The organism is Dorea acetigenes, from assembly GCF_025567385.1.
GTDB lineage: Bacteria > Bacillota > Clostridia > Lachnospirales > Lachnospiraceae > Claveliimonas > Claveliimonas acetigenes.
Genome location: NZ_JAOQJU010000028.1, coordinates 1 through 44,093 on the forward strand (window position 1 = coordinate 1; position 44,093 = coordinate 44,093).

Sequence of the window (44,093 nt, forward strand, 5' to 3'; positions counted from 1 at the left end):
TCCGACGATTTTAGCATCGCATGGCCATAAGTCCATGAAGTTTTACCCTCATAGAGCGATGTTTGTGCGTCAACGTGTCGCACCAAAAATATTCTCGATTTCCCTGGAAGCCAATAAATCTTTGATATTCTGTGTTATCTGATTGTTATTATCAGGCGGCTTTTTATCCACCTCTCTGGGGCTTTCGCCCATTTTCATCAGCGTGTCATTTCACACTCAGCATAGCATATCTTTTTACCACGATTATATCGTACCGGCTGGCAATGCGGCCTCTTGGAGCTGTTATATTCTGCTTATGCAGGTTCAAGCTCTATGCGTTGCGTGTGGCTATTCTATTATGAATAGCCTTCCACTCGGATTAGGTCGCTACCCCTTTCCCGTTTTTTTCCGCATTGATACTTCTGACTTACTTGCCGGTTTCAGTCAGAACGGCGATAGTTTGCACTTTAAGCGACTAACAAGTAACAAACCAGTTCACCAGTTGGAATACCTCCCCATTTACGGAACCTCTTCCAAATTTCCACACTGTAAGCTGCTGTCTGCTCTTCTTTTAATAGAAGATGGAATTCATCCACATAGTAACGGGTAGATTTATGAGCGGAACGATTGATAGTCACTCGGTTCCATACCTGGTCCTGCACAATCAACATCCCGATCTTTTTCAGCTGTTTTCCAAGCTCTTTGATATCAAAACAAACGATACGATTGTTGATATCCACGTTTGTCTGATGATTAAATACATTCAAAGAACCTGTAACATAGATTTCCAATGAAGTGGCCAGCCGCTGTGCTTCCGGCTCTTCCTGCTTTCTCAGAAGGTTGTATAAGTCCTCCAAGATTGGCATCTTCTCCGGTACTGGATCGGCAAGATATTCCTGATATACTAACCGTACACAACGGTCAATAATTGTTTTTTCTACCGGCTCCAGTCCGTTCTTTCCACCAACGATCAGTTCACACAAAGACAGAATAAAATCTGCTTTCAATGACAACGGGTTGTCTTCCTCGGAATAATTCAGATTCAGATCCATTGGATTGATATACTGGTCAGATACCGGAGAAACCCGTACCACCTGCCCATGCAGTGCCTGCACCAGTGCTGAATATTCGGCTTCTGGATCACAGACAATGATATCGTCTTCCGTGATCAGGAAGCAGTTTGTAATCTCTCTCTTTGCTGAGAAGGACTTACCGGAACCTGGTGTACCAAGAATCAGTCCATTCGGGTTCTTCAAACGTTTCCGATCAACCATGATCATGTTGTTGGATAATGCATTCAGTCCATAATAAAGAGCCTCCCCTTCCTGAAACAGTTCCTGTGTCGTAAATGGCACGAAGATCGCTGTTGAAGATGTGGTAAGCCCTCTCTGAATTTCAATCCGATTGACTCCCAGCGGAATACAGGACATGAGTGCTGCTTCCTGCTGATAATCCAGCTGTTTTAAGGAACAGTTATATTTCTGTGCGATTCCCTGTACCTGGAAAATATTGTTCTCCAGCTTCTGACGCTTCTTTGCGGTATTCATTACCAGAACCGTTACAAGGAACATCCTCTCATTTCTGGACTGCAGATCTTCCAACAGGTTCTTCGCCTCTTCTCCATAAGTCACAAGGTCCGATGGAAGCACGTCCATATCATAACCGGAACGTACTGCCCGCTTCTGCTCTTCGATCTTCATCTTATCCAAATCTGAAATCTTGCTCTTGATCATTTTGATTGCTGAACTCTGATCAATGGACTGGATATGAATGTTGACATTGATGCTGTCATCCACATCCAGAAAGTCTGCTAGCATCCGGTCTGTCAGCTCCGGTGCAAGAATCTGCAGGTAACTCACACTTCCCATCGTTCTTCCCATCAAAAATGTCTGATTCTTGGAAAAGTTAAAGGAAGTCGGTGCAATAAAATCTTTGGTCTTTAATCCTGTTTCCGGAAGCATCTTATACTGGAACTTAAATGGTTCGATCCGATCCTGGTTGAACACATGATACAGAATCTCCAGCCTTTCCAGACCATTCAGGGAATGTGCCTGTGCACCCAGAATCTTAAAATTATTTAAGATATCTGTTTCAATTCTTTCAAGCCTCGGTCTTGCCACCTTCAGGCTTTCTGCTTCGATTCCAAAAGTGATATACTTTGTCTTCACCAGACCATTATTTCCTTTGGAAAGCTGATTTTTCAGCATAGTACGGTACTCTTCACGAATGGCATTGAAGTCATCGTTCTGATCCGGAATATCAATACTTTTCTCAAATTCTGCCACATCCACCTGCTGATTGATAAAGGACAGCTGCACACTGATGGAAGAATCAAAGTAATTTAAGAAATCACAGTAATTTTCAAATATCGTGGTCTTATCCTCATTTAAAGCAAGCTGATAGTTGATGTCATAAAACTGAATCGTCTTGGAGAAAAAGGTCTTTGTCACCTGGCAGATACCATCCTGCAGCATCCGAATATACGGAATGCTCTGCTGTGCAGTTGTAGGAATGTTTTTCTGTTTCCTGCGATCCCGTTCCTGCTTCTTTCTACGCTTTTCCTGTTCTCTTTCTTTTCTGCTTTTTTTGTTTCTTCTTTCCTGACGGTTTCTTTTTTCCGCCAGGGACAGACGCTCCTGCTGAGCCTCCTGCTTTGTCTTTTTTGCCATCCGGCACACCCTCCTTTTTCACAAGGGTGGAAATCTCCTGATAAAAATTTTCTGTCTTATATGGTCTTACTGCCGGACAGATAAACTTCTGTCGAATGATATTTGCCACCACTTTTTCAAAGGGAAGACCGTCTTTTTCATACATTGCCATGAAGAAAAACGGAAGCATGATCGTTACCATCAGGATGGCTGCGATACTGGAACCGATTGGTTTTCTCATGACCAGATAAAACGGAATTCCCACAACTGCGGCAAGTGAAAAGAAAATCAGCTGCCGCTTTGTCAGATTTAACGCTACTTTTGTTTTGACCTTGGTAAGGTCTTTTGGTACTGGTACATACGCCATGGTATGCGCTCCTTTCCTGCCCGCTAATGGGCATTGAATATTGATTTGCTAAGGCTTCCGGTCTTGAATAATGAAAATGCAAGAATCACGGTATAAGCCGCTACTGAAAACATTGCTGCATGAAGGTCACTGGATATGGTCATTGCATTTACTAAAACTGCATAAATTCCCACACAGACCATCATGAAGAATCCCTGAAATGCCAGTGCGAACAAGCCTTTTAAATAGTTGTTTCCGATATTACCCCATTCCTTATTGGTCATGGTGGCAAACGGAATTGGTGCTATGGAAGTGTAAAGGTAAATCTCTATCATTCTTCCGTACAAAATAACGGTTATAATGATTGACAGAATCCGCATGGTAATACTGATCAACAGCGTTTCCATGGATAACAAGAACAAATCCCCCAGCTCCATGTCTTCCAGTGCATCCACAATCCTTGCGATTGCTTCCGATGCATCCACTGCTGTGTTCCCGGAAATCACTCCGGCGGCATTGTTGACCACATGCTGACCAACATCAAATACCGCCATTGTAATGTTAAACGTATTTGTTACAAGATAAATAGCTACATACGCTTTGAAGATCCAGAGGAAAATGTTATAAGTTTCAAATTCATGGAAATTGTTTTTTTGTGTTACCATCGTGATCAATTCATAGCACAGGACAAAGGTGATGATCAGTCCCGCAATGGGGACAATCACCGTTTGGGATATATTCTGAATCAGATTAAAAATCCCTGCATTCCATCCCTGCGGTGTCTGTCCCACCTGCCCAGCTATGGTTCCCACCTGCTCATTGACAGACGTGAACATGTTATCCAAACTTGACTTAATAAGCCCGATCAGGATATCCTTTATCGCTTCCGTAATTCTCTCAATGATGGTGTTCATCTACCACTCCTCTTAAGAGAACAATGTTGCCAGCTGTGGAATCAGGGTAGTTCCCAGCAGCATGATTCCGGCACCAGCCATCAGCTGTTTGATGCCCTGGCTCTTAGCACCGGGATTGTCATTTCCATATCCTTCCAGAAGGTTTACGACACCCCACACGCCAAGACCTGCGCCGATTGCGACTACAAGAGTTTTTAAAGTTGTAATTGCACTGCTAAAAAATGCCATATACATTCACCAAAACTGACTTTTTTCAGGTGTTTACGGGAATGAAAAAACACCGACTAAAAAGCCGGCGCACCCAATGTCAGTTATTCCTTTCCTCATTATTTTTCGTTCATTCCCAAGGTTACTCCGACAGTTCTACGTGAATCACTTCCACCTCTTCTTCGGGTTTCGGTGTGTACTGCGGATTTAACTCCTTCTCTACTTTGTATCGGTTTTTCTCGTTTTCATCTGCAAGATACCGATAATTTTTGTGTTTCGTGATATCATATTTGTCCGAAAAGAATGGTCTGGCACCACGAATCTGCAGGATACATTTTCCTCCATCCATGACTGCAATCTCATCTTCCGTCATCAGCTGTTTGCCAGTTTTCTGATAATTCAATCCAAAAGACTTCTGATTACTCCTCGTCTCCGAAGTGTTATACAGGTCAATGGTTTCCTTACCCAGAAGCTCGCTCATTTCCTTTAAGGTAGTTTTCTCTTTTCCTCCAAGAAATAGTGTGGTATCACAGTTACCCAGAATAGTATCTGCACTATCCTTATACATTGCCTTTAGCTGACTCTGTGACTGCAAAATAATAGAAGCAGAGATTTCCCTGCTTCGGATGGTTGCGATTAGCTTGTCAAACTGTGGAATCTGCCCGATGTTGGCAAACTCATCAGCGATGACACGCACATGAACTGGCAGTCTTCCACCATACTCATCATCTGCCTTGTCGCAAAGCAGATTGAAAAGCTGTGACTGCAGCATCGCAATCACAAAGTTGAATGTGGTATCCGTATCGGACATAATCAGAAACAAGGCTGTTTTCCTGTCTCCGATCTTATCCAGTTCCATTTCATCGTAAGACATGATCTCACGAAGCTCTGCGATATCAAATGGGGCAAGTCTGGCACCACAGGAAATCAAAATCGACTTCGCCGTTTTGCCGGCGGCCATTTTGTATTTTTTATACTGTCTGACTGCAAAGTGCTGCGGATCTCTTTCTTCCAGTTCCTGGAACATCATATCCACTGGATTCTGGTAAGTTTCATCCTCTTCACGGGTTTCGCTTTCATTCAAAAGATCCAGAAGGGTATTCAGATTCTTTTCCTCTTCATCTCCTTCATACCAGATAAAAGCAATCAATGCCGTGTACAACAGCTTCTCTGCTTTTACCCAAAAATCTTCGGAAGCTTTTTCCCCTTCGCCTTTGGTATTAACAATGATTGTTGTGACCAGCTTCAGGATATCTTTTTCAGACCGTATATAAGCAAATGGATTGTAATGAAGCGATTTGGAAAAGTTGATAGTATTCAGAACCTTAATCACATATGGTTCGTGTACCACTTTTCCTGATTTATCTTTCATAATATTTCCATTCTTATCTTTCTTAGGTGGTCCCTTTGCTAACATCTTCCCGCACTCCTCGATCAGAGTGCCTTTCGGATCTGTAATGACCATGGAACAGTTCATCTGCATGACTGACGGCTTAACGAAAAATCGAGTTTTTCCGGAACCACTGCCGCCAATGACCACTATATTTTTATTTCTTGCATACTTTGGCTGTTTAGGTCTACTTTCCATAGTCAATGCTTCTGTTGCTGTCAATGGAATATTCATCCAGGGATCTTCCGACATATAAGGCTTGATATCCTCTGCGGTTCCCCATCTGGCTGAACCATACTCGATGCCTTTCCGTAATTTCTTTGCGTCTGCCTGTTTCTGCCAGACCAACACTTTCAGAACGACTGCAACAACAATACCTGCTAGCAGATCTTTCCAGTTATTGCTTAACACAAAACCAGCAAAAATCCGGTCTGCGTGTTCCATTGCATATAATAGTTTGTTCCCCATATCTTCTCCCGGACTGTTCCGGTAAAGAAAAAATGCCCGGTCTGCATAGAAAGCAGCCAGAGCATAAGGAATATTTGTAAGAACCAGTTCCTTTTTATTCAGGGCGGACAGCTTACCCCCGATTTTATTCTTCCACTTCTGCATCAGAGTTTTGCCGCTTTTCTTTTTCATCGACTCTGCTCCTGATGCCGGTTCTTTACTTTGTCCTTCGTCTTCTTTGGCATCATTGCCCGGTAAGCTGCAAGACGCTTATGAATGGAAGGTTTATTCGCTTTTTGAATCTGTTTCTGGGAAAACTCACGGAAAGCAGCATTGAGGGCATCCTGATCACGTCCCTTGAAGAATACCAGATAAACCGGAGGCTCTTTGCTCTTGTCTTTTTTCAGAGCATAATTGATCCCGTATTTTCTGGCATACCGTTCAAAGGACTTGATATTCTTATTTGTGATCTCGATATTGACCATCCCGGCATTCTGTTTTGCCAGCTCTTTTACCGTGACCTTTCCCTGTTTCGGCTGATTTTTCTGTGCTTTCTTCTCTACTGATTTCTGCTTCTGATGACGCAGATACGCAACAAGAACCTTTTTCAACAGGTCTGCCGTAATCTTAGTAGCCCGAATACAGAACGTGACCGTTTTCTGAGTTACCTCTTCCTGCATGCCTTTTCCCTCCTTTCAGCGATTCAACTGCTGTCCAGATCTGTAATCATGGCAATCACCCCCTTTAATGAAAAAAGACAGATTAACCGGTAATCAGGTTCTGTACCTGTACAAGTTTTTCTGTCCCTTCTTCTTTTCTCTTATCTTCTCCACCACAATAGATGGGAACACACATTTCAAGTATTCTACTGTAAATACGCTGATGGGCAGTATCCAAATCTGTGGATTTCATTTCATTCAGTCCCAGATTCGTTGTTACGATCAGCGGAAGCATTTTACAATAGCGGCTGTCTATCACATTATAGACCTGCTCCAGGGCAAACTCGGAATTTCGTTCTATTCCCAAGTCATCAATAATCAGCAGCGGATAATCCACAAGATTTTGTATAATCTGGTTCCTATCTGCCTGATAGCTGGTCATTTCATTTAAGATTCTGGAAAAATTTGTCATCATGACACGTTCTCCCTGTTCCAAAAGTGCATTTGCAATACAGCCTGCAAAGAAACTTTTCCCGGTTCCAACTGGTCCCATCAAAAGCAATCCTACATTTTTTCTCTTCATATCTGTCCAGTTTTCTACATACTGCCTGGCAATTAGTATCTTCTGGTTGCTTCCGTTGTCATTTTCAAATTTCCATTCCCAGAATCTTCTTTCCCGAAGTCCGACGGATTTTCTCTGATAAAGCTGCCGCTGTGCTTCTTCCCACTGCATCTTCTCATCTAGTTCCTGCCTGGCTTTTACCTCGCATTCGCACAAACAGGACACTACATGCTCAAATCCCATCAGACTGACTTTCATCTGTTTTCTTTTTCCACAGGTGCCACAATGAAGACATCCCTCTTCGTCCAGATAATCTGCCGTTACTTTATTTTCCATCACAGGCTTTCTCCTTCCTGAAATTCATATTTATCCATTCCTGTCCTGGTTCCATCCCTTTCTGCCCAAAGACAGATTGTTGCAAAATGGTTCTGATACTCTTTTCCACTGGATTTCATATAAACAGAAAGATGATCAATCCGTTTCTGGTAATCCCATGGAAATAGCGTCATCAGCTCCTGCAGTTCAGCTTCCGACAGAACAACATTTTTAAATCTACCATACTGACTGAATTTTTCTTCCAAAGTGGGAGTATTGCCCTTACTCTTATCAGTATGATTCTTTTCAGTCTTATTTATCTTAGTATTACTTCCATCCAGATTCTTGCAGTCCGGACTTCTATTTTTTTGCGTTCCGGACTTCCAGTTTCTTGCAATCCGGATTTCCAATTCCTTGCAGTCCGGATTTCCAGTTTCTGGCGTTCCAGAAGCAAAGTATCTTACGGGCTTTCCTCTAATCCGTTTCACAAAATTTTTCACGTATATGACAGAGGGACGATTATTCCCCTGCCGATACCGTTCAATCAATCCAATCCCATGCACACTGTCAAGCTCATAAAGAAGCTTTGTCACTGTCGTATGCGACATTCGCAATAGTTCCTGCAATTCTGCGATCGTGTAAATGATATAGACATAACCATCACTATCAATCCATCCATTTTTCTTGGATAGGCTGATTCGATCAAGCAGAATTCCGTAAAGGAGCTTTGCGTCTGTGGACAGGCTTGCAAACTCTTTTTCTGTGAACAGAGCTTTTGGTATCCGAAAAAAAGAAAACTGGTCAGATTCTTCTGCTCTGAAATATTCAAAATCTGCCATAATATTTTCCTACTCTTCTACATCGAAATCACAATTTGCTGCACTGCCTGTACCATGGCACATCTCATCAAATACAAAATTGAATGATTGAATCATTTCGTCCAAATAATAATTTCTGGCCTTCTTGTTACAAGCATACATATCACCAATAAAGCCTTCATCATTCCCCATCGCATGAACAAGGGTTTCCAGGACCTTCATAAACTTCTTTTTTGAACAGCTTTCATACTGTCTGTTCACATATTTCTGGATATCTAACACACGAGCAGGATTATTTTCATTTTCCTCCAGAATTCCAAACGCAAGATCCATGCCAAACTCATATCCATCAGCCTGAATTTGATCAATATCCATCTCTCCAAGCTCATCCTGATATCCTCGCTTTTCCATTGCAGTTAAAGACGTTTCATATTGATCAATATATCCCATATCCGCAATAGTTTCAAAAATATCTCTGGATGCTTTCACCATCTTATCCATAATAATTTCTCTTTCAGCCAGCGGCATATTTGCCATGATAGTATCTAATGTCATCATTGATTCTTCCTCCATCTCATTTTCATAAATATCATTGATATAAAAGTGGTTCGCCTTTCCATTGTTTGGAATGATACGCACCAGATTACCAACCTGAACCAGTTCCTGTACTGCCTGATCTACGCCATATCTAGTCGTATTCAGGTCTTTCTTCATTTCACTTTTGGGATAGATAACATACAGATCTCCGTTATGATCTACCCAACCATTCTGCACCGCAAATTTCAAACGATCCAGAAATAAGCTGTATAAAATCTTTGCTGTATTTGACAGATTTTTGTATTTTGCCATCTGAAACAGCACCTTCGGCACCTGCAGACACTCTACCGGCATATACTCCATCTTACTCATTCATTGTTTCCTCCTTCTGTTTGTACAGCACTTCGGCTGAATTAATATTAATTTCCAGCATCCCTACAAATACCTGATAGTACAGCAGGCATATCTGTTCATCCTCTCTTGCCAGATACAATCCTTCCAGTTCATTGGACGGATGTTTCATTCCGTATACTGCCTGACAGATATCATGGATTTTCTCACATTCCACACTTCTAAGATGCAGCTCCAAGGTGTGGTTAAATCTCTGCCAGTCCTCCAGTTTCTGATTTACTGACATCATGCACCGGAACAGTTCCGCTGCTTCACATGCTGCTGACAGCACTACATTTTTGTTATTGATACTTCCATCGGCATTCTTCATATGCCCTACCATATACGCCTGATCTACTGAAACCATCTTTTATCCTCCTCTATCTAAACGGCATTTCTTCTTCCATGCCCTCTGGGATCTCTAAGAACCCTTCCGCATCTTCTGGAAACGGTGGTCTGTCAACCATTTTTGCACCTGCGAATTCAATCCGGTTTGCATACACTTCGGTGGTATAAATCTTTTTCCCGGTATCCTTATCTTCATAATTACCTGTGACAATCTCGCCTTCCACCATGACCTTCGTGCCCTGCATCAGATAATCTCTGACAAATTCTGCTTTCTTTGCAAAAGCCTTTACCGGAATGAAACTGACTTCATCGGAATAATTTCTTCTGACTGCCAGAACAAACTTGGCAATCTTATGAAGTCCTTTTTCATTCTCCACTTCGTTGTATCCGGGATTTCTTACCAATCGCCCGGAAATAACTGTTGTATTCATTGGCTTAACCCTCCTATGCTTTCATTGATTTGTAACAGATGCCGATACATGGTCCACATTTTCCATAGGCACATCCGTAACATTCATCTTTTTCCAACTCTTCTTGCTTCATTTCATCGGCAAACATTCCTAACAGTGTTGTATAAATCTTTTTCATTGCAAGGAACTTTTCTTCTGCTTTTTCCATCTTCTCTTTGTAAAATGGGATCAGTTCACGAAGAACTGGATGGAAACGTTCATTTTCATCATCCCAGGCACAGGTTTTCATCATACAACGTGGCTGTTTCTCATAATTGCCCAGATAATACGGGCAGAACGTACAGCCTCTTTCTTTAACAATTTCCACCGGAATTACTGGCATCTGACTTTTGATTTCCTTTGTTACATGCTTACTTTCAATTCGCTCTCTCATCTTAAAAATCCTCCAAGAATATATATTTGCAAAAGGGACTTCCCCTGAATTGCCTGGTTTTAAGCACAAAAAAAAGAGGCAGACTTACGATTTTTGTTTTCGCAAGCCTGCCTCTTATCAATCTAATATTCTATTTTCCAATGACATACCGTATAAACACGTATATCGCTCTAATCACATACACTGGAATCATGATACTTCCAATCAATGCTCCAATGATGACACTTAATGCAGCCATCCCAAGTGTTGCTGTGGTATCCATTCCTCTCGGAATCAAAATCAACCGCATTTTATGTATTCCAAATGGAAGTCCGGCAATAAATACCCACCAGAACCAATCCGTCTGTCCACTGACCTTCATAATTGTTTTTGTCATCCAAAACCAGAATACCATAAATGCCAGTGGCAGAATCGATTTTTTAATTACATCTTCAATCGTCATCTTTTTTCTCCCTCTGTCTGATTCCTTCCGCCACCTCCCGATTAAGGTTTGCCAGTATTTCTCTAACCACAGGAGAATCCAATCGAAAGGTTTCCAGATCTTTCTCCGTAAGCTCCCTTCCGTTCGCATCATATCTTCGTACAATTTTTAAAGCCATACTTTCACTTCCTTCCTGCTGATAATCCTAATGTTTTCAACAAATGTTTAAACTTCTCTCTTTTTATCCGTTTAACACGTATCTTTTCTATCTTTTTCAGATAGACTTGTATTCTACTTGCCATATCTTCATTGCTCATTCTTTACCCTCTCTTTCTGCCCACGATGCCAGAAGCATAAATATAATTTCTTCCATCTGAGTCTTTGTATATGTATCTGGAAAATATTGTTTCAATTTCTTCGCCGTAATCTGCACCTGAACTTTTTCAGTACTTTCATTCATGCAAATCTGGTCAATTTCTGAATACGTCAACATCCGCTCTTTTGAAATCTGCTTCAATTCCTTTGCCTGCTTCATGGAAGGTACCATATTGTGATTATGCATATACTGAAGTAATATCTGCTGCTCTTCAGTTCTCAAATAAGAAACTTCAACAGCTGTATTAAAGGGAAGCTTCTTCTCGTCTGCCAATTCTAAAAACTCTGCGATCAACTCTGTCAGATGAATATATCGAAGAATTTGTCTGGAACTATCTCCTGTATTCTGACTGACTTCTTCCGCCGCCAACTTCTTGCCAACTTGGCAAGAAGTTAAATCAGACCGTTTCCCCTGACGCTTTAACGCCTCATATTTCATTTTATAAGCGAATGCCTTTTCGCTGATCAGTAGTTCTTCTCGCTGAATGTTGGAATCTACCATGATCACCGTCGCTTCATCATCTGTAAGATCTTTGATGATAACCGGCATTTTCTCTAATCCTGCAAGTTCACATGCTCGTTTTCGCCGATGACCAGCTACAATCTCATAACCACCGGACTCTCTCAACCGCACAATACCGGGAACCAACACGCCATACTGTGTAATGCTATCTGATAATTCTTCCATTTTCTTATCATCTTTTACTTGAAATGGGTGATTCGGAAATGGATGAAGGCTTCCTATTGCTATCTCACTAATTTCATTGGTCGTCTCTTCATTTGTTCCAAACAACGCATCAAGTGGCTGTAAGGAAATGGGAGTTACTCTTTTTTTAGATGGCATCTTTCAGCACCTCCTCCGTCACTCTTCGATAGGCTTCTGTAGCTTTGCCTTTAGGATCATAAGAGAAAATACTCTGTCCTTCTCTGACTGCTTCCTTCATTCTTACAGAAAATGGAATATAATTATCAAAAATATGAATTTGACTTCCATATACATTTCTAAGAAGTTCCATATTATTTCTGGCATCATTTGTATGAGCATCGACCATCGTGAACAGAATCCCACCGACCTGCAGCTTCGGATTAATCTGCTTACGAACCTTACCGATCGTTTTTAACAACTGCTGCAATCCTTTGATTGGCAGGTAGGACGCTTCAACTGGAATGAGGACTTCATCTGATGCAGCCAGCGCATTGATCGTAATCATTCCCAATGATGGCATACAATCAATGATGACTGCATCATATTGATCCTTGATACCATACAAAATCTGTTTCAATACATATTCCCTGCTCATTGCATTTACCAACTGTACTTCCGTACCTGCCAGTCCAATATTAGAACAGATAATGTCTATTCCCTCTGCCTGATGTCTGATATAACAGTCTGAAGGAATATCTTCATCTTTCATTACTGCATCCATAAGAGTTGTAAGTGTTTCATTACTGTCATCACAATCACGATATCCAAATCCTGCGGATACATCAGACTGTGGATCTGCATCTACGATTAACACTTTCATATTCTTTTGTGCCAATCCTACTGCTAAATTAGCTGTACATGCGGATTTTCCCGTTCCCCCTTTTTGGTTTACAATAGAAATAATTCTAGTCATTTTTTCATCACCTTTCAATCAATAAAAATGACCGAATCAGCTAAACAGATTTTCATCCATCACGAGCTAATTCGGTCCTGTTTTTCGCTATTAAATTGTAATATCACCACTTTCGTGATACAGTAAAAGCATCTCAGATAAAAGCGGAAATTTTCTTTCATCTGAATAAGGTTTTTATAAAAGATAGGCCTTTCCTTCATAAATTTGTTGATTCGTTGCAAGTTTTTTCAGGACCAAATCGACTCAACCCCTTGTATTTACTGGGTTTCCGTTGATTTAGTCTTATTTTATCATCATCATCGCCCTCTCGGATACCGCACCAGTAAAGCATTTCAAACGCATAAAAGGAAACAGGCTTGTCCATCATCTCAAAAGAGAATTTCTTGTATTCTTCCTTTGTCCAGAACAGCATTTCCTTGTGTTCCTCACGTCCCATATTTCCCACCTTTGCCGCAGGATTGGAACGCAGTTCATAGTAGCGGACAGCGTGATTGAAAATGGCGGACAACTGATTGTGCAGCGTTTTCAGATACGTCTGTGAATAAGGCTTTTTCTTCTCATCACGATAGGCAAGCATTTCATTCTGCCAAGTAATAATCTCCTTTGTGGAAATCTCGCTGATTTTCAGTTTCCCGAAATACGGAAGTATCTTTGTGCGTATGATATGCTCTTTGGTAAGCCACGTGTTTTCCTTCAAACGGTTCTTCACATCATTGATATAAAGCTCCGTAAAGGCTTCAAAACTCATATCAAGGTCTGAAGAAGTCTGCAATTTGAACATTCTTTCCCATTCCTGTGCTTCTCGTTTGGTAGCAAAGCCACGCTTGCATTTCTGCTTGCGTTCCCCTTTCCAGTTCACATACCTTGCCATCACATACCAAGTACCGTTATCTTCATTCTTAAATACCGGCATTTACATTTCCCCCTTTCCTGCTCCGTAGAGCCTTTCGTAAAAATACTGGCGATTTACACGCCCTGCAATCGTAATAAAGCCCTTTGCTTTCAATTCCTCATTTAATTGTCTGATGAGTTTATATGCATAAGGTTTTGATACGTTTAGTTCCTGAGCCACATCTTCGGCTCGGATAAATCTGTTTTCCATATCCTTTTTCTTCCTTTCTTAAAATAATTTTTTGCTTGCCGCTTTCTCCGTGTTAAAGTTCCAACAGGCACTCCTGCTTGTCGGCAGGCGCTGTGCTGTCCCAATGCACCGCAGTACATCAGGCGCTCGCTCGTATAGGGGTTCCCGAAAAGTCGGAGACTTTTGGGGAAGAGGAGGAGCAGTGCAGCGAATGAGCTTTTGTGCTTGCACACAAGCGAACGATACGGAACTTGCTCCGACGAGGTCTTGGCGGTTTGGCTTTTCGGACGGTCATTCAGTTGTCGCATTAAGCATATTTGTTTAATTCGTAATTTATTTTACTAAACATATTTGCTATTGTCAAGTGGTTGCAAAGAAAATATTAAACATTTTTGTTTCGGTTTTTCTTGACTTCCACTAAACATTTCTGCTATACTTATTTCACTAAATATAAAAGGAGCGTATCATTATGGCTATCAGCGAAAGAATACATTTTTTCAGACTAATGCGTGGTATGACACAAAAGTATCTCGGTACAGCAATCGGTTTTCCAGAAAAGAGTGCTGATGTGCGTTTGGCACAGTACGAAACTGGTACACGCAAACCGAAAGCAGACCTTACAAATGCATTGGCACAGGTGCTTGATGTTTCTCCACAGGCTCTTGATGTTCCTGACATAGACAGCTATATCGGTCTTATGCACACTCTGTTTACCCTTGAAGATATTTACGGTCTTACTGTCAGTGAAGCAGACGGAGAGGTATGCTTAAAGGTCAACAAGGACAAAGGCAGAGAAGCATATGAACTCCTCAAAATGCTGTATGCTTGGAAAGAACAGGCAGACAAGCTATCTTCCGAAGAAATCAACAGAGAAGAATACGATAACTGGCGTTACCATTATCCAGAGTTCGACACCACACAGCGTTGGGCAAAAGTTCCATCACAGGAATTAAGTGACGCTCTCGTGGAAGCATTCAAAGACCACTTGAAAGATAAATAAGCACCTACAGGACCTGCCACTGGCAGCTCCCTACAGATGCTTTGGCAACGACAAAAAAGCCCTTAACTATGGTTATTAACCACAGCTAAGGGCTTAGTTTATAATATGGAATTTGTTCAGAGCCAAGCTCCGAACTTTAGTCTGCAAGCCACCTGTTAATTGTTCCGTTACCCATAAACCACTGGATAACAAGAATAATGGCACTTGCTATGACTGTTATCAATTTGTTATCAAAAGACTAATCGAAATCGCTGAAACCCGCATAAACACTGGCTTTTTTAAGCAACTCGATTTATTCAAACTCTATCGTCCCCGGCGGCTTACTGGTCAAATCATAAAATACCCGATTAACCCCCTTCACCTCATTGATAATCCTGCTCATCACTTTCTGCAGTACTTCATAAGGCACCTCCGCCGCCTCGGCAGTCATAAAGTCAATGGTATTCACCGCACGAAGCGCCACCGCATAGTCATAGGTTCTCTCATCTCCCATAACACCCACGCTCCGCATATTCGTGAGCGCGGCAAAATACTGTCCGACCGTCTTATTCATCCCGGCAGCGTCCATCTCTTCACGGTAAATGGCGTCTGCGTCCTGAACGATCTTAACCTTTTCAGCAGTTACTTCTCCGATAATACGGATGCCGAGCCCCGGTCCCGGGAACGGCTGACGAAATACGAGATATTCCGGAATTCCCAGTTCCAGCCCGGCTTTTCTTACTTCGTCCTTGAACAAATCTCGAAGCGGCTCTATGATTTCTTTGAAATCTACATAATCTGGAAGTCCGCCTACGTTGTGATGAGATTTGATAACTGCAGATTCTCCGCCCAGTCCGCTTTCTACTACATCCGGGTAAATGGTTCCCTGCACGAGGAAGTCTACCGCTCCGATTTTCTTTGCCTCTTCTTCAAAAACCCGGATGAACTCTTCTCCGATAATCTTACGCTTCTTCTCCGGCTCTTCCACTCCCGCAAGTTTTCCATAGAAACGCTCCTGCGCATTGACGCGGATGAAGTTCAGGTTATAATTTCCTTCCGGGCCAAAAACTGCTTCTACTTCGTCTCCTTCGTTTTTGCGTAGAAGTCCGTGGTCTACAAATACACAGGTAAGCTGGTCGCCGACTGCTTTGGATAGCAGGACTGCTGCCACCGAGGAATCCACTCCACCGGACAAGGCGCAGAGCACCTTTCCTTTCCCGACTTTTTCACGAATCTGCCGCACAGATTCTTCGACAAAGGAGTCCATCCGCCAATCTCCGGCACATCCGCACACGCCAAGAACAAAGTTGGATAACATTTTCGTCCCCTCTGCCGTATGCAGAACTTCCGGGTGAAACTGGATGGCATATAATTTTTCTGCTTCATTCTCTGCCGCTGCCACCGGGCAGTCTGCTGTATGAGCTGTCCGTTCAAAGCCCGGCGCCACCTCAAAAATCGTATCAAAATGACTCATCCAGCAAATCGTCTCTTTTGAAACATTTTCAAATATTTTTGAATCTGCCTTATCGACGATTACTTTTGTTTTTCCATATTCTCTGACGTCTGCCCGGGAAACTCTGCCTCCCAATACATGCATCATAAGCTGTGCTCCATAACAAAGCCCCAGAACCGGAATGCCCAGTTTAAACAATTCCTTTGAATATGTCGGCGAATCCGCTTCATAGCAGCTATTCGGACCTCCGGTTAAAATAATTCCTTTCGGATTCATTTCCTTAATCTTCTCGAGACTGGTCTTATAAGAATATATCTCACAATATACATTACATTCACGGACGCGTCTTGCCACAAGCTGATTATACTGCCCGCCGAAATCTAACACTATGACTAATTCTCTTTTCACTTGTGCTCCTCCTTGTGTTTTTCATATCCCCTGCTGGCAGATTTTCCATCTCCAGATTATTTCAATTATAAAATAACACAAAGACATTTACAACCTATTTTATTCGATTCCTAAGAGATTTCTCAGTTCACTCATATTTAATATAACGGCATCAGCTCCGGCATCCTGAAATCGTTTGGTTGTGTCATGGATTTTTTCTTCTTTTTCGTTTGAATTCAGCTTTTCATATTCTATTTTCGTAAGTCCCATCTCGGAACTTCCTTCTACTACGCCTACCGTAAATACTCCTGCATTTTTCCCTTCTTTTATATCAGAAACCGTATCGCCTACTTTCATCACCCGCCCTACATTTCTAATCTTCAGAGCTTCCATATTTTTAAATATCATATAGGGATAGGGTCGGCCGGCATTTCCTACGGAATCGGGGCTAAACCAGGCGTCCGGTTCATATCCGTTTTCTTTTGCTTTTGGTACAACAATCCTCATCATAGCATCTGTATAACCGGTTGTTGATCCAATTTTGATTCCTTCTGTGCGTAAATCTTTTACCACATCCAGAACATATGGCTTCACCTCTGCAAACTGATCCAGAATGCCCATAAGCTTTGTTTCAAATAGATTATATAATTTATCTGTCTCTTCATTTTCCGGAAATACTCCGTACTTCTCTTTCCAAAGATTCCGGATTCTCGGCATTTCCAACATTGCCCTGATATGGTCGCGTTTTAACATCCCCATCGGTTCCCGGACTTCCTCCATTGTAGGTTCAATCCCGAAATGCCGAAATACTTCTACAAATGCCTGTACCGGGGCAAAACATCCATAATCGACGGTAGTCCCCGCCCAGTCAAATATCACCGCTTCCCATTTTTTCACCTTAGTTTCCTCCCATGTCCTTCTGTTCTAAAAACTCTTTTATCAGTTCCGCAACTTTCTGAATATCTTCTTTATAAATTTCTCCGATATTCCCAATGCGGAAAGTATCTGCTTCGGTTACTTTTCCCGGGTAGATGGCATATCCCCGTTCTTTCATGTAATCGTACATTTCCTGAAAGGAGAATCGATGATTCTCCGGGTAGAAAAAGGTTGTTATAATTGGTCCCTGATGCCTGCCGCCAATATACGGTCGAATTCCTAGTTCACCCAGTTTCGAGATTAATAAGCGGTTATTGTCCGCATATCGTCTGCTTCTTGCCGGGATTCCGCCTTCTTCTTCTAATTCCTTCAATGCCTGCGCAAATGCCAGTACGACATGGGTCGGGGATGTAAATCTCCATTTTCCGTCTTTATTCATAGTCTCCCACTGACTGTACAGATCCAGGGACAGACTTCTTGCCTTGCCTTTGCTTTGTATCAGCTTTTCTTTATTTGCAATAATAAATGAAAATCCCGGAACTCCCTGTATACATTTGTTTGCACTGCTAATGATAAAATCAATCCCCCATTCTTTCACCGGAATTTCCATTCCCCCAAAACTGCTCATGGCATCTACAATCATGGTAAGCCCTCGTTCCTGCACTACCTTTCCCACTGTCTCAACATCATTCAAAATTCCGGATGTAGTCTCACTATGTACCATCGCCACATGGGTGATTTCTTTATCCGCATCCAATATCCCGGCTATCTTCTGCGCATCCGGCACTTGATTATACATTTCCCTGTAAATCGTATAAGGTACCTTTGCATGTTCTGCAATTTCTTCCATCCGCTCTCCATATGCCCCATTCGCCACTATCAACAGCTTATTTTCATCCCCGACCACACTGGTAAGTACGGATTCAACCCCAAAGGTTCCGCTTCCCTGCATCAGAACCACCGTATATTCTTTTTCTGATACCTGAGCAAGTTCTAATAGTTTCTTCCGGATATCCAACGTAATCCTTTTGTAATCATCATCCCAGGTACAATGGTCAAACAACATTTCCTTCTTTACAGTATCTGTTGTTGTAAGCGGTCCCGGAGTCAGCAATTTGTACCCAAGACCACATTTTTCATTTTCAATATCCATCATTTTTAATATATCCTCTGCTTTCTTTTTCTTTTTAAACGAGAGCTATTGCGGTTTGCAGCTTTCAGACAATTCCTGGTGCTTTTTCAAAAGGTCTACCGTCAGCTTCTCTGAAAATACTTGTGGATTTCCGGAAACCTTTTCACCATCCACTTTCTCTCCTTCATAGATTGGTATCGGATAATATTTCAGAAGTTCTTCCCGGCCATTTTTAATCATACATTCTGCCATTTCCATCGCTTTTTTGTTCGTCGCATCGCCCTTATCTACTACGGCTAAAGACTCTGTCAGTGTAAAATTCCCTTCTTCCGGATCTACGTAATCAATAGGCAGCCCTTCTTCTTTATCTGCAACTGCCTGCTGCCGCAGCCCAAATCCAATTGCCACTTCACCGGCGCACACCAATTTCAGAGGACCAGAGCCGGATTCTTCAATATGATCGCCTGCATTTTTATAAATATCTGTCAGAATTTCTTTCGTTCCATCTTCTCCATATTCAGAAATCAATGCCTGAATCAGCAGCCATGCTGTAGAGGAAGAAGTAATATCCGTAACCGAAATCATCCCTGCATACTCCGGCTTCGCTAAATCCTTAATTGACGCAGGCATTTCCAGATTATTTTCCTCCATCATCTCAGTATTTACAATAATAGTTCCCTCCTGCATCGTAATCGGTGCACAGTAAGATGGATATTCATCTGTTGTATTTACATCAAAAGTAAGATCCTGAAACATTTCGTTTTCTTCCTGCGCGCTCTCTACATAAAAAGTGCTCATGGTTACCAAATCCGCCTCGATATCGCTTCCTTCTGCCAAAAGTTTCCCGCCCAGTTCCGATGTTCCAAACGTCTGGAAAATGTACTCTCCCTCGAATCCATTATTATCCAGCGCTGCTTTCATTGCTTCCACCGCTTCATCATCGGCATTGGAGTAAATGACTACTTGTTCATCTGTCCCGCCACTGCCTGAACAGCCTGACGTAAATAACATCGTTACCCCTAATACTCCTGCAAGCCCTGCAGATGCCACTCTTTTGATGCTTTTCATTTTTAATCCTTTCATTTTCTTCTTCTCCTTTTGTTCATGATATTTTCTATTTGCTAAAAACTGAAATACTGCTTTCGCAAGCAGATTTGTGAATAAAATCAGCAGCGACAATACAAACACTTCATTAAATTTATTATAGTACTGCAATTCCTTAATCTTTGTCGTGATTACCATTGTCCGGGCTCCCGCAATAAATACAACCGCACTGACTGTCACCATTGCATTTACAAAATAGTAACTAAACACTTCCAGGATTGTCGCCCTTGCATTTGGCGTTACTACACGGATAATCGTCTTCAGCCAGTTATCTCCCATCAACATTGCCGTAGTTTCCCACGAAGCATTCATCTTCGACAATGAATTTTTCATCATCAAATACGGTGTTGAGAAAAAATGAACCACATTGCAGATAATTAAAATTGCAAATGTACTTTGAAGGCTTGTTCCCGAAAAACAGAACAGAAATGCAAGTCCCAAAACCATTCCCGGGATCGTGTTCGTCACCAGAGCAATTCCTTCCACAACTTGTTTCAACTTTTTACTCACCGTACTTCTTGCTGTAACGATTGCACCGCCATAAGCAAGTAATGTACCAAAGACAGCCGTCAGCACAGCCACCAGAACAGAGTTTTTACACACCTCCAACAGCCCGGTATCTGAAAAGACACTACGAATATGCTCCGTTGAAAATTGCAGATTATACGGCCAATCCTTAACAAACGGTATTACAAAAATTACTGCAAATATGGACAGCACACACAGGCAAAATGACATACTCACCAGTCCGCAAAACCAATCTCTCGCCCTGTTCTTCCGGATTTCTATGACAGAAATCTTATGATATCGCACATTATATTTTTCCAATACATGCAGCACCACGATACTGACAACTGAAGGAATCAGCATGACCATCGCCACTACACTTCCTCGATTGAAATCCGGAACGCTGCCCAGCATCTGGCTGTAAAGCACGCTGGCAATTACCTCAAATTTTCCTCCCACAGACGCCGGAATCCCAAAGTCTGTAAAGCAAAGGAAAAAGGACTGTATAAAAGATGCCGCAATCGTCCCTGCCAGGGGGCGCAAAACAGTCATGATAAAGGTAGATAACCCGCTGTCGCCCATGATTTTTGACACTATACCAAACTTCTTGTCAATATACCCCATTGTGTTATAAACCAGCATAAATGAAATCGGCAGTGTATAAATTACATATCCCAACAGAAGCCCGTTAAATCCATAAATTTCAAATAACTGATGTCCAATCAGGCGGGTCAGTAATCCCTGTTTCCCAAAAGAATAGATAATTGCAAAACCATATGTCAGCGTGGGAAGCAGCATAGGAAGAACTGCTACCCCTCTAATCAGTATTTTCACCGGTTTCGGTACATTTGTATAATGGATGGTGTATGCCATTAAAAATGCTATCATCGTAGTAATTAATGCGCTGCTTCCTGCCACCAAAAAGCTATTACCAAGCGCCTTCAAAAAACCTTTTCCACTTAACACAGATACATAAAAATCAATGGTTGCGCCATCCGCGCCCCAGAAGGATTTCACTAACAGGCGAATAACCGGATATACCAAAAACAACAAAAAAATCAACGCAATTATCAGGAAAATTCCTTTAACTTCTCTATTTCCTGTTTTCTTCATCTCTATTTCCTCCTATGACACCAACACCTCTTGCATCATGCCAGGTACACGTTCTGTCCTCGGAACAGAAAATAAAGAATAAATATTATTTTTCTTAATTTCCAATTGACGCAGGATAAATTCCTGTACAAAATCATTTTCCGGTGTTTTTACAATCTCCTCCGGCTTTCCATACTGAGAAATATTCCCCTTATTGATAATCATAACATGATCGGAAAGTGTAAGCGCTTCTTCCGGATCATGCGTAACAATAATGGTAGTCAGATGAAACTCCCTGGCAATGGTACGGATTTTTTCCTTAATGGATTCTTTGATAACTCCATCTAAAGCGCTAAGCGGTTCATCTAACAGCAGAATCTTCGGCTTCATCACCAGCGTTCTTGCCAACGCTACCCTCTGCTTCTGCCCACCGGACAGCTGATCAATCTTTTTATTCAGATGTTCCCGAAGCCCCAAAAGCTCAATCAGATCGTCAACCTCTTCTTTGGAAGAAATATTGGGCTTATTCCGCAGACCATATGTAATATTATTTAATACATTCAGATTCGGAAACAGGGCGTAATCCTGAAATACAATATTGAATCCCCTCTTTTCCATCGCCGTATTCGTAATATCTTTTCCGTCAAACAGGATTTTGCCGCTGTCAGCATCTGTAATTCCCAAAATAAGATTTAACAGGGTTGTCTTTCCACATCCTGAAGGTCCTAATATAGAAACGATTTCTCCTTCTTCAATTTCCAGATTAATGTCATCCAGAATCGTGACTCCATCATATGTTTTCTTTACATGTTCTAATTTCAGCATCGAATCTTTCCTTTCTCATATTCATCTATCATCTGCCACGACTCAAATTGTACCAACCAAATTTTTCAAAAACAATCAAAGCCATTTCAAGATTAGGTTAGAGAAATGTAAAATCAGGCACCAAAAAACAGGATATATCTTTTGTAGTTTTTCTACAAAAGATATATCCTGTCTTCTTTCTTACTTATAAGCCTTATCCCGTATAATATGGCTGTTCTTATCCAGTTCTTTAGTTCGTTTCCAATAATTCTCAGCAATTATCCCCATATAAAGCATATCCACAATTACAATCTGTGTTGCTCTGGAAAAAATAGCATCTCCATAGAAATGCTGCTCCTGAGAGCCACATAAAAGCACATCACTCCATTTCCCAATCAACGATTTCTTAAAATTAGTAATAGCAATCGTCTTCGCTCCCACCTTCTTCGCCGTCTTCATTGCGTCCACGACATCCTTTGACTGCCCCGAATACGAGATTCCCACCGCCACATCCTCAGGCGTCATAGCTGCTGCTGTAATTCTCTGAATATAATAATCTTCATCATAGCGGCAGTCCATTCCCATATAAAGAAGCTTTGTCTGAAGATCCTTTGCCACTGCTGCCGAATTCTCCACACAATACAAATGAATACGCCTCGCTCCGGCAAGCATCTGCACCGCCGTTTTAAATTCCCCGGGCACAATACTTTTCTGCATATCTTCCAGCATCGCAACCGTGGTTGCTACAATTTGGGAAGGCACCTGCTCTATTCCTTCTAACTGTTCCAATTGATATCCATACATAATCTGTACATCCGGCTTTTCTCTTTGATATCTGTCAGCCGCCTCTTCAATCAGCCGATACCGGAACTGCCGGAAGCTCTGATAACCAAGCGCTTTTACAAAACGCACCACCGTAGGCTGGCTCACACCGCTTTGCTTTGCAAGCTTTTCCAGGGAAATCGTCCTGCATAACTCTCCACGTCCAAGAACAAAATCCGCCACCTTCTTCTCAGAATCCCGCAGCAAACTATATTTACTCCGGATTAAAAATCCCATCGTATCTTCAATCTGCATCTCTGCCTCCTGTAGAATTGTTACAGATCCAAGAAAACATCTTTGTAGTTTCCTTCCACATCCATTCGCTTCTATTCTACAAGAAATCGAAAAAAACCGCTGTTAAATCTTTGTAAAATATCTCCGGTCTCTTCTATCTCTTATGTTCCATATGTAAATACTTCTCCCGCGTAGCAAGTCCACCCCGTATGTGGCGCTCTGATTTGTTCACATCCAATACTTTCCGCGCCTGCGCCGCAAGTGCCGGGTTAATTCTCTGCAAGCGTTCAGTTACATCTTTATGTATGGTGCTCTTACTCACCCCAAACTGTTTCGCCGTCTGCCGCACTGTCGCTTTATGTTCAATAATATAATACGCTATTTCAACAGCCCTCTCCTCAATATAATCCTTCATAGAAAACCCCTGCATAGTTCATTTTTTACAATCTATGCAAGGGTTTTTGTATGTATGACAGGTATCGAATGAGCCAGGTATTGAAATGGATTTCCCAATCTCTTTCAAGCATTTTGCATTTAAAGCACCGTCTCTGAACATAGTTAAAGTCGATCATCTGCCCGGCCTAACCATTTTTCAATTAATACTTAACATCTGTATCTCCACCCATATTCTTTTTTCAGTCTCTCATAGATTTCAAACGCAACCGGACAGACCTCGATTACATCCAACACGCTGTAAAGGCTTGCCCATCTATCCGGCTGATCTGTATACGGATATTTCTTGCAGTTTTCAGGATACTCCCATGATACATCTTACAACAATTTCTACACCTGCCACAATCATTTTTATTTCTCTTTATATGGTCAATTTTTATATAATATATACCCATTATCAACGTAAGTATTTCTATTACACCTTAATTTCTATAATCCCGATAATGTCCTCATTACCAAATCTACATCTTTATTTTCAAGCTCCTGTATGATGTGCAAATATGTTTTCTGTGTGGTTGTCATACTCGCATGTCCAAGCCTTCTAGCCACACTTGCAATTGACACCCCTGCAAATAGTAACAGTGAAGCATGTGTATGTCGTAAACCATGAATTGAAATTTCAGAAATCCCACACGCTCTGCAATGCCTAGTAAGCACATCATTTACTGTTGAATTGTATATTTTTGATTCACCAACAAAAATGGGTTTATCTGGTGGAAGATTCCTAGTCAAAACCGAAAATTTCACTACTATCTGCCAGTCAATTTGGATTTTCCTAACCGACGATTTATTTTTTGTCGGTAAAAAACCTCCATTTCCTTTATAATCCCATGTTTTGCTGACGGACAAAGTTTGCCTCGCAAAATCAAAATCTTCCGGTGTAATCGCCAGCGCCTCCGAAAAACGCATCCCGGTTTTGGCAACTAAGAGAATAAACCAGTCCCAATTTGGTGTATCTTTAATATCAAGATCTGCAATCAATCTATGTAATTCAAATTGATTTAGATATTTGATTTTCTTTGTTTTGGGCGTCTTTCCTTTAATAATTGCCTTTCTAGTCGGATCTCGTGGAAGCAATCCTTCATCAACTGCATCAAGAATTGCGCCCTTCAATTGATGATGGAAATCCAATGTTGTCTGTCTTTCATGTTCTTTCGCATACTCATTTAAAAGCTGTTGATATGCGGTTCTCGTTAATTCAGAAACTTTTACTTCCGGGATCAATTTTTCTACCCATTTTTGTGTCATCAAATACTTTGCTAAAGTTGCTTCCCTTATCGCCCCCTTTTTATATACTTCAATCCACTGAGCATAATACTCACAAAATAACTCTGTTCTGTTCATATCGTTAAGCATAAGTTCCCTCTCTCTCCGAAATACTTACGCTGATATAAACCATTAAAAAGTAACTTTCAAATTATACAACCATTAAAAGCGGCTTTATTTCTTCATCCAAAAGTTTTTTTAACTCTGCCATCATTTTTTTATAATATTTAAACTTAGGAAGCGACTTTTCCTGAGATGCTTTATAGTTTGTATAATCTGCCGTCATTTTAATTGCACTTTCATTGGAAATTTCTCCGTTTTGATAGTGTGTTGCCGCATACATCACATCATCTTTAGAAGCATACCAAGTAATACAAAAATCAGAAATCACACGCTCGATACAATCCCTCTTCATATTTTCCACAATATTAAGAATGGACTGTCCCTTGTATTTTGTATCATCCGTTTCAATTTCTGCAATCAAATTCGACATAATATCTGCAACTTTTGGATTTTCTTTTCGCAAATCTCCTACATACTGTTTCACTTCATCAATTTTTTTCTGACGTTCTTCTGGCGTAACTTCTTCCGTTTCGTCAGAAGGTGTAACGATATTCTGAATCAGGTGAATAATATACTCATAATCAATCTTTGTATTGCTGTATGCCATCAGCTCATAGTCTTGATCAATTTCTGTATCATCTCCGCCGTCTTCCCCAGCTAAAATATCAGCTCCTTCTGCCTGTGCATCTTTAATTTCCTGTACTACATTTTTATAGTGTCCCACATAGTCATCATATTCTTCTTCAGAAATTTCATATTCTTCTAACATACTATCATCATATACAGTAAATGATTTTAACTGTGCAAACAAAGAGTCAAATGCCTGAAACATTTTTGCAAATATTTTCTTCTCATTCAAAGACAGAGAGGGAATTACTTCCGGTTTTTCAGCAGAAACACGAAGTGCGGCAAGCGCTTTCCGAAAAGCGGGCTCTACCTCATTCCATTCTGCCATAAGCGCCTCTTTTGTTCCACCGGCAGAATATAGTTTTACTGCATTATCAACTGCCTCCTTGAAAAGAACCGGCGCCTGAAATGTAACGATCTGTCCATATGTTTTATTCTTATCAAAAATTCGATTTGTTCTTGAAAATGCCTGTATCAGATCATGTGGCCCCATCGGCTGTCTGTCCATAAAAATCGTAGACATACAAGGAGCGTCGAAACCGGTCAATAATCGATCTACCACAATCACTAAATCCAGCTGTTCATTTCTACTTTCATATTTGGAACCTTTTCTTGCGAGACGTTTATTCAAGTTTCCATTATATCCCTGTATCTGAGACAATTCATATTTCGTACCAAACATTCCATTATAATCATCCAACGATTTTTGCATCTTCTCCTGATTGACCTGAGAACCTTCTTCATTTTCTGTTACAGAATAGGTGATTGCAAATTTCGGGAAATCCGGCAAAACCTGTTTGATTCGCTCATCAATTATGAGATCCGTTTCTCCATTTTTTACCCTAGATAATAATTCGTAATACTGCTGTGCTCTTTGAATCGAACTTGTAGTAAGCAATCCCTCGTAAGTCTGTCCTTTTCCATTTTGAAAACCCAGTTTATGATAGGACTTATTCAAAATAATATCCAATACCTTTAACATATGTGTTTCGCTGTCATATACGCTGCTGTCCGTTTCATCCTCTATATCTTTCGGTCCATTATGCTCTACCTGAAATCCGAGTACTGCCTTATCATGGATTGCATTTTGAATTGTATACTTGTGAAGACGTTCCCCATATAAATCTTCCGTTGTTCTTGGAAGATCTCCCTTCTGCGGATATGGATTTTCTGCAAATCTTGGCGTACCCGTAAATCCATACCACAAAGACCGGTAGAAAAACCGCTCCAACTCTCTTTTTGTTCCCGGACTAACCGCACGATGACACTCATCCACAACAAATGCAATCCTGAGATTCTTAATTTTTTGACATTCCGGCGTGCCGTCCTTTAATCTCTTTGCGATTAAAATTTGCAGTTTCTGAATGGTAGTAACAATTACTTGTCTATCATCCGATTTTAATTTTTTCTTTAAATCATTTACATTGTCCGTTTCATCCACATCTACCAAATCATTATTTGCATAAGCCTGAAATGCCATAGTTGTCTGTGTATCCAAATCTTTACGGTCTATCAGGAAAATCGCTTTGTCAATGGACGGAATATCCATCAATAGATTTCTGGTTGCTTTATAAGACGTCAGTGTTTTTCCAGAACCTGTTGTATGCCATACAAATCCTGATTTTCCCTGTTTTGATGCTTCTCTGATTGCCTCGATTGCATGAATCTGATATGGACGCAACAATATCAACCGTTTTGCATCTTCATTTAATACTGTGTATCTCGAGATCATTTCATGTGCTTCTGGAATACGTAGTACATTCTTAGCAAAATCAAGATAATCTGGCACCGGATTATTATCACGATCCAGCCATCCGCTAATGAACTTAGGATTTAATTCTGTATCACTGGCAGCCGAAAAATATTTTGTATCAACTCCATTACTGATTACAAACATCTGCACCGCCGAAAAAATCCCGGTAAATTTTCCTTCTCCAATATATTTTTTAATCTGCCAGAACCCATCCATATATGAGTGCTGCTTATTTTTCAATTCTATATGGATCATCGGAAGACCATTAATCATCAATGTCACATCGAATCGTCTATCTCTTCCCGGGGTCGCTTTCTCATCTTCAGACTTCAGCGCGCTATATTGATTAATCACCTCATAAACACTGCTGCCACCAGCAATATGTTCATGATTCATCACTACAAGATGTAAGCGCTCGGTATCACGCTGTACATGAACCTGCACCTTTCCATTTTCTCCAACCAGCCACTCCCCCGCTTTATAAAATGATGAAAATTGTAACTGATTTTTTACCTGTTCAAATTCTGCATCAGATAAATTCTCTCCATTTAAACGATCTTTATTATTTTGCTCCAAAATGTACTTGAAATTTTTCCATAAATCTTCTTCCGTCTTTAAATCTTCTCTATATGTCCATTGAGAATCTCCATAAACCAGCTCTTCAATCAACTTTTTCTCTATCACAGCCTCTAATTCTGGCATAATATTTCCCTCCTTTGTTTACAGTTTATCCCTCACCATCATTAACGAATATCCCAATAGATTCTGCCCTTTCCATTTCTTCAAATCCAGCCTGTCAGGATTTCCCATAGATAATCCAATTCCCCATATATGATCATTCACAGCACACTCTGCAATAATACGGTTCCCGGTATCAAGCAACCGCTCCCTCAACCCATCATTTTGTAAAAATTTTGCTAAAAGCCCCTCGTAAACCACCACTTGTCTAATTCCGCTCCAATAATGATCGCTATATCCTGTCACAAGTCGTCCTAATTCTTTTATACGAGCGGTATCATCTATTCCGAGAATCTGTTCTGCAATCTTATCATCCCCGAAACAGGTTGCCTTTTTATACATCATATACTGTTCCATTGAAGAAAAAACAATTTTATCCACGCAAAACTGCGATAAATACCAATTACTCAGATATCCATTCTCTTCATTTGGATTGTGAAAACATACAACGTCCACCCTAAATCTCACCAACCTTTTTTACCGCCAACTCTAATTCCAAATCATGAAGTCCATAATATGCTTTCGCAAGAAATCTAACAGGAATCCTTTCGACTATTTCCGAACTGGGCATATTGTAATACCATTGATAATATGCATAAAATTCGCCTATCCAATCTGGCATAAATCCTTCCAATGCTATTCCTTGTTTTCCTTCATATTTCTCAGTACTTGAAAAATATCTCCATAACTCCTGAGCATCCATCGTAGCAACATAGGCTTTTGCTTCATCAATACTCTTTCTTGTTTTACTTTTCATATATATCTGAATAAAATCTTCCGTATCTTTTTCCGGAAATTTTTGAGCATAAAAATCAAATAATTTTCCCTGACTTTCAACCACTTCACTCAAATAGGCTTCCGCATACGCCCGCATCTCAATCACCTCACATCAATGTACTAAACACATTCATTACTTTATTCCGGTCAGAATCAATCAATTCTTTCATTTTTCTTCTAGCTGTAATATCCCTCTTATTATATTTTTCATTAAAAGCCTCAAACTCTACTGTAGAAAGTTCTTCTCCCACTTCGTAGAGTTGTGAATATGCTAATTCAGACTTTATACAATACTGAATTCCCAAGTCTCCCAACAAAAGAAGTTCCTCCAATATCTCCACATCTATTTCATCTCTTACAAACGCTTTCGCTATATAAAAGTAAGAAGCATTAGCCCGCCATCCCTTTATCACATCATATTCTTTTGTCTCAATACCATATTTCTCAATAAATTTCTTCGATAACATTCTATATCTTTTAGAGTCAGCCACCTCTCTATGTTTCATTAATTCCGCAAGCCACGACAAAATATTTTCACTTTGAAAATCTAATATCTTCAAACCATCTATCTCTAATTCATATTTATGCACCCAGCCATTTGCCTCATCTGGCCTACATACCGCTCACTCTTTTGCAAGCTCTATGTTTTCCGTTAAATAAAAGCCTTTTCCATAATCATGTCGATCTTCACCACGTCCATATTCTGGCGCCATTTCCTTATTAGGGCTCCCATGAAATAATACAATTTTTCCCATATGTACTGTTCTCCTAAACAAATATTTTTTCAAGCATAGATTTTTTGATGTTTTTCAATATTTTTAACTTCCGCTGGTGAAGAGTGATGAGGCGGTCCAAACTTCTAAAATAGTCTCCAATTTGTTTCTGTTCTCCATAAAATGGACAGAAAATCGGAATCTTTTTGCAGGTTTCTTTATTAAGTTTGGGCATTGCCATACCTGTATTAAATTGAGTATAATCTTTTCTCTCTAACGAATTACAAATGAAGTTATTCTCATATTCTTCTTTTGTACGAAGAACATGAGCATGGTTATTAACCCAGTATTTTCCGGATGCCAAGAAACAAACCGGATAATTCCTGTCGGTAATATTTGCACCATCTTCACTCAACAAAATCAATTCCTCATTAAACAAATACCCATCTACATAATCAACAATTCCCGAAGCTCCATAATATGGATATGGCCCTGCAACACGTTTTACTCCTTCTAATGGTTTTCTTACTGTATCAAGAAATTCAACGACATCCCCCAACTTACGCTGTTCCCAATCTTCTGTAAAACCTTTAAATCGAATTTTCGGTTTTCCCATATTTATCACCCCTCAATCATTCTAATAAGGTCATTTATAGACAACATAATATCTTGATCAGAAGATGTTAATTCTTTTAAGCACGATAGCACTTCGCTTTGTGCTTTTTTAATTTCGTCGTCAGTCTGCTTCATCTCTGTCAAAAGTTCTTTTAAATCAATCTCCTCTTCTTTTTCAAAGTTATCCACATACCTTGGAATATTAAGATTGAAATCGTTCTTTTCAATATCTTCAAAGCTGGCGAGATAAGATTCTTTATCTACCGTTTCTCGCTTATGATACAAATTTACAATGGCATCTATATGCTCGTCTGTCATTGTATTTTGTTTTTTACCTTTTTCAAATTTTTTTGAAGCATCTATAAACAAGACGTCCCTTCCGTCTCTGTGTTTCTTTAATACAACAATACAAGTTGGTATGGATGTATTATAAAATAAATTTGCAGGCAGCCCAATTACTGCATAAATATTTCCGGAACGTAATAATTTTTCTCGAATTTTTCCTTCTGCGGCTCCCCTAAATAGCACACCATGCGGTAATACGATTGCCATTGTTCCATTATTTTTCAGGTGATACAGGCCATGCAACAGAAACGCATAATCAGCTTTTGACTTCGGCGCCAAAACTCCATAATCACTAAACCGCTCATCTTGTAGGAAACCAGCCGTTGCACTCCATTTTGCTGAATATGGCGGATTCATCAGTACCATATTAAAATCCGTTTCTTCTTCCGTTGGCCAGTCACTATCTAAAGTATCACCATTTCTCAATTTTTGATTTTCCGGTGCAATACCATGTAAAAACATGTTCATGCGTGCCAAATTATATGTAGATGTCATTAATTCTTGTCCGTAATATTTAATATAATTCGGCTCAAGTGCATATTTTTTTGCATTTAGTAGAAGAGAGCCTGAACCCATACATGGATCATAAACGGACAACCCCTTTTTGCTTTCCTGCCCAGAAATGGCAATTCTGGTTAATATTTTGGAAACAGCCTGCGGTGTATAAAATTCACCGGCTTTCTTTCCCGTTTCAGAGGCGAATTGACCAATCAAATACTCATAAGCGTTTCCCAACACATCTGTATCAGTATTCAGCAAATCTGCCTTATCAATTTCTTTTAACAGACTGGCAATTGTGTCACTTTGCTTTTGATCACCCGTTCCCAAACGATTAGAATACAAATCAATATCTGTAAATAAATCTGCAAATAATGGATCACTTTGTTCGATATTATTAAATGCCTTTTGTAATTGCTCGCGATTAAAAGAATTATTTCGCGCTGCCTCCGCAAAATTTGTGTAAGTTAATTCCGGCTCAATCACATAATGGCAGGATGATTTTATCTCGTCTTTCAATTCTTCTGCACTTTCATCTTTCAAAGCCTCAATATATGCATCCAAAGCAACCTTTAAGGTTTCTGGTCTTTCATCATAAATCAAGTCATAGACCTTTATTAAAAAGGAATCTGATAAATACTTATAAAAAACAATTCCTAAAAGATAGTCTTTATATTCATTTGCATCCATTTTTGAACGTAATATATCTGCTCCGCTCCATAATACACTAATCAAATCTTTACTGCTTTCCTGTTCCGCCATTTAATTATCCTCCGTTTACTCGTATCTATAAAAATACTTTAGACAATATTTCTACATTTCATTTTAACCGATTTTTATCCACAACTCAATGAGTAATAGAAAAAGACCAGAATCCCCAAAACGCAGCAACTTCATCTGGCGTTTCCGGGCAAAGCACTGTTATAATAGAAGAAATTGTGCTTATTTTTACAGGCAGCCGAACTGATGGCAGAATGGAGTGGAATATGAAAGTCGTAATTGCAATGGATTCATTTAAAGGAAGTTTAAGTTCTATAAATGCAGGAAATGCAGCAAAAGCAGGGATTGAACGGGTATGTAATGCTGAAATCATCGTAAAGCCTCTTGCTGACGGAGGCGAAGGGACAACTGATGCGCTGATAGAAGGTCTCGGCGGTGAATATGTGACTTTAAGCGTTACCGGGCCGCTCGGTGAAAAAACGACAGCAAAATATGGTATACTCAGCGACAAAAAAACTGCCGTTATGGAGATTGCAGAAGCCGCTGGCATCGTACTTGCCAAGCGTCAGGGACTAAATCCTTTGAAAGCGACTACTTACGGCGTCGGTGAAATGATATTGGACGGCATATGCCGTGGATGCCGGGAATTTATCATTGGAATCGGGGGGAGCGCTACAAGCGAAGGCGGTGTCGGAATGCTTCAGGCATTGGGCTATGAGATTCTGGATGATAAAGGCTTTCCCATAAAGCCCGGACTTCAGAATCTGGAAAAAATCGCTTCCATCAACAGCAAAAATGTACCAAAGGAGCTTTCGCAGTGTCACTTCCGCATTGCCTGTGATGTCACGAACCCTTTGTGCGGTGAACAGGGCGCTGTCTATGTATACGGTCCGCAAAAGGGAATCTTTGAAGAAGAGCTTCCGTTTTTTGATGAGAAAATAAAGTATTTTGCAGATAAAACATTAGAATACACCGGCCGCGATTGCCGGATGACAAAAGGTGCTGGAGCCGCCGGCGGTCTCGGATTTGCCTTTTTAAGTTATCTGCCGAATGTAGAACTCCAATCCGGCATTCATATTGTTCTTGAAGCTGTAGGACTGGAGCAGGACATTAGAGACGCAGATTGGGTTCTTACCGGAGAGGGCAGCCTGGATTCTCAGACTGCCATGGGGAAAGCTCCCGTGGGCGTAGCCAGGCTTGCGAAGAAATACGGTGTGAAAGTACTGGCTTTTGCCGGTGGGATAGAAAAGGATGCCGTGGAATGCAACACCGCCGGAATTGACGCTTTCTTCCCTATTGTCCGTGGCATAACCACACTGGAAAAGGCGATGGAGCCTTCCAACGCAAGTGAAAATATGGCTCTTGCCACTGAACAGGTCTTCCGTCTGATAACCCTTTTGTAAACCGAAATTAAAAAGAGGGCAGCTATACATTTCAAGCGCCCTCTTAACAGTTTCTTTTACAATCCTAAATCCTCCGGGTTAAGGCAGCCCTCGGAGCTCTGTTCCGGCACCGTTTCCTGTCCTGCCGGATCTGACGGCTCCGTATAAACCGGTTCTGAATAGCTTTCTCCTGAATAACTTCCGTCTGAAGAACCTGATGCGGACTGTTCCGTCTGCTGCTGTTGCTGTGCTGCCGCTTCTGCTGCTGCCTGTGCCTCTGCGGCTGCCTGTGCCTCTGCGGCCGCTTGTGCTTCCCTCTGTGCTTTTGCTCCCAACTCCTGCTCTTTTGTAGAAACAGAGTCTCCAGAAGTCTTACTTACATATTTTACAAAGCCGACCTCATCCTCATAACAAAGCTCCACTTCCTTTTCAACATCTTCAAATCCAAGCGAACTCAATTCGATGACTGTATTATCCGCCAGTGTTATCTGAACATTATACACAACATTAATTGCTACATCCGCTCCATCCTCTGCTATGGAAGTATCACCTGACGCGGCATCTTCCGGCGTATAGAACAACTCCGCCGTTTCATCCTTCTCCAAAATGTCACCACTCTTCATCATATTTGCCGGATACTCCGTCTTGTCAGATGTCTTGATTGCAATACCAGTAATGTCCTGACCTGTACTGTTTTTTAAAAAAATGTCGTAGGCATCATCTGTCTTATTTCCGATAACCAGATATTCCTCTACTTCTTCCTCTTCTTCCTCCTGCATTTCTTTCTCTTCTGCGGTATCTTCTACTTCTTCCTTCTTACCACATCCTGCCAGCACAAAACACAGACAAAGTGCAAGCAGTAAATACTTCACTACTCTTTTCATTACTTTTTCCTCCTTAATTCCATATTATATCTTTAGAAACTACAATTGTATTTTGCTTTTCATTTTGTACAATGACACTGATATGTATATCTCCCGCCGGAACAGAACCTCCCTTTAAATAAAGCTGATACCCGTTTCCGTCACCGTCATCTGTCACGGTATAGAACGCCTGATAAGTCCTCGAATCCATTGAGGCGTTATCTCTTACAGATACAAAGATTTCAGTTCCGGTCTCCATATATCTTTCATCAATCTTTCCCTTCACCGTCAGATAAGATCCTTGCTTCTCCGTTTCCAATGTAGAGCCTGTCTCTGCTTCCGGCGCTAAAACCGGCGCTGTCATAGGACCCTCCATAATCGGCGCCTCCTCTGCAAATGCAGAAATTTTACGCTCCACACGTTCCACGATCACATAATCCGGGTGATATTCCTCCACCTGTGTCAGATTATAGGGAACCAGCCGGGAAAAATATCCCCGTCCTACTTCGTCTGCCATAAACGGCAGAAGACTTTCTCCAAAAGAATCCCGGAACATAAGGAGTGTTCCTTCCTTTCCCGGATTCTGCGTCTCAATCCAGTCGTCCATATTGTCTGTCACATCATTGACATACGTATAACCAGACTCTTTGTCGTAAATATAGTCTTCCTCCGGCTCAGCCGCCAGTGGATAAAGCATCTCATCAATATCGCCGATATGCGTCTTTTCTAACTCATACGGCACATTCAGGTATGTCTCGTGCTCCTTCTCCATCTGATCCATAAGCGCATTATACGCAAGAACCGCACCCTGATTATTCCAGTGGGAATCCCTCTTAAAATACAACATTTCATCCTGCCCGGCAAACAATTGATAAAGATTAACGTAGGAGATACCTGCCTCCGACATTTTCTCAGTCAAATGTTTTAGGTTACTGTCAGTACCTTTCCGGTAATAATAAGGCATGTTCTTATTATACAAACTATTTTTATTCGGTGCAACCGTAAGAATGAACCTGCTCCCACAGCTCTCCACATAATCCTGCATCAGTTTCAGATTGTGGACGACGGCATACAGCTCGCGCTCACTTAACAACTCTGTTCCACAATAGTCATCCAGTGTCCCGCTATAATACAGCCAGTCATCCGTCCCGACTACTACCTGGTCTGTGGCGCTGCTTTTTAAGACCTTTCCCCTGAGCAATGCATTTGCCGTGACAAAATACTGCCGAAAGGCAAAATGGTCCTCAAAATACTCTCCCATCTCTGAAAGATACGCTTCGTTCCACTTTCCATCTTCTGTCAGAGCAGGCCAACTGGCAAGCTCCGTATTCTCTGTCGTCTCATTGGTCGCCCAGAATGACATCCCGGCAAATGGCACTAGCAAAAGAGCAAAGACAAGTATGATAAAAATTTTATATCCCGTATTCTTCATACTTTTTCCTCCCTCTAAAATCTGAAATAAATAAATGGATTATATGTACCGCTTGACAGGCTTAATATGCACAGCACAAGGAGAAACAGGCTCATCAGATAACCGATTGGCTCCATAACCTTTCTACACGGCTGTATTGTTTCGCCCCATTCTCTTACCCATTTTAAAACCGGCATACATGCGATAACAGCGATTATGACTGTCAGAATAAACAACGGCGTCATCTGCTGTAAGACCAGATTCATCTGCGAAGCCTGGAAGCTCCATCCGGCGAACATCTTTCCCGTCATCTGGATCCCCTGGGCAAATGTATCTGCGCGGAACATGACAAATCCAACAGTCACAACCAGCAATGTATAGACATGCCTAAGCAGTCTGGGCAGCTTCTTAACCGGAATCACCTCTTCCAAAAGCATAAACATTCCATGCCACAATCCCCATATAACAAAGGTCCAGTCTGCTCCGTGCCACAATCCTGTGGAAAAAAATACGATCAGCTTATTTACACAGGTCCGCACTTTTCCCTTCCGGTTCCCGCCAAGTGGAATATACAGATATTCTTTAAACCATGTCGACAAGGAGATGTGCCACCTTCTCCAGAACTCCTGAATGCTCTGCGAAATGTATGGGTAGCGGAAATTTTCCTGGAACGTAAATCCGAATATCCGACCCATACCAATCGCCATATCACTGTATCCGCTGAAATCAAAATAGATCTGGAACAGATAGGCGATGGCTGCCGTCCACGCAGATAAAATGTTCATCTCACCCATCGGTGCGGCAAATAAAGCATCTGCGGTTACCGCCATTACATTGGAAATCAACACTTTTTTGGCAAGTCCCAGTATGAATCTGCGCATCCCTGCCGCAATCTCACCGGAATCCGTCTTGCGGCTGCGAATCTGTTCCTGAATGTCGTGATATTTTACGATCGGTCCCGCAATCAGTTGTGGAAAGAAGGAGATATAGAGCATCACATGGAACAGATTCTTCTCGGCTTCCACATCTCTCCTGTACACATCAATCACGTATGACAATGCCTGAAATGTAAAAAAAGAAATTCCTATCGGCAACGCCAAATTAGCCATAGGAATTGAACTATGGCTAATTTGGTTCACTGTCTTCAGAACCATATCCAGATATTTAAATACAAAAAGCAGTGCCAGATTGACGCACACAGCCAATCCAACTATCATTCTGCGCAGTCTTTCATTTTCTGAATCCAGCAGTCTCCCGAACAGATAATTCATGACAATACTGAATATCATCAGCAGTACGTATTTCGGCTCGCCATATGCATAAAACAACAGACTCGCAATGATTAACAGTCCGTTTTTTACAGGTATAGACGGCAAAACACTATACAAAAGGAAGACTACCGGAAGGAAGACGCATAAAAATGTCATTGAACTGAAAACCATATCGCCCACCTATTACCATTCATATTGCATAACCGGGCTGTTCACCGGCTGCATATAGAAATTATATCTTCCGATGTCCCTTGTTGATTCCGGGTCACAGATATAAGAAGCACCATCCAGATTGATGATCACCCATCCGTGCAGATTATATCCACCGCTTCTTAATTTCACACGCCCCTGAATAAACTCTGCATCATATCCCAGTCCTTTTGCCAAGTAATAAAATGCTGCGGCAAAACAATAGCAATTACCCTCGCCCAAATCAAATGCCTGAAGCGCATACCACTCTGCACTGGTATACCCTGCCGGCGGCTCAAGCGGATTCGGAAGCCTTTTATAGCTTACATTATTCACAACCCACATATAGCAGGAATACAAATCTCTTCCCACCTGGTTATATACATTATTCACATGATTTACCACGCGGATCTGTCCGATAGAACCATCCACCTGTACATTCGCACTTCCTACATACAGACGAACGCCGTTACTTAACATGACGTACATATCCGCATAATAGATTCCAAAATGAATCCCATGATACAGAACGCCGCCTCCGGTTCCGTAGGAGCCGTCCGGTTGTTTTTCCAACGTATACCAACCTGCATCTTCATTCACGCCATAACACCATACTCTCGCCTGAACCTTCTGAATATCCATAGATGCCTTCACACCCTCCGCTTTTATCCAGAAAATCCCTTCTTCCACACTTGTCTGCGTGATACTAACTCTCTGACAGCTGGCAGACATGTCCACATCCTTAAGTTCTCCCGGCATAAACTTTTCACAAAAACGCTGAACCATCGTCGCACAGACTGCCCGGTTCGTAGTTCCCTGCGGATTTAAGGTTCCGTTATCCCCGGTAATAATCTCTGCACAGACCGCCCATTCCATCGCATCCTGCGCAAATCCACTAACCAAAGCAGCATCCGGATATTTGTCAAGTTCCGACAACTCCGCCGCAATTATCTCAGACTCCTCGGCATTTGTCTCCTCAGTTTCAATTATTTCAGGATCTGTCACTTCAGATTCTTCGCCCTCAGAATCTGGTTCCCCGGGAATCGTATCGTCAGTTTCCGAGTCTATAAAACCTTTATATTCTGCATAGCGGTACAGCATTGTTGCCATCTGTTCTCTGGTAATCATATCGTCAGGTCCGAAGTTTCCTTCCTCATATCCCGTAATTACCGCCACTTCATCCTGACTCGCCCATAATACTGGTTTTGTATAAAACATGCCGTCCGGCACGTCCGGGAAAACAGCGCTGTAGCTTACATCCGGTGAACCTGCGATACGGTACAGAACCGTCGCAAATTGTGCTCTGCACAATTCTTCTCCCGGAGCAAACAGATTCTCGCCTTTTCCTGTCATAATCCCTTTGTTCAAAACATAACCAACATATGACTCATACCAATCCCCGGTATTGACATCGTCAAATATAGTTCCACTCAAGCCGGATAACTCAATTACTTCATCCGCATTCTGCACTTCATCTGCAAAGGCAGCCGTCCCCGGCACCATAAAAGTCATGCTGACAGACAAAACAAGGGCCATTAATCTTTTTATCTGCTTCTTCATCTTGCGTTCCCTCCTGTTATTCTCTCACATTTATACATTAATAACGCAAAAACCTGTGTCTACTATCACAAAATGAACAATTAACACCGGGGGAATGGAAAGAAATCTCTATCCAATCCCCCCGAAAAATATCCCCAACACATATACCACAAGAGTAATGCCTACAAATATGTATTTTGTTACAGGCTCAAACCACCTGCCAAGCGGCTTCTTCGCTCCCATCTCCACCTGGCTTCTGGCATATCCTTTCGGACATACCCAGAAAAACATAATTCCTGCAAGCAGCGCTCCCAGCGGAATGATATAAATGGACACCACATCCATCCAGGCACCGACTGAGTCTCCGCTTTCAATGAAAACACCTATTACCGCAGATACCAGCGCAATGACGCCTACCGCCGCTTTTCTTGATAACCGGAACTGTTCCTGCAGCGCTTCAATCGGCGTCTCAAAGAGATTCATCAAGGACGTAATTGCGGCAAAAAGCACCGCCACAAAAAATATAACCGCAAAGAGTCCACCAAAAGGCATCTGCTGGAATACTGCCGGAAGTGTAATAAACATCAGCGGCGGACCGCTGGCAACATCCAGTCCAAACGCAAACACCGCCGGAATCACTACAATCCCTGCAAGCAGAGCCGCACAGGTATCGAAGAATGCAACATTCTTCGCACACCCTACAATATCAATATCTTTTTTCAGATAGCTTCCATATACCAATGTTCCTGAGCCCGCCAATGACAGAGAGAAGAATGCCTGTCCCAACGCATACACCCAGGTCTTTATATCTCCAAGCTTCTCCCATTCCGGGACAAAGAGATATCGATAGCCGTCTGACGCTCCCGGAAGCGTTGCCACCCGAATCATCAAAATAATGAAAAATATAAAAAACACGGGCATCATAATTTTATTCATTTTTTCAATGCCTTTGGTTACTCCCAGCACCATAATCAGAAAAGTCAGCGCTAACCCCAAAAGCTGCCAGCCTACGCTGCCAAAGTCAACCGCCAGCTCGCCAAAATAAGCGCCCATATCCTCTACCTTCGTCAGGCTTCCCGCAACCGCACTGCACAGATATTTTAAAAACCATCCTACGACTACAGAATAACCAATCGCGATTCCCAGCGAACCGATAACCGGAATCATTCCAATTACTTTTCCGCAGGTTTTTGCCTTTTCTCCAAAGCGCATCTCCATAGCCTTTGAAAAAGCTCCGATAGGCCCCGCCTTCACGCCGCGCCCAAATGCCATCTCGCCAATCACGCCGGAAAATCCCAAAAGGATTACGAAAATAAAATAGGGAATCAAAAACGCCGCTCCACCAAACTTACCGGTCCGGTAAGGGAACATCCATATATTGCCCATCCCCACTGCCGAACCGATGCATGCCACAATGAATCCTAAACGAGTGCGGAATTCATCTCTTCCTTTTTCCTTACTTGTCCCCATCGTCCGTTTCCTTCTGTACGCAGTTTTCAGCAAGCCATTCCTGTACAATCGGCTGCAAAACAAGCTGTTTTAATGTCTCTTCGCCCGCTACTTCTTTTAGATCATCCACATCTTCATAACCATAATCTTCTGCCAGTTTTTCAAATTCTTTCTCATATTCCTCATCTGTCAGCGTAAGACCTTCCTTCTCCGCAATAACTTCCGCTACCTGGGATTGCTTGATATTATCCTTGGCCGCCTCTTTTGCTTCCTCCTCAAATTCATCCACCGTCATCTCCGTATAAAGCTGGATGAATTCATCGTATTCCATGTTGTAATAGGACGCCATCTCCTGATATTGCTCCAGATAAGTATTATAAATCCGGTCTACTTCACCATCCGGGTATCCTTTTACTTCTGCTTTCTCTAAAACTGCCTCCCACACAGCGCTGTTCAGTTCAGAATCGTAATTCTCCTGCGCAGTCTCTTCCAGGTTCTTTCTTACCTCTTCCCTGTATTCTTCCACTGTTTCAGACTCTTCAGATACCGTCTTAACAAAATCGTCCGTCAATTCAGGAAGTTCCGGCTCCGTAAGTGCATTCACCGTAATCGTAAAGACAACATCCTTGCCCGCAAGATCTGTATTCTGGTAATCATCCGGGAATTTTCCATTCCAGTCAAAGGTCTCTCCCACATTATGTCCCACAATACTATCCTCAAAACCGTCAATAAAAGAGCCGGATCCCAATTCCAACGGATAATTGTCCGCAGAGCCGCCGTCAAACTCCTGCCCGTCAACCTTTCCTACATAATTAATATCTGCGGTATCGCCTAACTGTGCTGCCCTGCCTGTTACTTCCTTATCCGTTGCATTCTCTTCCAGCACAGAATTAATCTCATTCTCTACATCTTCATCACTTATGTCTGTATCAACATCTACCTTGTCAATCTCAATCCCTTTATATCCTGACACACTAACATAATCATTCTCTGCCGTGTCAGAAGAGCATCCGCTTAAAGCTCCCGCTATCATACATATTCCTGTTACTGCTACTATTAATTTCTTCTTCATATCGCACCTCTCATATTTTTTCAACTCATTTTGTTATAACACATATTCCGCCCAAATAAAACCTTTTTCGCAAGATTTCTTTATAAATAAGTAACAGTTCAGCCCGCACCATTCGCAAAACGCATCTACGATGCTTCTCCGCTGCTATGCAGCTATTTTTGCTCATAAAATGGCGCTCCGCTCATAAGCCGGATCGTGTGTTCATTCATGCAAGCATGATTCACCCACAATCCGACTTATGGCTGAACTGTTACTATAATAATGGCGACAACAGTCTGCACACCTGCTCTTTGATACGGATCAACAGCGTCCTCTGTTTATACCGCTTCCGGGTCACCAACGTAGACTTCAGGATATCGTTCCGGAAAGCATCTTCCAGCCTTTCGGTAACCCTGGCGCTGTATATGGTCGCATTTACCTCAAAATTCAGGCTAAAACTCCGGATATCCATATTCGCTGTTCCCACACAGCTTACCAGACCGTCCACACACATACATTTGGAGTGCAGAAAGCCATTGTCGTAGGTATAACATCTTGCCCCTGCTTCGACCATATCACCCAGCCAGGAATACGTTGCCCAATACACAAAAGGATGATCCGGCTTACAGGGAACCATAATCCTCACATCAATCCCCGACTTTGCCGCTATCTTCAGCGCTTCCAGTATATCATCATCCGGTATGAAATATGGCGACTGGATATAAACCCTCTCCTTCGCCAAATGAATTAGACGCAGATAATTATTGCGGATTACCTGGCTCTTAGAATCCGGCCCGCTGGAAATAATCTGCACAGGTTCCCTCCCATTTCTCAAATAATCAGGAATCTCAAAAATACGGTCTTCCAGGAATAGATTCTCCTTAGCTGCATAATTCCAGTCCAAAACAAACCGCACTGCCAGAGAAGTCACTGCCGCCCCTTCTATACATAGATGCGTGTCTCTCCAATAGCCGAACTTCGGATCTTTTCCCAGGTACTCTCGCCCCACATTGAATCCTCCCACAAATCCGATACGGCCGTCAATGATAACGATTTTCCTGTGGTTGCGGTAATTCACGCGAAGCTGCAGCTTGCCAAGCAGCGCCGGGAAAAATTCTGCCACCGCAATTCCGGCTTTTTCCAATCTTGCCCAATCCCGGTTATGCATCGTCCGGCATCCCATGCTGTCGAAAAGCACCCGGATTTCCACACCCTGTTTTGCTTTCCTTATCAGTACTTCCTCAATCTGCTGCCACAGCTCATCATTTTTAATAATGTAATACTGTATATGAATGTAATTCCTCGCATGCTCTATCTCATAAATCAGCGACCGGAACTTCTCCTTTCCATCGGTATAAATCTGAATGTCATTATTATCTGTCAGAACCGCTTCTGCCTCATTCAGGTTATACAGGATCAGGCTTCCGAACCGTTCAAGTTCCGGATCTTTTAATCTTAGCTGCTTCCGGTATATAGATTCTTCCTGCCTTCGGATCGCATATTTTACTTCACCCTCAATCTCCTTCATCTTAAACATCCGCTCCTTATGGAAATTCTGTCCCAGAATCAGATACAGGACGAATCCCAGAATCGGAATGCAGTAAAGCACAAGAAGCCATGCCCACACCGTCGTCGGATTCTTTCTTTGAAAAAATATAATCAAAACCGACAAAAAAATATTTACAATCAGCAGATGTTCCATCAGCCACCAAAAGGTTACATTTATACCGTTCCCTATCATATCAAGCACTTTCTTCACCTCACCTATACAGTATATCCTCTTTCTTCCCGAAAAGTAACCCTAAAATCGCAAATCACTTGCACTTCCCTAAAAACAATGCTAAAATGAAACTTGTGAAATTACATTAGATATAGGAGGGTTCCCCCGTGAGTAAGGTGACACTGGTTTTATTAATCATATTGGCCGTATTGATTATTGCAGTCGTTGTATTGTATTTTTTAGGAAAGAGAGCCGAAAAAAAGCAGGCAGAACAGCAAGAACAGTTGGACGCTGTCAAGCAGACCGTCTCCATGCTGATTATCGATAAAGGAAAGCTGCGGTTAAAAGACGCCGGTTTCCCCTCTTTTGTGGTAGAGAACACGCCGAAATACCTGCGCCGTTCCAAAGTGCCGGTCGTTAAGGCAAAGGTTGGCCCAAAGATTATGACTTTCATGTGCGATGCTTCTATCTTCCCACAGGTTCCGATCAAGAAAGAAGTTAAAGCAACCGTGAGCGGCATCTATATCACATCCGTAAGAGGAATCCGCGGACCACTTGAGGCACCGGAAAAGAAAAAAGGATTTATGGCCCGCTTAAAAGAAAAAGCCGGAAAATAACACCAAGGACATCCACACCTGGTTTTCAGATGTAGATGTCCTTTATTTTTCTGATGCTTCTATACTATCCTCACTTCTAACTCCTATTTTTCTTCTGCTGCCTCCTGGTAGAGCTCTTTGAGATAGGCATAATCAAGCTCACCCTCTACGACCTCCGCCATGATCGCATTATCCTCCGCAAGGCTGAGTACATAATTGCCTTCTTTACTTTTTCCCAGAATCACAACGGAACAATCTTCGCCTCCGATTCTCTTCGAGGAAATCTTGATTCCTAATCCATTCTCCTCACGCCCATAATAAGAACTTGTCGGCAGAATTTCCTTAATGGAAAGAGAACTCAGGCTTTCTACCACATAATCCGCGGTCTCCGGATCATCCACAAGATATTCCTGCCCATCCGGATTATCGTAAAAATTCTCACATAGAAAGACTTCATAATCCCCGGCAGAATCACTGTCTGCTTCAAACAGTTTTTTCACATCGGGATCCAGCTTCCGATCCTCCAGTCCTCCGGTGGTTTCGGGAGTCTCATATTCCCCTCGAACTTTAAACGCTATGATAATCACAACTGCAAGGACACATAAGATAAGAATGAAAATAAATATCTTTTTGTCGTTAATTTTAGTCCCTTTCATAATACCACCCCTCTCTGGATGCTGGTACTGTAAAGTTTTACAGTCCTATTTTTCTTTAAAACCTTATATTTTCAAGGCATTCATCACTTTTGCAAATAAAAAAGCAATG

Annotated in this window: 41 protein-coding genes and 3 pseudogenes; 3 read left to right on the plus strand and 41 right to left on the minus strand. The window is 41.7% G+C overall.

What is annotated here, in order from left to right; genetic code table 11:
- Positions 1–476: 476 nt before the first annotated feature.
- The 19 genes and pseudogenes from OCV99_RS15125 to OCV99_RS15215 form a co-directional block, all read right to left on the minus strand.
- Positions 477–2,648 (minus strand): annotated as a pseudogene (locus OCV99_RS15125) (VirB4-like conjugal transfer ATPase, CD1110 family); the annotation flags it as partial.
- A complete protein-coding gene (locus OCV99_RS15130; protein WP_005344185.1) occupies positions 2,530–2,994 on the minus strand; it encodes a PrgI family protein in 465 nt (154 codons plus the stop codon). The pseudogene OCV99_RS15125 and the gene OCV99_RS15130, both read right to left, overlap by 119 nt.
- 23 nt (positions 2,995–3,017) lie before the next feature.
- A complete protein-coding gene (locus OCV99_RS15135) occupies positions 3,018–3,887 on the minus strand; it encodes a VirB6/TrbL-like conjugal transfer protein, CD1112 family (RefSeq protein ID WP_055650149.1) in 870 nt (289 codons plus the stop codon).
- A 12-nt stretch (positions 3,888–3,899) separates the two neighbouring features.
- A complete protein-coding gene (locus tag OCV99_RS15140) occupies positions 3,900–4,115 on the minus strand; it encodes a Maff2 family mobile element protein (RefSeq protein WP_017144663.1) in 216 nt (71 codons plus the stop codon).
- A gap of 121 nt (positions 4,116–4,236) precedes the next feature.
- A complete protein-coding gene (locus OCV99_RS15145; RefSeq protein ID WP_331490767.1) occupies positions 4,237–6,096 on the minus strand; it encodes a VirD4-like conjugal transfer protein, CD1115 family in 1,860 nt (619 codons plus the stop codon).
- A gap of 23 nt (positions 6,097–6,119) precedes the next feature.
- Positions 6,120–6,611 (minus strand): PcfB family protein, encoded by a 492-nt coding sequence (locus OCV99_RS15150; RefSeq protein ID WP_055057305.1) that lies wholly within the window; start codon positions 6,609–6,611, stop codon positions 6,120–6,122.
- Between the two features lie 82 nt (positions 6,612–6,693).
- Complete coding sequence (locus OCV99_RS15155) at positions 6,694–7,488, minus strand: ATP-binding protein (RefSeq protein WP_055650151.1); 795 nt, start codon at positions 7,486–7,488, stop codon at positions 6,694–6,696.
- On the minus strand, positions 7,488–8,306 hold the full coding sequence (locus tag OCV99_RS15160; RefSeq protein WP_055060297.1) for a replication initiator protein A: 819 nt from the start codon (positions 8,304–8,306) through the stop codon (positions 7,488–7,490). The genes OCV99_RS15155 and OCV99_RS15160 overlap by 1 nt, the downstream gene beginning before the upstream one ends.
- 9 nt (positions 8,307–8,315) lie before the next feature.
- Complete coding sequence (locus OCV99_RS15165) at positions 8,316–9,194, minus strand: replication initiator protein A (protein WP_055650152.1); 879 nt, start codon at positions 9,192–9,194, stop codon at positions 8,316–8,318.
- Positions 9,187–9,579 (minus strand): hypothetical protein, encoded by a 393-nt coding sequence (locus OCV99_RS15170; RefSeq protein ID WP_055650153.1) that lies wholly within the window; start codon positions 9,577–9,579, stop codon positions 9,187–9,189. Before OCV99_RS15170 ends, OCV99_RS15165 begins: the two co-directional genes overlap by 8 nt.
- A gap of 13 nt (positions 9,580–9,592) precedes the next feature.
- Positions 9,593–9,991, minus strand: coding sequence for a single-stranded DNA-binding protein (locus OCV99_RS15175; RefSeq protein ID WP_055650154.1), 399 nt, complete (start codon positions 9,989–9,991; stop codon positions 9,593–9,595).
- A gap of 13 nt (positions 9,992–10,004) precedes the next feature.
- Positions 10,005–10,403, minus strand: coding sequence for a hypothetical protein (locus OCV99_RS15180; protein WP_044921493.1), 399 nt, complete (start codon positions 10,401–10,403; stop codon positions 10,005–10,007).
- Positions 10,404–10,533: 130 nt separating this feature from the next.
- On the minus strand, positions 10,534–10,845 hold the full coding sequence (locus OCV99_RS15185; RefSeq protein WP_022068206.1) for a DUF6050 family protein: 312 nt from the start codon (positions 10,843–10,845) through the stop codon (positions 10,534–10,536).
- Complete coding sequence (locus OCV99_RS15190; protein WP_165853758.1) at positions 10,835–11,002, minus strand: hypothetical protein; 168 nt, start codon at positions 11,000–11,002, stop codon at positions 10,835–10,837. Before OCV99_RS15190 ends, OCV99_RS15185 begins: the two co-directional genes overlap by 11 nt.
- Before the next feature lie 4 nt (positions 11,003–11,006).
- Complete coding sequence (locus tag OCV99_RS15195) at positions 11,007–11,141, minus strand: hypothetical protein (RefSeq protein ID WP_015524546.1); 135 nt, start codon at positions 11,139–11,141, stop codon at positions 11,007–11,009.
- Positions 11,138–12,043 (minus strand): ParB/RepB/Spo0J family partition protein, encoded by a 906-nt coding sequence (locus OCV99_RS15200; RefSeq protein ID WP_055650155.1) that lies wholly within the window; start codon positions 12,041–12,043, stop codon positions 11,138–11,140. Before OCV99_RS15200 ends, OCV99_RS15195 begins: the two co-directional genes overlap by 4 nt.
- Positions 12,033–12,818, minus strand: a complete 786-nt coding sequence (locus OCV99_RS15205; RefSeq protein WP_055650156.1) for a ParA family protein — start codon at positions 12,816–12,818, stop codon at positions 12,033–12,035. Before OCV99_RS15205 ends, OCV99_RS15200 begins: the two co-directional genes overlap by 11 nt.
- Before the next feature lie 298 nt (positions 12,819–13,116).
- Positions 13,117–13,731, minus strand: a pseudogene (locus tag OCV99_RS15210) (tyrosine-type recombinase/integrase); the annotation flags it as partial.
- The gene (locus OCV99_RS15215) at positions 13,732–13,920 is read right to left on the minus strand and encodes a helix-turn-helix domain-containing protein (RefSeq protein ID WP_009247528.1); all 189 of its coding nucleotides are present in this window, start codon (positions 13,918–13,920) and stop codon (positions 13,732–13,734) included. It lies immediately after the preceding pseudogene.
- A 448-nt stretch (positions 13,921–14,368) separates the two neighbouring features.
- On the opposite strand from OCV99_RS15215, the gene OCV99_RS15220 reads away from it, so the two are divergent.
- On the plus strand, positions 14,369–14,899 hold the full coding sequence (locus OCV99_RS15220) for a helix-turn-helix domain-containing protein (RefSeq protein ID WP_009247529.1): 531 nt from the start codon (positions 14,369–14,371) through the stop codon (positions 14,897–14,899).
- Positions 14,900–15,191: 292 nt separating this feature from the next.
- On the opposite strand, the gene guaA is transcribed toward OCV99_RS15220, so the two are convergent.
- The 14 genes and pseudogenes from guaA to OCV99_RS15290 form a co-directional block, all read right to left on the minus strand.
- Complete coding sequence (gene guaA, locus OCV99_RS15225) at positions 15,192–16,739, minus strand: glutamine-hydrolyzing GMP synthase (RefSeq protein ID WP_158371665.1); 1,548 nt, start codon at positions 16,737–16,739, stop codon at positions 15,192–15,194.
- A gap of 99 nt (positions 16,740–16,838) precedes the next feature.
- Positions 16,839–17,615, minus strand: coding sequence for a phosphonoacetaldehyde hydrolase (phnX, locus tag OCV99_RS15230; RefSeq protein ID WP_158371667.1), 777 nt, complete (start codon positions 17,613–17,615; stop codon positions 16,839–16,841).
- Between the two features lies 1 nt (position 17,616).
- Positions 17,617–18,750 (minus strand): 2-aminoethylphosphonate--pyruvate transaminase, encoded by a 1,134-nt coding sequence (gene phnW, locus OCV99_RS15235; protein ID WP_227192981.1) that lies wholly within the window; start codon positions 18,748–18,750, stop codon positions 17,617–17,619.
- A gap of 42 nt (positions 18,751–18,792) precedes the next feature.
- A complete protein-coding gene (locus OCV99_RS15240) occupies positions 18,793–21,450 on the minus strand; it encodes an extracellular solute-binding protein (RefSeq protein ID WP_158371669.1) in 2,658 nt (885 codons plus the stop codon).
- 12 nt (positions 21,451–21,462) lie between these two features.
- Positions 21,463–22,254 carry an ABC transporter ATP-binding protein gene (locus OCV99_RS15245; RefSeq protein WP_158371671.1) on the minus strand — a complete coding sequence of 264 codons (792 nt, stop codon included), beginning with the start codon at positions 22,252–22,254 and terminating at the stop codon, positions 21,463–21,465.
- A gap of 180 nt (positions 22,255–22,434) precedes the next feature.
- A complete protein-coding gene (locus OCV99_RS15250; RefSeq protein ID WP_158371673.1) occupies positions 22,435–23,310 on the minus strand; it encodes a MurR/RpiR family transcriptional regulator in 876 nt (291 codons plus the stop codon).
- Positions 23,311–23,443: 133 nt separating this feature from the next.
- Positions 23,444–23,704 carry a sporulation transcriptional regulator SpoIIID gene (spoIIID, locus tag OCV99_RS15255; protein ID WP_158371675.1) on the minus strand — a complete coding sequence of 87 codons (261 nt, stop codon included), beginning with the start codon at positions 23,702–23,704 and terminating at the stop codon, positions 23,444–23,446.
- 467 nt (positions 23,705–24,171) lie between these two features.
- Positions 24,172–25,098, minus strand: a complete 927-nt coding sequence (locus OCV99_RS15260) for a site-specific integrase (protein ID WP_158371677.1) — start codon at positions 25,096–25,098, stop codon at positions 24,172–24,174.
- Positions 25,099–25,159: 61 nt separating this feature from the next.
- Entirely contained in the window at positions 25,160–28,153 is a 2,994-nt protein-coding gene (locus OCV99_RS15265; RefSeq protein WP_158371679.1) for a type I restriction endonuclease subunit R, read from the minus strand.
- An 18-nt stretch (positions 28,154–28,171) separates the two neighbouring features.
- The gene (locus OCV99_RS15270; RefSeq protein ID WP_158371681.1) at positions 28,172–28,645 is read right to left on the minus strand and encodes an NADAR family protein; all 474 of its coding nucleotides are present in this window, start codon (positions 28,643–28,645) and stop codon (positions 28,172–28,174) included.
- A 1-nt stretch (position 28,646) separates the two neighbouring features.
- Entirely contained in the window at positions 28,647–29,030 is a 384-nt protein-coding gene (locus OCV99_RS15275) for a hypothetical protein (protein WP_334307881.1), read from the minus strand.
- Between the two features lie 43 nt (positions 29,031–29,073).
- A pseudogene (locus tag OCV99_RS15280) lies at positions 29,074–29,721 on the minus strand (DUF3990 domain-containing protein).
- Positions 29,722–29,734: 13 nt separating this feature from the next.
- On the minus strand, positions 29,735–30,295 hold the full coding sequence (locus OCV99_RS15285; protein WP_158371685.1) for a restriction endonuclease subunit S: 561 nt from the start codon (positions 30,293–30,295) through the stop codon (positions 29,735–29,737).
- Between the two features lie 5 nt (positions 30,296–30,300).
- On the minus strand, positions 30,301–31,899 hold the full coding sequence (locus OCV99_RS15290) for a type I restriction-modification system subunit M (RefSeq protein ID WP_158371687.1): 1,599 nt from the start codon (positions 31,897–31,899) through the stop codon (positions 30,301–30,303).
- A 224-nt stretch (positions 31,900–32,123) separates the two neighbouring features.
- Between OCV99_RS15290 and OCV99_RS15295 the strand changes: the two genes are divergently transcribed.
- Positions 32,124–33,260, plus strand: coding sequence for a glycerate kinase family protein (locus OCV99_RS15295; RefSeq protein WP_158371689.1), 1,137 nt, complete (start codon positions 32,124–32,126; stop codon positions 33,258–33,260).
- A 56-nt stretch (positions 33,261–33,316) separates the two neighbouring features.
- On the opposite strand, the gene OCV99_RS15300 is transcribed toward OCV99_RS15295, so the two are convergent.
- The 7 genes from OCV99_RS15300 to cls form a co-directional block, all read right to left on the minus strand.
- Positions 33,317–34,123, minus strand: coding sequence for a hypothetical protein (locus OCV99_RS15300; protein ID WP_158371691.1), 807 nt, complete (start codon positions 34,121–34,123; stop codon positions 33,317–33,319).
- Positions 34,124–34,136: 13 nt separating this feature from the next.
- On the minus strand, positions 34,137–35,534 hold the full coding sequence (locus OCV99_RS15305) for an alginate O-acetyltransferase AlgX-related protein (RefSeq protein ID WP_158371693.1): 1,398 nt from the start codon (positions 35,532–35,534) through the stop codon (positions 34,137–34,139).
- Between the two features lie 14 nt (positions 35,535–35,548).
- Positions 35,549–36,955 (minus strand): MBOAT family O-acyltransferase, encoded by a 1,407-nt coding sequence (locus OCV99_RS15310; RefSeq protein WP_158371695.1) that lies wholly within the window; start codon positions 36,953–36,955, stop codon positions 35,549–35,551.
- 12 nt (positions 36,956–36,967) lie between these two features.
- Positions 36,968–38,533 (minus strand): S-layer homology domain-containing protein, encoded by a 1,566-nt coding sequence (locus tag OCV99_RS15315; RefSeq protein ID WP_158371697.1) that lies wholly within the window; start codon positions 38,531–38,533, stop codon positions 36,968–36,970.
- A gap of 108 nt (positions 38,534–38,641) precedes the next feature.
- On the minus strand, positions 38,642–39,982 hold the full coding sequence (locus OCV99_RS15320; protein WP_158371699.1) for a sodium-dependent transporter: 1,341 nt from the start codon (positions 39,980–39,982) through the stop codon (positions 38,642–38,644).
- Positions 39,969–41,033, minus strand: coding sequence for a trigger factor (gene tig / locus OCV99_RS15325; protein WP_158371701.1), 1,065 nt, complete (start codon positions 41,031–41,033; stop codon positions 39,969–39,971). The genes OCV99_RS15320 and tig overlap by 14 nt, the downstream gene beginning before the upstream one ends.
- A gap of 253 nt (positions 41,034–41,286) precedes the next feature.
- Positions 41,287–42,762 carry a cardiolipin synthase gene (gene cls, locus OCV99_RS15330; protein ID WP_416810599.1) on the minus strand — a complete coding sequence of 492 codons (1,476 nt, stop codon included), beginning with the start codon at positions 42,760–42,762 and terminating at the stop codon, positions 41,287–41,289.
- 137 nt (positions 42,763–42,899) lie between these two features.
- Here cls and OCV99_RS15335 point away from each other — a divergent pair, with 137 nt between their 5' ends.
- Positions 42,900–43,349: a hypothetical protein gene (locus OCV99_RS15335; RefSeq protein ID WP_158371703.1), complete on the plus strand. Its 450-nt coding sequence runs from the start codon at positions 42,900–42,902 to the stop codon at positions 43,347–43,349.
- A gap of 83 nt (positions 43,350–43,432) precedes the next feature.
- Here OCV99_RS15335 and OCV99_RS15340 read toward each other — a convergent pair whose 3' ends face one another.
- Positions 43,433–43,984, minus strand: a complete 552-nt coding sequence (locus OCV99_RS15340) for a hypothetical protein (RefSeq protein WP_158371705.1) — start codon at positions 43,982–43,984, stop codon at positions 43,433–43,435.
- Positions 43,985–44,093 lie beyond the last annotated feature (109 nt).

What these genes read in the sequence shown, in the direction of transcription:
- OCV99_RS15315 (WP_158371697.1), bottom strand. Translation starts at nt 38,533, where the DNA reads ATGAAGAAGCAGATAAAAAGATTAATGGCCCTTGTTTTGTCTGTCAGC.
- OCV99_RS15205 (WP_055650156.1), bottom strand. Translation starts at nt 12,818, where the DNA reads ATGACTAGAATTATTTCTATTGTAAACCAAAAAGGGGGAACGGGAAAA.
- OCV99_RS15155 (WP_055650151.1), bottom strand. Translation starts at nt 7,488, where the DNA reads ATGGAAAATAAAGTAACGGCAGATTATCTGGACGAAGAGGGATGTCTT.
- OCV99_RS15180 (WP_044921493.1), bottom strand. Translation starts at nt 10,403, where the DNA reads ATGAGAGAGCGAATTGAAAGTAAGCATGTAACAAAGGAAATCAAAAGT.
- OCV99_RS15290 (WP_158371687.1), bottom strand. Translation starts at nt 31,899, where the DNA reads ATGGCGGAACAGGAAAGCAGTAAAGATTTGATTAGTGTATTATGGAGC.
- OCV99_RS15130 (WP_005344185.1), bottom strand. Translation starts at nt 2,994, where the DNA reads ATGGCGTATGTACCAGTACCAAAAGACCTTACCAAGGTCAAAACAAAA.
- OCV99_RS15220 (WP_009247529.1), top strand. Translation starts at nt 14,369, where the DNA reads ATGGCTATCAGCGAAAGAATACATTTTTTCAGACTAATGCGTGGTATG.
- OCV99_RS15200 (WP_055650155.1), bottom strand. Translation starts at nt 12,043, where the DNA reads ATGCCATCTAAAAAAAGAGTAACTCCCATTTCCTTACAGCCACTTGAT.
- phnW (WP_227192981.1), bottom strand. Translation starts at nt 18,750, where the DNA reads ATGATGGATATTGAAAATGAAAAATGTGGTCTTGGGTACAAATTGCTG.
- OCV99_RS15285 (WP_158371685.1), bottom strand. Translation starts at nt 30,295, where the DNA reads ATGGGAAAACCGAAAATTCGATTTAAAGGTTTTACAGAAGATTGGGAA.
- OCV99_RS15185 (WP_022068206.1), bottom strand. Translation starts at nt 10,845, where the DNA reads ATGACGATTGAAGATGTAATTAAAAAATCGATTCTGCCACTGGCATTT.
- OCV99_RS15150 (WP_055057305.1), bottom strand. Translation starts at nt 6,611, where the DNA reads ATGCAGGAAGAGGTAACTCAGAAAACGGTCACGTTCTGTATTCGGGCT.
- OCV99_RS15260 (WP_158371677.1), bottom strand. Translation starts at nt 25,098, where the DNA reads ATGCTTAACGATATGAACAGAACAGAGTTATTTTGTGAGTATTATGCT.
- spoIIID (WP_158371675.1), bottom strand. Translation starts at nt 23,704, where the DNA reads ATGAAGGATTATATTGAGGAGAGGGCTGTTGAAATAGCGTATTATATT.
- OCV99_RS15160 (WP_055060297.1), bottom strand. Translation starts at nt 8,306, where the DNA reads ATGGCAGATTTTGAATATTTCAGAGCAGAAGAATCTGACCAGTTTTCT.
- OCV99_RS15320 (WP_158371699.1), bottom strand. Translation starts at nt 39,982, where the DNA reads ATGGGGACAAGTAAGGAAAAAGGAAGAGATGAATTCCGCACTCGTTTA.
- OCV99_RS15245 (WP_158371671.1), bottom strand. Translation starts at nt 22,254, where the DNA reads ATGCTGAAATTAGAACATGTAAAGAAAACATATGATGGAGTCACGATT.
- OCV99_RS15190 (WP_165853758.1), bottom strand. Translation starts at nt 11,002, where the DNA reads ATGGCTTTAAAAATTGTACGAAGATATGATGCGAACGGAAGGGAGCTT.
- OCV99_RS15145 (WP_331490767.1), bottom strand. Translation starts at nt 6,096, where the DNA reads ATGCAGAAGTGGAAGAATAAAATCGGGGGTAAGCTGTCCGCCCTGAAT.
- tig (WP_158371701.1), bottom strand. Translation starts at nt 41,033, where the DNA reads ATGAAGAAGAAATTAATAGTAGCAGTAACAGGAATATGTATGATAGCG.
- OCV99_RS15195 (WP_015524546.1), bottom strand. Translation starts at nt 11,141, where the DNA reads ATGAGCAATGAAGATATGGCAAGTAGAATACAAGTCTATCTGAAAAAG.
- OCV99_RS15215 (WP_009247528.1), bottom strand. Translation starts at nt 13,920, where the DNA reads ATGGAAAACAGATTTATCCGAGCCGAAGATGTGGCTCAGGAACTAAAC.
- OCV99_RS15170 (WP_055650153.1), bottom strand. Translation starts at nt 9,579, where the DNA reads ATGGTTTCAGTAGATCAGGCGTATATGGTAGGGCATATGAAGAATGCC.
- OCV99_RS15175 (WP_055650154.1), bottom strand. Translation starts at nt 9,991, where the DNA reads ATGAATACAACAGTTATTTCCGGGCGATTGGTAAGAAATCCCGGATAC.
- OCV99_RS15340 (WP_158371705.1), bottom strand. Translation starts at nt 43,984, where the DNA reads ATGAAAGGGACTAAAATTAACGACAAAAAGATATTTATTTTCATTCTT.
- OCV99_RS15250 (WP_158371673.1), bottom strand. Translation starts at nt 23,310, where the DNA reads ATGCAGATTGAAGATACGATGGGATTTTTAATCCGGAGTAAATATAGT.
- OCV99_RS15300 (WP_158371691.1), bottom strand. Translation starts at nt 34,123, where the DNA reads ATGAAAAGAGTAGTGAAGTATTTACTGCTTGCACTTTGTCTGTGTTTT.
- OCV99_RS15310 (WP_158371695.1), bottom strand. Translation starts at nt 36,955, where the DNA reads ATGGTTTTCAGTTCAATGACATTTTTATGCGTCTTCCTTCCGGTAGTC.
- OCV99_RS15140 (WP_017144663.1), bottom strand. Translation starts at nt 4,115, where the DNA reads ATGGCATTTTTTAGCAGTGCAATTACAACTTTAAAAACTCTTGTAGTC.
- OCV99_RS15265 (WP_158371679.1), bottom strand. Translation starts at nt 28,153, where the DNA reads ATGCCAGAATTAGAGGCTGTGATAGAGAAAAAGTTGATTGAAGAGCTG.
- OCV99_RS15240 (WP_158371669.1), bottom strand. Translation starts at nt 21,450, where the DNA reads ATGAAGAAAACAGGAAATAGAGAAGTTAAAGGAATTTTCCTGATAATT.
- OCV99_RS15305 (WP_158371693.1), bottom strand. Translation starts at nt 35,534, where the DNA reads ATGAAGAATACGGGATATAAAATTTTTATCATACTTGTCTTTGCTCTT.
- OCV99_RS15295 (WP_158371689.1), top strand. Translation starts at nt 32,124, where the DNA reads ATGAAAGTCGTAATTGCAATGGATTCATTTAAAGGAAGTTTAAGTTCT.
- OCV99_RS15135 (WP_055650149.1), bottom strand. Translation starts at nt 3,887, where the DNA reads ATGAACACCATCATTGAGAGAATTACGGAAGCGATAAAGGATATCCTG.
- OCV99_RS15165 (WP_055650152.1), bottom strand. Translation starts at nt 9,194, where the DNA reads ATGAGTAAGATGGAGTATATGCCGGTAGAGTGTCTGCAGGTGCCGAAG.